Annotated in this window: 47 protein-coding genes and 2 pseudogenes (2 of these 49 cut by a window edge); 31 read left to right on the top strand and 18 right to left on the bottom strand. The window is 70.6% G+C overall.

The features are described from left to right. The 6 genes from Q7W82_RS19900 to glgA all read right to left on the bottom strand — a co-directional run. Positions 1-2, bottom strand: a 2-nt sliver of a protein-coding gene (locus tag Q7W82_RS19900) for a DUF2934 domain-containing protein (RefSeq protein WP_160945488.1). 211 nt of this gene lie to the left of the window's left edge; only 2 of the gene's 213 nt are visible here; only part of the start codon is in view: it crosses the left edge, with 2 bases visible at positions 1-2; its stop codon lies off the left edge, out of view. Positions 3-16: 14 nt separating this feature from the next. After that, the gene (gene treY, locus Q7W82_RS19895) at positions 17-2,632 is read right to left on the bottom strand and encodes a malto-oligosyltrehalose synthase (protein WP_242160121.1); all 2,616 of its coding nucleotides are present in this window, start codon (positions 2,630-2,632) and stop codon (positions 17-19) included. Then, on the bottom strand, positions 2,629-4,596 hold the full coding sequence (malQ, locus tag Q7W82_RS19890; RefSeq protein ID WP_242160086.1) for a 4-alpha-glucanotransferase: 1,968 nt from the start codon (positions 4,594-4,596) through the stop codon (positions 2,629-2,631). The genes treY and malQ overlap by 4 nt, the downstream gene beginning before the upstream one ends. Before the next feature lie 151 nt (positions 4,597-4,747). Then, complete coding sequence (gene treZ / locus Q7W82_RS19885; RefSeq protein WP_242160087.1) at positions 4,748-6,535, bottom strand: malto-oligosyltrehalose trehalohydrolase; 1,788 nt, start codon at positions 6,533-6,535, stop codon at positions 4,748-4,750. A 2-nt stretch (positions 6,536-6,537) separates the two neighbouring features. After that, complete coding sequence (locus Q7W82_RS19880) at positions 6,538-8,763, bottom strand: 1,4-alpha-glucan branching enzyme (RefSeq protein WP_311195504.1); 2,226 nt, start codon at positions 8,761-8,763, stop codon at positions 6,538-6,540. A gap of 17 nt (positions 8,764-8,780) precedes the next feature. Beyond that, a complete protein-coding gene (gene glgA / locus Q7W82_RS19875; RefSeq protein ID WP_242160089.1) occupies positions 8,781-10,412 on the bottom strand; it encodes a glycogen synthase GlgA in 1,632 nt (543 codons plus the stop codon). A gap of 175 nt (positions 10,413-10,587) precedes the next feature. Between glgA and Q7W82_RS19870 the strand changes: the two genes are divergently transcribed. After that, positions 10,588-11,037: a hypothetical protein gene (locus Q7W82_RS19870; RefSeq protein WP_242160090.1), complete on the top strand. Its 450-nt coding sequence runs from the start codon at positions 10,588-10,590 to the stop codon at positions 11,035-11,037. 61 nt (positions 11,038-11,098) lie between these two features. Here Q7W82_RS19870 and Q7W82_RS19865 read toward each other — a convergent pair whose 3' ends face one another. Beyond that, positions 11,099-11,473: a response regulator gene (locus Q7W82_RS19865; protein WP_242160091.1), complete on the bottom strand. Its 375-nt coding sequence runs from the start codon at positions 11,471-11,473 to the stop codon at positions 11,099-11,101. 114 nt (positions 11,474-11,587) lie between these two features. Here Q7W82_RS19865 and Q7W82_RS19860 point away from each other — a divergent pair, with 114 nt between their 5' ends. Then, on the top strand, positions 11,588-12,889 hold the full coding sequence (locus Q7W82_RS19860) for an ATP-binding protein (RefSeq protein WP_242160092.1): 1,302 nt from the start codon (positions 11,588-11,590) through the stop codon (positions 12,887-12,889). Between the two features lie 6 nt (positions 12,890-12,895). Here Q7W82_RS19860 and Q7W82_RS19855 read toward each other — a convergent pair whose 3' ends face one another. Further along, the gene (locus Q7W82_RS19855) at positions 12,896-13,414 is read right to left on the bottom strand and encodes an isochorismatase family cysteine hydrolase (RefSeq protein ID WP_242160093.1); all 519 of its coding nucleotides are present in this window, start codon (positions 13,412-13,414) and stop codon (positions 12,896-12,898) included. 417 nt (positions 13,415-13,831) lie between these two features. Here Q7W82_RS19855 and mdoH point away from each other — a divergent pair, with 417 nt between their 5' ends. The 4 genes from mdoH (at position 13,832) to hemC (ending at position 18,313) form a co-directional block, all read left to right on the top strand. Beyond that, positions 13,832-15,781, top strand: coding sequence for a glucans biosynthesis glucosyltransferase MdoH (mdoH, locus tag Q7W82_RS19850; RefSeq protein ID WP_242160094.1), 1,950 nt, complete (start codon positions 13,832-13,834; stop codon positions 15,779-15,781). Positions 15,782-15,820: 39 nt separating this feature from the next. Continuing rightward, positions 15,821-16,486, top strand: a complete 666-nt coding sequence (locus tag Q7W82_RS19845; protein ID WP_160945480.1) for an alpha/beta hydrolase — start codon at positions 15,821-15,823, stop codon at positions 16,484-16,486. Between the two features lie 103 nt (positions 16,487-16,589). Further along, positions 16,590-17,321, top strand: coding sequence for a LytTR family DNA-binding domain-containing protein (locus Q7W82_RS19840; RefSeq protein WP_242160095.1), 732 nt, complete (start codon positions 16,590-16,592; stop codon positions 17,319-17,321). 68 nt (positions 17,322-17,389) lie between these two features. Further along, a complete protein-coding gene (gene hemC / locus Q7W82_RS19835) occupies positions 17,390-18,313 on the top strand; it encodes a hydroxymethylbilane synthase (protein ID WP_242160096.1) in 924 nt (307 codons plus the stop codon). A 20-nt stretch (positions 18,314-18,333) separates the two neighbouring features. Here the strand turns inward: hemC and Q7W82_RS19830 are convergent, their stop codons facing one another. Together Q7W82_RS19830 and Q7W82_RS19825 are read right to left on the bottom strand one after the other, a co-directional pair. Beyond that, complete coding sequence (locus Q7W82_RS19830) at positions 18,334-18,747, bottom strand: ester cyclase (RefSeq protein ID WP_242160097.1); 414 nt, start codon at positions 18,745-18,747, stop codon at positions 18,334-18,336. A gap of 388 nt (positions 18,748-19,135) precedes the next feature. Then, on the bottom strand, positions 19,136-19,930 hold the full coding sequence (locus Q7W82_RS19825; RefSeq protein ID WP_242160098.1) for a DUF481 domain-containing protein: 795 nt from the start codon (positions 19,928-19,930) through the stop codon (positions 19,136-19,138). A gap of 182 nt (positions 19,931-20,112) precedes the next feature. Here Q7W82_RS19825 and Q7W82_RS19820 point away from each other — a divergent pair, with 182 nt between their 5' ends. Next, positions 20,113-21,084 carry a YafY family protein gene (locus Q7W82_RS19820; protein WP_010341069.1) on the top strand — a complete coding sequence of 324 codons (972 nt, stop codon included), beginning with the start codon at positions 20,113-20,115 and terminating at the stop codon, positions 21,082-21,084. Between the two features lie 92 nt (positions 21,085-21,176). Here the strand turns inward: Q7W82_RS19820 and Q7W82_RS19815 are convergent, their stop codons facing one another. Then, positions 21,177-21,593 (bottom strand): helix-turn-helix domain-containing protein, encoded by a 417-nt coding sequence (locus Q7W82_RS19815; protein ID WP_311195502.1) that lies wholly within the window; start codon positions 21,591-21,593, stop codon positions 21,177-21,179. Between the two features lie 238 nt (positions 21,594-21,831). Then, positions 21,832-22,419, bottom strand: coding sequence for a lipocalin family protein (locus Q7W82_RS19810; RefSeq protein WP_242160099.1), 588 nt, complete (start codon positions 22,417-22,419; stop codon positions 21,832-21,834). Between the two features lie 125 nt (positions 22,420-22,544). On the opposite strand from Q7W82_RS19810, the gene Q7W82_RS19805 reads away from it, so the two are divergent. Then, on the top strand, positions 22,545-22,844 hold the full coding sequence (locus tag Q7W82_RS19805; RefSeq protein WP_242160100.1) for a hypothetical protein: 300 nt from the start codon (positions 22,545-22,547) through the stop codon (positions 22,842-22,844). A 67-nt stretch (positions 22,845-22,911) separates the two neighbouring features. Further along, positions 22,912-25,017 carry a prolyl oligopeptidase family serine peptidase gene (locus Q7W82_RS19800; protein ID WP_242160101.1) on the top strand — a complete coding sequence of 702 codons (2,106 nt, stop codon included), beginning with the start codon at positions 22,912-22,914 and terminating at the stop codon, positions 25,015-25,017. Between the two features lie 158 nt (positions 25,018-25,175). On the opposite strand, the gene Q7W82_RS19795 is transcribed toward Q7W82_RS19800, so the two are convergent. Both Q7W82_RS19795 and Q7W82_RS19790 read right to left on the bottom strand, forming a co-directional pair. Beyond that, positions 25,176-25,658: a GNAT family N-acetyltransferase gene (locus Q7W82_RS19795; RefSeq protein ID WP_242160102.1), complete on the bottom strand. Its 483-nt coding sequence runs from the start codon at positions 25,656-25,658 to the stop codon at positions 25,176-25,178. 37 nt (positions 25,659-25,695) lie between these two features. Beyond that, positions 25,696-26,907 carry a pyridoxal phosphate-dependent aminotransferase gene (locus tag Q7W82_RS19790; protein WP_242160103.1) on the bottom strand — a complete coding sequence of 404 codons (1,212 nt, stop codon included), beginning with the start codon at positions 26,905-26,907 and terminating at the stop codon, positions 25,696-25,698. Positions 26,908-27,352: 445 nt separating this feature from the next. On the opposite strand from Q7W82_RS19790, the gene Q7W82_RS19785 reads away from it, so the two are divergent. From Q7W82_RS19785 to hslU, 9 genes are all read left to right on the top strand, one after another. Then, positions 27,353-29,443, top strand: a complete 2,091-nt coding sequence (locus Q7W82_RS19785) for a S9 family peptidase (RefSeq protein WP_242160104.1) — start codon at positions 27,353-27,355, stop codon at positions 29,441-29,443. 653 nt (positions 29,444-30,096) lie between these two features. Further along, the gene (locus Q7W82_RS19780) at positions 30,097-30,477 is read left to right on the top strand and encodes a YbaN family protein (protein ID WP_242160105.1); all 381 of its coding nucleotides are present in this window, start codon (positions 30,097-30,099) and stop codon (positions 30,475-30,477) included. Positions 30,478-30,538: 61 nt separating this feature from the next. Next, on the top strand, positions 30,539-30,790 hold the full coding sequence (locus Q7W82_RS19775) for a lipoprotein (RefSeq protein ID WP_242160106.1): 252 nt from the start codon (positions 30,539-30,541) through the stop codon (positions 30,788-30,790). After that, the gene (dapF, locus tag Q7W82_RS19770; protein ID WP_242160107.1) at positions 30,783-31,640 is read left to right on the top strand and encodes a diaminopimelate epimerase; all 858 of its coding nucleotides are present in this window, start codon (positions 30,783-30,785) and stop codon (positions 31,638-31,640) included. The genes Q7W82_RS19775 and dapF overlap by 8 nt, the downstream gene beginning before the upstream one ends. Further along, positions 31,637-32,302 (top strand): DUF484 family protein, encoded by a 666-nt coding sequence (locus Q7W82_RS19765; RefSeq protein WP_242160108.1) that lies wholly within the window; start codon positions 31,637-31,639, stop codon positions 32,300-32,302. The genes dapF and Q7W82_RS19765 overlap by 4 nt, the downstream gene beginning before the upstream one ends. Positions 32,303-32,469: 167 nt before the next feature. Further along, positions 32,470-33,300 (top strand): tyrosine recombinase XerC, encoded by an 831-nt coding sequence (gene xerC / locus Q7W82_RS19760; RefSeq protein WP_242160109.1) that lies wholly within the window; start codon positions 32,470-32,472, stop codon positions 33,298-33,300. A 109-nt stretch (positions 33,301-33,409) separates the two neighbouring features. After that, positions 33,410-33,640, top strand: a complete 231-nt coding sequence (locus tag Q7W82_RS19755; protein WP_242160110.1) for a DUF3079 domain-containing protein — start codon at positions 33,410-33,412, stop codon at positions 33,638-33,640. A gap of 48 nt (positions 33,641-33,688) precedes the next feature. After that, a complete protein-coding gene (hslV, locus tag Q7W82_RS19750) occupies positions 33,689-34,240 on the top strand; it encodes an ATP-dependent protease subunit HslV (protein WP_010341232.1) in 552 nt (183 codons plus the stop codon). Between the two features lie 113 nt (positions 34,241-34,353). Next, on the top strand, positions 34,354-35,718 hold the full coding sequence (gene hslU / locus Q7W82_RS19745; protein ID WP_242160111.1) for an ATP-dependent protease ATPase subunit HslU: 1,365 nt from the start codon (positions 34,354-34,356) through the stop codon (positions 35,716-35,718). Positions 35,719-35,938: 220 nt separating this feature from the next. Here hslU and Q7W82_RS19740 read toward each other — a convergent pair whose 3' ends face one another. The 3 genes from Q7W82_RS19740 to Q7W82_RS19730 all read right to left on the bottom strand — a co-directional run bounded on the left by Q7W82_RS19740 (position 35,939) and on the right by Q7W82_RS19730 (position 39,268). Further along, positions 35,939-37,303 carry a DUF2252 family protein gene (locus Q7W82_RS19740; RefSeq protein WP_242160112.1) on the bottom strand — a complete coding sequence of 455 codons (1,365 nt, stop codon included), beginning with the start codon at positions 37,301-37,303 and terminating at the stop codon, positions 35,939-35,941. Between the two features lie 81 nt (positions 37,304-37,384). Further along, positions 37,385-38,572 (bottom strand): heparan-alpha-glucosaminide N-acetyltransferase domain-containing protein, encoded by a 1,188-nt coding sequence (locus tag Q7W82_RS19735; RefSeq protein WP_242160113.1) that lies wholly within the window; start codon positions 38,570-38,572, stop codon positions 37,385-37,387. Between the two features lie 240 nt (positions 38,573-38,812). Beyond that, positions 38,813-39,268 (bottom strand): nucleoside deaminase, encoded by a 456-nt coding sequence (locus Q7W82_RS19730; RefSeq protein WP_010341927.1) that lies wholly within the window; start codon positions 39,266-39,268, stop codon positions 38,813-38,815. A gap of 114 nt (positions 39,269-39,382) precedes the next feature. Here Q7W82_RS19730 and ubiE point away from each other — a divergent pair, with 114 nt between their 5' ends. From ubiE to Q7W82_RS19665, 13 genes and pseudogenes are all read left to right on the top strand, one after another. Next, the gene (gene ubiE / locus Q7W82_RS19725) at positions 39,383-40,144 is read left to right on the top strand and encodes a bifunctional demethylmenaquinone methyltransferase/2-methoxy-6-polyprenyl-1,4-benzoquinol methylase UbiE (RefSeq protein ID WP_242160114.1); all 762 of its coding nucleotides are present in this window, start codon (positions 39,383-39,385) and stop codon (positions 40,142-40,144) included. A gap of 695 nt (positions 40,145-40,839) precedes the next feature. Next, positions 40,840-40,995 (top strand): annotated as a pseudogene (locus Q7W82_RS19720) (class I SAM-dependent methyltransferase); the annotation flags it as partial. A gap of 174 nt (positions 40,996-41,169) precedes the next feature. Beyond that, complete coding sequence (locus Q7W82_RS19715; protein ID WP_242160858.1) at positions 41,170-43,110, top strand: M1 family metallopeptidase; 1,941 nt, start codon at positions 41,170-41,172, stop codon at positions 43,108-43,110. 419 nt (positions 43,111-43,529) lie between these two features. Beyond that, the gene (locus tag Q7W82_RS19710) at positions 43,530-43,880 is read left to right on the top strand and encodes a cupin domain-containing protein (protein ID WP_242160859.1); all 351 of its coding nucleotides are present in this window, start codon (positions 43,530-43,532) and stop codon (positions 43,878-43,880) included. Positions 43,881-43,913: 33 nt separating this feature from the next. Continuing rightward, complete coding sequence (locus tag Q7W82_RS19705) at positions 43,914-44,867, top strand: alpha/beta fold hydrolase (RefSeq protein ID WP_242160860.1); 954 nt, start codon at positions 43,914-43,916, stop codon at positions 44,865-44,867. Further along, on the top strand, positions 44,864-45,583 hold the full coding sequence (locus Q7W82_RS19700; protein WP_242160861.1) for a hypothetical protein: 720 nt from the start codon (positions 44,864-44,866) through the stop codon (positions 45,581-45,583). The genes Q7W82_RS19705 and Q7W82_RS19700 overlap by 4 nt, the downstream gene beginning before the upstream one ends. 5 nt (positions 45,584-45,588) lie before the next feature. Next, entirely contained in the window at positions 45,589-46,227 is a 639-nt protein-coding gene (locus Q7W82_RS19695) for an HAD family hydrolase (protein WP_242160862.1), read from the top strand. Positions 46,228-46,641: 414 nt separating this feature from the next. Next, positions 46,642-48,654, top strand: a complete 2,013-nt coding sequence (locus Q7W82_RS19690) for a methanol/ethanol family PQQ-dependent dehydrogenase (RefSeq protein ID WP_242160863.1) — start codon at positions 46,642-46,644, stop codon at positions 48,652-48,654. Positions 48,655-48,734: 80 nt separating this feature from the next. Continuing rightward, a pseudogene (locus Q7W82_RS19685) lies at positions 48,735-50,399 on the top strand (quinoprotein dehydrogenase-associated putative ABC transporter substrate-binding protein); the annotation flags it as partial. A gap of 77 nt (positions 50,400-50,476) precedes the next feature. Further along, positions 50,477-51,061 (top strand): c-type cytochrome, encoded by a 585-nt coding sequence (locus tag Q7W82_RS19680; RefSeq protein WP_311195516.1) that lies wholly within the window; start codon positions 50,477-50,479, stop codon positions 51,059-51,061. Further along, the gene (locus Q7W82_RS19675) at positions 51,058-52,077 is read left to right on the top strand and encodes a beta-propeller fold lactonase family protein (RefSeq protein WP_242160865.1); all 1,020 of its coding nucleotides are present in this window, start codon (positions 51,058-51,060) and stop codon (positions 52,075-52,077) included. The genes Q7W82_RS19680 and Q7W82_RS19675 overlap by 4 nt, the downstream gene beginning before the upstream one ends. Positions 52,078-52,130: 53 nt before the next feature. Then, entirely contained in the window at positions 52,131-53,240 is a 1,110-nt protein-coding gene (locus Q7W82_RS19670) for an S-(hydroxymethyl)glutathione dehydrogenase/class III alcohol dehydrogenase (protein WP_242160866.1), read from the top strand. A 16-nt stretch (positions 53,241-53,256) separates the two neighbouring features. Further along, on the top strand, positions 53,257-55,653 hold the full coding sequence (locus Q7W82_RS19665; RefSeq protein WP_242160867.1) for a TonB-dependent receptor: 2,397 nt from the start codon (positions 53,257-53,259) through the stop codon (positions 55,651-55,653). A gap of 546 nt (positions 55,654-56,199) precedes the next feature. Here the strand turns inward: Q7W82_RS19665 and Q7W82_RS19660 are convergent. Beyond that, positions 56,200-56,922, bottom strand: the end of a protein-coding gene (locus tag Q7W82_RS19660; RefSeq protein ID WP_242160868.1) for a sigma-54-dependent Fis family transcriptional regulator. 1,260 nt of this gene lie beyond the right edge of the window; only the last 723 of its 1,983 coding nucleotides appear in the window; its start codon lies off the right edge, out of view; the stop codon is at positions 56,200-56,202.

Genomic DNA, 56,922 nt, shown 5'->3' with positions numbered 1-56,922 from the left:
ATGGCTTCTTGCGGGATCAGGGGGAGGCCACCAGCACGGCAACCGGGAATTCGGCGAACAGGGCCGACACCGGGACGGCCGACGTGGCGTCGACGGTAGCACCGGCCAGCACCGGACGATACTGTGCCTGCGGTAGTGTCAGAACCGTGTCACGCCAATCCAGCTGCGCCCGCAGCGGCGCGTCAGGCCGCAACGCCTGCGCGGCGGCGCTCAGCCGCGGCACCGCCACCACCAGCGAGGCGCCCTCGTGTTCGCGCACGAAGCCCAGCACGTGCCGCGCCTGTGCGCCCTGCGCCTGCAATGGCCGGTAGCTGCCGTGCGCGAATAGCGCCGGATGCGCGCGCCGCAACTGCAGCAACTGTGCGGTCAGCCAGGCCTTGACGTGCCCGCTGTGCCAATCCTGCAGCAGGGCGTCCGGCGCGGTGGCGTCGCGCAGCCAGGCCTGGCGCAGCGCGTAGTCCACCGGGCGGCGGTTGTCCGGATCCACCAGCGACAGGTCCCAGCCTTCGCTGCCCTGGTACAGGTCGGGCACGCCGGGCAGGGTCAGGCGCAGGGTGGTCTGGACCAGGCTGTTGAGCGCGCCGGCCGGGGCCAGCGCCGCGGCCGCCTGCGCCAGCGCCTCGCGCAGCGCGGCACCTGCCGGCTGCAGCAGCGCGGCGTCGAGCAGGGCGCGCGCATTGCGCTCGTAGTCCTCGTCCGGCCAGGTCCAGTGGGTGCGCAGCTTGGCTTCGCGCGCGGCCTTGAGCTGCCAGGCGCCGATGCGTTCGGCGTAGTCGTGCAGGCCGTCGGCGTCGTCCACCGCCAGTTCCAGTGGCCACGCCGCCACCAGCATCTGCCATAGCATCAGCAGGTCGCCGGGCAGCGGCGCGGCGCTGCCGGCCGGCAGCAGGTCGGCCGACAGCGCCTGGAAGCGCGCCACCTGCGCGTCCCACCACGGCGCCTGCGCGCTGAGTGCGGCCAGGCGCATGCGCACGTCTTCGCCGCGCTTGTGGTCGTGGGTGGCGGTGGCCAGCAGCGCGCGCGGATAGCGTTGCGCGCGCACCGCGTTGGCCGCGTGGAATTCCTCCGGCGTCAGCGCGAACACGTCCGGCTCGCTGCCCACCTCGTTGCGCGAGAGCAGCACGCCATGGCGGTAGAAGGAGGTGTCCTCCACCGACTTGGCGTTGAGCGGCGCCGACAGCTGCTCCAGGCGCCGGCGCACGATCCGCCGCAGCGCCACCTGCGCCTTGCCGGTACCGCGGCCGTCGCGGCTCCAGCGTTCGATCGCGTCGATCGCCGCGCACACCCGCGGTTCGGCGCCGGCGCGCGCGCGCTGCGCGGCCTGGGCCAGGCGCGCCGCGTCGTCGTCGTCCAGGCCGTCGGGTCCGGCGTAGGTGCGGTACACCTCGAACTGCCGCAGCAAGGCCATCAGCCCGCGCGCCAGCATCTGCGGGCTGAACTCGCGGGTCAGTGGATCCAGGTGCGCGGCGGCGCCCAGCGCCTGCACGGTGCGCACGAACTCGGCCTGCAGCGAGCCCTGCAGGATCTCGTCGCGCGCGGCGCGCTGTTCCTGGCCGAAGTCGCCGCTGCGGCCGCTCCAGCGCCGCCACAGGGCGGTCAGCGGCGCGGCGCCGGCCGGATCGTGCAGCACTGCGGCGACCTGGTCCATGAAGTCGTAGCCGGTGGTGCCGTCGCAGGGCCAGTCGCTGCGCAAGTGCTCGTGCGGGGCCAGGATCTTTTCCAGGTACAGCGCAATGCCGCCCGGGGCGATGCCGCGGCGGCGGCCGGCGCGGTCCAGTTGCGTGCGCAGCCGCTGCACGTAGCCGGTGGGATCGGCCAGGCCATCGACGTGGTCGACCCGCACGCCATCGAGATGGCCCTCGGCGACCAGCCGCAGCGGCAACTCGTGGACCGCGGCGAACACGTCGTTCTGCTCCACGCGCAGCGCCGCCAGCGAGGTGATGTCGAAGAAGCGGCGGTAGTTGAGCATGTCGTTGCCGACCCGCCACCAGGCCAGGCGATAGCACTGGCGTTCGATCAGCCGGTGCAGGGCGTCGTCGCCCAGCCGCGCGGCGTCGTTGAGCCGGGCCGCCCAGGCCGGGCGCGCGCTGGCCGGTTCCTGGGCGATGGCACCGTCCAGGCGGATCGGGAAGCGCTGGTCGTGGTGCAGCAGGACGACGCTGCCATCCTCGGCCACCTGCAACTGCAGCGCGCCTTCGCTCAGCGCCTGCGCATAGGGGCGGTCCAGCACCGGCAGCCACAGCTTGCCCTCGCGCCCGGGCGCACGCCAATCGATGTCGAACCAGCCGGCATGGCGGCTGCGCCGGCCATGGGTGAGTACGTCCCACCACCACGGATTGCTCGGGTGGGTGGCCATGTGGTTGGGCACGATGTCCAGGATCAGGCCCATGCCGTGGCTGCGCGCGCGCTCGGACAGATGCAGCAGCGCCGGCTCGCCGCCGAGCTCGGGATTGACCTGGCGCGGGTCGGTGACGTCGTAGCCGTGGGTGGAACCGGGCACCGCGGTACCGATCGGCGACAGGTACAGGTGGCTGATGCCCAGCCCGGCGTAGTACGGCACCTGCGCGGCGGCGTCGAGCAGGGTGAAACCGGCATGCAGTTGCAGGCGGGCGGTGGCCCGCAGGGGAATCATGCGCATGCGTCGGCTCCTTGCGCGGCGGTGGCGGTGGTCTGGCGGGTCTGGGCGAAGGCGTCCAGGCGCGTGGCGAGGGTGGCGGCGGATGCGGCCGCATCCGCCGCGGGCAGGCGCCGGCGCCAGTTCGGATGGCCGTCGACGGTGCCGGGCAGGTTGGGTTGCTGGTCCAGGCCTAGCGCGTCCTCGGCCGGCAGCAGCGCCAGCGGCGACGGCGTGGTGGCGACGAAGCGCAGCGCGCCCAGTTCCGGGTCGGCGGCCTCGGCGGGCGGCAGCGCCGCGGCCACCGCCTGGTCCATGCGCGCGACGTCGTCGGTGCGTGCCTGGTGATCGGCACGTTGCTGTGTGGCGTCGCTCAGCTGCAGGCGCCGCCGCCAGTCGATGTCCTCGCCGCGGCGCCAGCCGCGCAGGGTCGGCAGGTCGTGGGTGGTGGTGGTGGCGAGGGCGTCGGGGCGCCACTGCGCCGGCGGCAGGAACGCGCCATCGCGGTCGCGGGTGAACAGCAGCACGTCGATGCCCATCACCCCGCGGCGCGACAGCTCGGCACGGATGCCGTCCGGCACCACGCCCAGGTCTTCGCCGATCACGATCGCGCGGTGCCGCCAGGACTCCAGCGCCAGCAGGCGCAGCAGGTCGTGCAGCGGATAGCGCAGGTACACGCCGGTGGACGAGGACGCGCCGCGCGGGATCACCCACAGCCGCAGCAGGCCGAGGATGTGGTCGATGCGCACGCCGCCGCGATCGCGCATCACCGCGCGCAGCAGTTCGATGAACGGCGCAAAGCCGCTCGCGCGCAGCGCGGTCGGTGCGTAGCCGCAGATACCCCAGGCCTGGCCGTCGCCGTTGAACGCGTCCGGCGGCGCGCCCAGTTCCAGCCCCTGCAGCACCGCCTGCGGCCAGGCCGCGGCCTCGGCGCCGTGCGGGTCGAAGCCCACCGCCAAGTCGGCGATCAGGCCGATGCCCATGCCGTCGGCACGCGCCTGGCGTTGCACGTCGGCCCAACTGCGCGCGGCCAGCCATTGCGCGAACCGGTGCAGACCTGGATCGGCATCGCCGAAATCCTGCGCGGCGAACGCGGCATGCGCATGCAGGGCGCTGCCGCCGTCGCGTTCGAACGCGGCCAGGTCGGCGCGCAGCGCCGCGTCGGCCTGGCCGAAATCGGCGTGCAGCTGCCGCAGCCACTGCCACTTCAGGGCGGCCGAGGCCGGCCAGTCGATCAGCGGCCGCGCCTGCGCCTCGGCGAAGGCCTGCGCAAGCCCGGCCGCGTCCAGTGCGCGCTGCGCGGCGTCGGCGCCGAGCACGCGCGCCGGCGCCGCCTGCAGCGGATCGAGGAAGCGGCGGTCGCTGGGCGAGTAGGGGCTGTAGTGCGCGCCGATCGGCCGCGCCGCATGCACCGGGCTCAGCGCGATGGCGTCGCCGCCGGCCGCGGCGATGCGCGTGGCCCAGGCAGCGGTGCCCTCGGCGTCGCCGATGCCGGCATCGTAGGCGCCCGGCGCCGAATACACCTGCAGCGACAGGCCCCAGCGCCGCGGCCGCGCCGCGCCCACCGCGTCGGCGACGCCGTAGCAGCGCGGCGGTGCCACGGCCAGGGTGGTGCTGCGGTCGCCGTGCTGCAAGGTCCAGTAGCCGGCGGCCTCGGGCGCGACGAGGCGGCCCTGCGCGTCGCAGTGGCCGTGCAACGCCTGCCCGTCTTCGCTGTCGAGCCGATACGCCGCACCGGGTGCGGCGCCGATCTCGACCGGCGCGCCGGCGTCGGCGGTCAGCAGCGGCGGCAGCGCCGCGTCGGCCTGCAGCCGGCGCAGGCTGTCGCGGCAGGCGGCGGGGGCGCGCGCGTCCAGGCCCAGCGCGCCGAGCACGTGACGCAGGGTGTCGTCGCCGACGGTGCGCGGGGTGTCGCTGGCGTCGATCCAGTCGACCAGCAGGCCGGCGGCGTCGGCCAGGGTATGCAGGGAAGTGTCGGTCATGGGCAGGGCGAACCGGGCTGCAAAGCGGAGGAAGTGGCGTCCGCCGCGCTCCCGCTCGCGCGCGCCGTCGGCGCGTGCGCGGCGGTGGGCAGCGAACGAGGCGGCCAGCGTGCCGGGTGCGCTGTCGCGATGGCGTCGCGACAGCGGGTGCTCATGCGGCGGTGCCGGGCCGGTAGCGCGCGACGAAGGCGTTGGGCGGCAACTGCGCGGCATCGTCGCCGGCGTTCTCCGCGTGCACGGTGCTGCCGGGCAGGTCCAGCGTCACCGGTGCGTCGCCGAAGTTGGCGGCCACGTGCCATTCGCCATCGCCCAGGCGCCAGCCCGCGGCGACCGCACGCGGGCCGAGCACCCGCGCGCCCAGCGCACTGGCCTGGGTCAGCGCCGGCACCAGGTGCTGGCGGCGCAGCGCCAGCAGCGCCGCGAACCAGTCGCGCCAGCGCGCGCCCTCGCCGTGGGTGGCATCGCTGATGTCGGCGATCGAGGCCTGGAAGGTGCTGGGCGCGTTGGGATCGGGAATGGTGGCGCGCTGCTCCGGGTCGGCGAAGGCGGCGAAGTGCGCGAACTCGCGGCGCCGGCCCTCGCGTACCGCCTCGTCCAGCGGCGGCGCGAAATCGGTGAAGAACTGGAACGGGGCGCGGCTGCCCCACGGCTCGCCCATGAAGAACAGCGGGATCATCGGGGTCAGCGCGGTCAACGCCAGCGCCGCGCGCAGCGCCGGCTCGGTCACCTGGGTGATCAGCCGGTCGCCGCGGGCGCGGTTGCCGATCTGGTCGTGGTTCTGCGCGAAGATCACGAACTTGTGCGGCGGCAGGTGGCCGCTGGGCTCGCCGCGCGCGTGCCCGCGGTGGTCGGCCTGGCCCTGGAAGGCGAAGCCTTCGCCGAGCACCCGCGCCAGGTGCTGCGCCGGCGCATCGGCGAAGCCGGCGTAGTAGCCCTCGTGTTCGCCGGTCAGCAGCACGTGCAGGCTGTTGTGGAAGTCGTCGTCCCACTGCGCGCTGTAGCCGCGCTCCAGCACGCCGGCCTGGTTGGCCTCGTTCTCCAGCACCAGGTGCACGTGGCGCCCGTCGGCGACGCTGGCCATGATCGCCTCGCGCAAGGTGTCGAGGAAGGCGTTGGGCACGATCGCGTGCACCGCATCCAGGCGCAGGCCGTCGAAACGGTACTCGTGCAGCCACATCAGCGCGTTGTCGATGAAATAGCGCTGCACCGGCGGCAGGCGGAAATCGATCGCCGCGCCCCACGGCGTCGGCGCGTCCTCGCGGAAGAAGGTCGAGGCGTACTGGCCCAGGTAGTTGCCGTCCGGGCCGAAGTGGTTGTAGACCACGTCCAGGAACACGCTCAGGCCCAGGCCGTGGGCCTCGTCGATCAGCGCCTTGAGTTCGTCGGGATGGCCATAGGCCGAGGCCGGCGCGTACGGCAGCACGCCGTCGTAGCCCCAGTTGTGGCGGCCGGGGAATTCGGCCAGCGGCATCAGCTCGATCGCGGTGACGCCGAGCGCGGCCAGCGTCGGCAACTGCGCGCGCAGCCCGGCATAGCCGCCGCAGGTGCCCACGTGCAGTTCGTAGAACACGGTCTCGGCCCAGGGCCGACCACGCCAGTCGCCGTGGCGCCAGGCATGGCCGTCGGTGGCCAGCACCGCGCTGGGGCCATGGACGCCGTCGGGTTGCCAGCGCGAGGCCGGGTCCGGCACCGGGGTGCCGCCGTCGATGGCGTAGCGGTAGCGGGTGCCGGGCGCGCACGCCAGGGTGGCGGCGAAGTAGCCGTCGCCGATCGCCTCCAGCGGCTGCCGCCGATCGTCGCCGAACACCAGCTCCACGCGCTCGGCATCCGGCGCCCACAGCGCGAAGGCGACCTCGCCGTTGGCGCCGGGCCAGGCGCCGGGGCGCAGCGCCGCGCGCGGTGCGGCGGGGGAATCGGTCGATACAGCAGTCGTGGCCATGGTCAAGGGTCCGGTTGCAGCCAAAGGGTGGACAGCGGCGGCAGGGTCAGCGCCAGCGATTGCGCATGCCCGTGCATCGGTTGCGGCAGGGTCGACAGCACGCCGCCGTTGCCCTGGTTGGAACCGCCGTAATAGCCGCTGTCGCTGTTGAGAAGCTCGCGCCAGCGTCCGCCACGCGGCACCCCCACGCGGTAATCGTGGAGTACGTTCGGCGTGAAATTGCTCACCGCCAGCAGCGGCGGCGCGGCGCCGTCGCGGTCGTGGCGGACGAAGGCGAACACGCTGTTGCGGGAGTCGTCGGCGATGCTCCATTCGAAGCCGTCGCTGCTGCGGTCGCTGCGGTACAGCGCCGGCAACGCGCGCAACTGCCGGTTGAGATCGGCGACCAGCCGCGCCACGCCGCGGTGCTCGGGCTGTTGCGCCTGGGCCCAGTCCAGCGGCCGGTCGTGGTCCCAGTCCTGCCACTGCCCGAACTCGCAGCCCATGAACAGCAACTTGCGCCCGGGATGCGCCCACATGAAGGCCAGGTAGGCGCGCAGGTTGGCGAAGCGCTGCCAGGCGTCGCCGGGCATGCGCGCCAGCAGCGAGCCCTTGCCGCGCGCCACCTCGTCGTGCGACAGCGGCAGCACGAAGTGCTCGGAGAACGCGTACACCAGGCCGAAGGTCATCTCGCTGTGGTGATGCTGCCGGTAAAGCGGATCGCGCTGCAGGTAGCGCAGCGTGTCGTGCGCCCAGCCCATGTTCCACTTGTGGCTGAAGCCCAGCCCGCCCTGCTGCGTGGGCGCGGTGGCGCCCGGCCAGGCGGTGGATTCCTCGGCGATGGTGCGCACGCCGGGGAAGCGCTGCGCGATCTCGTCGTTGAGGCGGCGCAGGAAGGCGATCGCCTCCAGGTTCTCGCGGCCGCCCTGGGCGTTGGGGATCCACTCGCCGGCGTTGCGGCCGTAGTCGCGGTACAGCATCGCCGCCACCGCATCCACGCGCAGGCCGTCGACATGGAAGCGCTCGATCCACTCCAGCGCGCTGCCGATCAGGTAGGCCACCACTTCGGGACGACCGTAGTTGTAGACCAGCGTATTCCACTCGCGGTGCACGCCTTCGCGCGGGTCGGCGTGTTCGTACAGGGCGCTGCCGTCGAAGTGGTGCAGGCCATGCGGGTCGTCGGGGAAGTGCGCGCCGACCCAGTCCAGCAGCACGCCGATGCCGGCCTGGTGGCAGGCGTCGACGAAGCGTGCGAAGCCGTCGGCGTCGCCGTGGCGCGCGGTCGGCGCATACAGCCCCAGCGGCTGGTAGCCCCAGGAGCCGCCGAAGGGATACTCGGCGATCGGCAGCAATTCGATGTGGGTGAAGCCGAGCCCGCGCACGTAGGGGATCAGCTCGGCAGCCAGCGCATCCCAGTGCAGCGGCTGGCCATGGCGGTCGTGGCGCCAGGAGCCGGCGTGCAGTTCGTAGATGCTCAGCGGCTGCGCGCTGCCGGCCTGCGCCTCGCGCTGCGCCAGCCAGGCCGCATCGCCCCAGGTATGGCTATCTGCGTATGGCACCACCGAGGCGGTGGACGGCGCCAGGGCGCTGCAGCGCGCCACCGGATCGGCCTTGCGCGGCAGCACGCTGCCGTCGGCGGCCTGCAGTTCGTAGTGGTAGTGCTCGCCGCCGTGCAACCCGGGCACGAACAGTTCCCAGACCCCGGCCTCCGGATGCAGGCGCAGCGGATGCCGGCGCGCGTCCCAGCCGTTGAAGTCGCCGACCAGCGCCACCCGCCTGGCCTGCGGCGCCCACACGGCGAAGCGCACGCCCTCGACCTCGCCGACGCGGGCGTGGTGCGCGCCCAGCGCGGTGCGCAGCGCGGCGCCGTCGCCGGCGGCCAGATCCTGCAGCCAGGCCGGATCGAGCAGCGGCCCGAACGCATAGGGGTCGTCGCACTCCTGCACTGCGTCCGGCCACACGATGCGCAGCCGGTAGCGCATGGGCTGCTTCAGCTCGCCCTCGAACACACCCGCCGCCTGCGCGTGCGTGCGCATGCGTGCGACCAGCTTGCCCTGCGCATCGAGCAGGCCCAGCGCCTCGGCGCCCGGCGCCAGCACGCGGACCCGGACCGTGCCGTCGGCCCGTGGATGCGGGCCGAGCCAGGCGAACGCATCGACCGCCTCGCCGCGGGCCAGCGCCTGCAGCGCAAGGCCGTCGCCGTCGTCCTCCGTGTCCGCCGCCGAGTCCCGGCCGGCGGCCGGGTCCACGACGTGTTCCCGATCGCTCATGCGGCAGCCGTGGCGCCCGCCGCGGCCGGCAGCGTGGCGCCGGCCATCGCCGGCGCATGGCCGCTCGTCGCGAGCGGGCCGGCGGTGCGCTCGTACAGCGCCATGTACTTGCGTCCGGCCAGTTCCCAGCCGCTGGGCCGCAGCATCGCCGCGCGGCGCATCGCCTGCAGCAGGCCGGGCAGGCGGAAGGTGCGGAACACCCGCTGCAAACAGCGGCGCAGGCCGTCGGCCGAGGCTTCCTCAAACAGGAAGCCGGTGACGCCGTCGTCCACCGTGTCGATCAGGCCGCCGGTGGCGTGGGCGATCGGCAGGCTGCCGAAGCGCTGCGCGTACATCTGGCTCAGCCCGCAGGGCTCGAAGCGAGAAGGCATCAGCAGGAAGTCCGAGCCGGCGAACATGCGCCGCGCCAGCCGCTCCTCGAAGCCGATGTGCGCGCCGACATGGCCGGGGTAGCGCCGCGCCAGCGCCGCCACCGCCTGCTCGATCTGCGGCTCGCCGCCGCCGATGATCACGATCTGGCCGCCGGCCGCGACGATCTGCGGCGCCACCTCGCAGATCAGGTCCAGGCCCTTCTGGTGCACCAGCCGCGAGACCACCGCGAACAGCGGGCCGTCGCTGTCGAGCAGGCCGAACGCCTGGCGCACCTGCGCCGCGTTCTCGCGCTTGCCCTGGATCTGGCCGATCCCGAAGTGGGCCGGCAGGTGCGCGTCGGTGCGCGGGTCCCAGCTGGCGTCGATGCCGTTGACGATGCCGCTCAGGCGGCCGCTGGCGGCGCGCCGCGCCAGCAGCGCGTCCAGCCCGCAGCCCTGGGCCGGGCCGGTGATCTGCGCGGCGTAGCTGACGCTGACCGTATTGACGTGGTCGGCGTGGACGATGCCCGCGCGCAGGAACGACATCTGCCCGTAGAACTCCAGGTCCTGCAGGCCCTCGGCGGGGATGCCCAGGGCGCCGGCCATCGCGTACGGGAACAGGCCCTGGTAGGCCAGGTTGTGGATGGTCAGCAGGCACGGCGTGCGCCCGCCGGACCAGCGCACGTAGGCGGCGGCCAGCGCGCACGGCCAGTCGTTGAGGTGCAGCAGTTCCGGGGTCCAGTCCAGCCCGGCCTGGCCGCCGGCGATCTGCGCGGCGGCATGGGACAGGGTGGCGAAGCGCAGTGCGTTGTCTTCCCAGTCGCGGCCTTCGCTGCTCACGTAAGGCGAGCCCTGCCGCTCGAACAACTGCGGGCACAGCAGCACGTACACACACAGGCCGTCCGGGCGCTCGGCCCGGCCCAGCGCGCAATCCGGCAACCCGGCGTGCGCGGCGATGTGGCCGACGATCTCCAGCGGCCCGGTCTTGCGCAGCACCGCCGGGTAGCCCGGGATCAGCACGCGAATGTCGCAGCTGCCGCGCAGCGCGCGCGGCAAGGCCGCGGCCACGTCCCCCAGGCCGCCGGCCTTGATGAAGTCGGCCATTTCGGAGGTCACGAACAGGCTGGTCCGGCGCGGCGCCGGGTTCAGCTTGACGGTCACCTCGGCATTGCGGACGAAGCGGCCGCGCGCGTCGCGGTAGCGGCGGCGCGGCGCATGCAGCACCGGATGGGTATCGCGTTGTCTATCGGTCAGGTCGGCGGGAGTGGGGGGCGACATGGCGGTTCCGTCTGGGGAGGGGGAGGACGGGGCACACGGAAAGCGACTGCAGCCGCGCGTCCTGGCGGGCGCGCGACGTGAAGCAAGGAAAGAGGCACAGCGGCGTCGAAACGGGACAGCGATGTTGCAATGCGATAATGCAGGAGCAAAGTACGAATGGCGCGATAAAAGAGGCGTGAAGCGCGCGCTTGTCTACAGCGAAATTGCGAGAGCAGCGCATAGTGGATTCGCCGAACGCCAGGCGCCGCAGGCCTGCATCGCGGCCTGGGCGCCAATGAACCGTTTAGCTTTCATTGCCGCATGCGTGCCGCGCTTCGGTGCGGCCGCGGCGGACACCTCCGTTGTGCGAGCTTCATGCGGTCTATGGTGCAGTGTGCTCATGACAGTCCTGAAACCGCAGATGCGTCGCGAATTGGACGGCTTCGTCCTCGACGGGCTGCTGCGCGCGTGCCCGGATGGCGTGCTCGAGCCGCAGATCCGGATCACCGGCGACGATGGCGTAGTGCGCGGTCGGCACGCCTTCGACGGGGTGTACTTCCGTGATGCGCACGCCGGCGCCTACTTCGTCGCCGAGCGCCTGGCGGCGATCCGTTCGGCACGGTACGGAAAGCTGGTCTTCGCCTGACCCGCGCCTCGGGCAGGCCGCGTGCGAGCGCCGCGGCAACGCATCCCGGCGCGTGCGCCGCTCAGCGTCCGGTCTGCAGACGGTCCAACGCCGCCAACAGGTCGGTGCGGCGGTATGGCTTGGGCAGGAAACCGGTGTGTGCCGGCAGCATCCAGGGTTCCGGCGCATGCATGCCGGACGTGAGCAGGGCGGGGATGACGATGCCGCGGCGGCGCAGTTGACGCACCATGCTCAGGCCGTCGCAGCGGGGCATCTGCACGTCGCTGAAGATCAACTCCACGTCCGGGTGCCGCTCCAGCACCTCCAGCGCTTCCTGTGCGGTCGCCGCCGACAGCACCCGGTATCCGTCGGCGGCCAGCATGGCGGCGGCCAACTCCCGTATCGTCTGGTCGTCCTCCACCAAAAGAATGGCGGTGGAGACGGATGTCGCGCGCATAATGCCGTTATCGCCCCGTGAGTGATCGTTGCCAGATTCACGATTCGGCAGTGAAGCGCTGGTGACGTTGTGTGAATCCCGATATTCTCGACCTTACTTACTGCGAGATGCAGCTTGACCACGCACGCCCACTATCGGCAGATCGTCGAGCTCTCACACGACTGCATCAAGGAAGTCGGCCGCGACGGCATCGTGCGCTCGATCAATCCCCACGGCCTTGCCCTGCTTGGCGTCTCCGATCCTGCCGATGTGGTCGGCCACCCCTGGGCCGAGTTGTGGCCCGAGGACATGCGTTCGCTCACCCGCGATGCCTTCGCCGCGGCGCTGGACAATGAGCAACGCGAATTCTGGGCGCAGCGCCCGTCGCTGGACGGGCGGCAGCGCTGGTGGCACGTGATGGTCAGCCCGCTGGCCAATGCCGCGGCCCGGGTCGAAAGCGTGCTGGTGATCAGCCGCGACGTCACCCAGCAGCACCAGGTCGAACAGGCCCTGCGCGCGCTCGGCCATCTCTCCCCGGTCGAGGGCGAGGGAGAGGGCGACGCCATCGAGGATGCCGATGCCGTCGCGCTGGGGCGTCGCTGGCAGGCCGAGCATTCGCAACTGCGCGGGCAACTGGACATCGCCCTGGCCGCGCAGCGCGTGGCCGAGCGCGCGATGACCCAGGCGCAGAAGGGTGAGGCGATCGGGCAGATGCTCGCCGGCGTGGTCCATGACTTCAACAACATGCTGCATACCGCCATGACCTCGGTGAGCATGGTCGCCGACCATCCGCAGCGCCTGCAGCCGGACCAGCGGCGGCTGCTCGGCATCGCCAACGAGGCCCTGCAGCACGGCGCGGGGATGACCCGGCGCCTGCTCGGCTTCGCCCGCGCGCATCCGGTCAAGCCGGCCTGGCTGGACCTGAACGCGTTGGTGGCGCAGATGCAGCCGCTGCTGGCGCAGGCGCTGGGCGGCGAGATGCGCCTGCAGCTGCTGCCCTGCGCCGAGGTGGCGACGACCTATGCCGACCGCAGCGCGGTCGAGCAGGCGGTGATGAACCTGGCGTTGAATGCGCGCGACGCCAGCCGCCCTGGCGATGCGGTGACGATCCGCTGCAGTGCCCTGGAGGTGCCGCCCTCGCGCGCGGCGGCGATGCGCCAGCCCGGCCGCTACGTGACCCTGGCGGTCAGCGACCAGGGCGAGGGCATGTCCGACGAGGTGAAATCGCGCCTGTTCGAGGCGTACTTCACCACCAAGCCCGAGGGCAAGGGCACCGGGCTGGGCCTGGCCCAGGTCTATGGCCTGGTGCGCCAGGCGGGCGGCTTCGTCGACGTCGAATCGGAACTGGGGTGCGGCACCACCATCACCCTGGCGTTTCCGTTCGTGCCGCGGCCGCTCGGCGACGAGGGCGATGACCTGGTGCTGGCGGCGGAGTAGCCCCGCTCATCGGCCCGCGCGCGCCGGCAGCCGCTCGCTGATGTGCACCGCGAACGCCTCGCGCAGCAGCCGCAGCGCCCGTTGCTGGCGCCCGGCGTCCAGCGCCGCGCAGCACGACGGCGGCACCTGCACCTGGAAGTCGCGCATGCGCGCGTCGATCGCGGTGGCCAGCACGCAGGCGTCGGTGGCGATGCCGGTGACCAGCAGGTGGGTGGTCTGCAGCCGCGCCAGCAGCAGCGCCAGGGCCGAGCCGAGGAAGGCGGAGTGCTTGGGCTTGAGCACGTAGTAGTCCTGCGGGCGCGGCGCCAGGCAGGCGGCGATGCGCGCGCCGCGCTGTTTCGGGTCGGCGCACAGCGTCCACAGGCCTTCGAAATCGGTGCGCCAGTCGGCGAAGTTGTCGTTGGCGAACAGCACCGGCCAGCCACGGCGATGGAAGCGCGCACGCACCTGGGCGATGCGCTCGGCCACCGGCAGCGCGGCGGCCGCCAGGCGCGCGCCGCCGGGGAAATCGAAACGGCTGATCATGTCCACGATCAGCAACGCCGGTTGGCCGGGCTGCGTCGGTGCCGGCGCGGCCGTCGATGGCCGCTGCTGGTCGTCAGGGGTGTCAGTGCGTCGCCGGGCCGGGTGCCGCATGCGCCGATCCTCCATTGCCGGACAGGGCTTCATGGTCGGCGCGCGCGGTGAAACCAGGGTGAGCGCGAGTGAAGGCGTGGCTGAACGGACGGGCGCGCAGCGCCGCCACGGCGCCGATGGCCGCCTTCGCGAAAGCTTACTATTTAAGGTTTACATTGACGGGCGTCTTTGCCCGTCGACAGGAGAGCACGTGGTAGCAACTGGCGTACATGACAAGGCGCGCGTGACCGCAGCGGCATTCGCCGCGCCGGCCGCCCGCGGCACTTCCCGATGGCGCTGCGGCGCCGGATGCGATCGGCGGATCGCATGAGCGCGGTCGCCCCCACACCGGCCGTGCCCGTCGATCCGCCCTTGGATGCCGGCCAGGCGGTCCTGCCGCCCGAAGCGCCGCTGGCCATGCCGCTGCAGTCGCTGCAGGAAGGCAAGCTGCGCAACAAGCGCCTGCCCAGCACCCCGGTCGGGATCGGCTGGCGGCGCTTCTACGTGTTCGGCACCACCGCGGCGATGACCGCCTACGCCAGCTGGCTGATCTGCAAGGTGCTGCTGATCGGCGGCGTGAGCGTGCTCGAAGCCTGCCTGATGGTGCTGTTCATTCCGTTGTTCGCCTGGATCGCGCTGTCCTTCGTCAGCGCCCTGGCCGGCTTCTTCACCCTGGTGTTCGGCAAGGGCCGCAAGCTCGGCATCGACCCCGACGCGCCGCTGCCGGTCGTGCGCAACCGCACTGCGCTGCTGATGCCCACCTACAACGAGGATCCGCACCGGCTGATGGCCGGCCTGCAGGCGATCTACGAGTCGGTGGAGGCCACCGGCCAGATCGAGCGCTTCGATTTCTTCATCCTCAGCGACACCACGCGCCCGGCGGTCGGCGCGGAAGAAGAAAAGGTGTACGCCGAGTTGGTGGAGCGCGTCGGCGGCCACGGCCGGCTGTTCTACCGGCGCCGCGCCAGCAACGCCGGTCGCAAGGCCGGCAACATCGCCGACTGGGTGCGCCGCTTCGGTGGCGCCTACCCGCAGATGCTGATCCTGGACGCCGACAGCCTGATGACCGGCGACAGCATCGTGCGCCTGGCCGCCGGCATGGAGGCCAACCCCGACGTGGGCCTGATCCAGACCCTGCCGGAAGTGGTCAACGGCAACACCTTGTTCGCGCGCATGCAGCAGTTCGGCGGCCGCGTCTACGGCCCGGTGATCGCCTTCGGCGTGGCCTGGTGGCACGGTTCGGAAAGCAACTACTGGGGCCACAACGCGATGATCCGCACCGAGGCCTTCGCCGCGCAGGCCGGCCTGCCGTCGCTGCCCGGGCGCAAGCCGTTCTGCGGCCACGTGCTCAGCCACGACTTCGTCGAGGCGGCGCTGATGCGCCGCGGTGGCTGGGCCATGCACATGGTGCCGTACCTGCAGGGCAGCTACGAGGAAGGCCCGCCGACGCTGACCGACCTGCTGGTGCGCGACCGCCGCTGGTGCCAGGGCAACCTGCAGCACTCCAAGGTGGTGCGCGCACGCGGCCTGCACTGGGTCAGCCGCATGCACATGCTGATCGGCATCGGCCATTACTTCACCGCGCCGATGTGGGGCATGCTGATGCTGATCGGCATCGCCATTCCGCTGCAGAACGGCGGGTTCGACCTGGTCGCTTCGGTGATCTCGCCGTTCTCGCCGGCGCGCTACTGGCACCAGCAGGATTCCACGCGGGTGGCCTGGGTGTTCGCGGTGACCATGTTCGTGCTGCTGGCGCCCAAGGTGATGGGCTACTTCGCGATGCTGCTCAAGCCCGGCGAACGCCGCGGCTGCGGCGGCGGGGTGCGCGCCTTCGCGAGCATGCTGCTGGAAACGCTGCTGGCCGCGCTGATGGCGCCGGTGGTGATGTACGTGCAGTCGCGCGGCGTCGCCGAAGTGCTGGCCGGCAAGGACTCGGGCTGGGATGCGCAGCAGCGCGACGACGGCCGTATTTCGTGGTCGGCGCTGTTGCGCAGCTACGGCGGACTCAGCGCGTTCGGCCTGCTGATGGGCGGCATGGCCTATGCCGTGTCGCCGTCGCTGGCGGCGTGGATGGCGCCGGTGGTGATCGGCATGGCGCTGGCGGTGCCGGTGGTGGCGATCAGTTCCTCGCGGGCCGCCGGCCTGTGGCTGCGCAAGTTGCGCATCCTCGCCATTCCCGAGGAATCGCAGCCGCCGGCGGTGCTGCTGCGCGCCGCGGAACTGCGCCGCGAGGCCGCTGCGCGCCGTGCCGAGGCCGAGGCGCAGGCCCAGGGCTGACGCGGGCATACTAGCCGGCCTCCTCCATCGGGAACCGACATGCTGGAAACAGTGGAACACGAGACCGGCGCTGCGCCGGCCTGGACCGTCCTGTGGCTGCATGGCCTGGGCGCCGACGGCAACGATTTCGCGCCGCTGGTGCCGGAACTGCTGCGGCCGCACTGGCCCGCCATGCGTTTCGTGTTCCCGCACGCGCCGGTGCGGGCGGTGACGATCAACAACGGCGTGCGCATGCGCGCCTGGTACGACATCGTCAGCATGGATTTCTCCAATCGCGCCGACAGCGCCGGCGTCGCCGAATCGGTGGCCCAGGTCGAGGAACTGATCGCGCGCGAGGACGCGCGCGGCGTGCCGGCCGAGCGCCTGCTGCTGGCCGGCTTTTCCCAGGGCGGCGCGATCACCCTGGCCACCGGCCTGCGCCGCGAACGGCCGCTGGCCGGCCTGATCGGCCTGTCCACCTATCTGCCCGAACTGGAGAGCGTCGCCCGCTGGCACGCGCCGGCCGCCCTGCGGCAACCGCTGTTCATGGCCCATGGCCAGGGCGACCCGGTGATCCCGCAGACGTACGCCGAGCGCACCGCGCAGACCCTGCAGGCGCTGGGCATGCCGGTGCAGTGGCGGCGCTACCCGATGGCGCACCAGGTCTGCGCCGAGGAAATCGCCGACCTGGGCGACTGGATGGATGCCTGCCTCGCCGGCACCTGAGTCTGGTGGCCGCCCGGCGGCCTGGTGCGGTACCCGTGGCGGGCGCCCGGAACCGGGGCTAGTATCGGCCGCAGCGCACGCCAGCCGAGCGAGGGAGACCTGGGTGAAGGTGCTGATCGCCGACGACGAACCCCTGGCGCGCGAACGCCTGCGCACGCTGCTGGCCGCGCATGCCGGCGTGGAAGTGGTGGCCGAAGCCGACAACGGCATGGACGCGCTGCACGCCTGCGCCGCCGCGCAGCCGGACCTGGTGCTGCTGGACATCGCCATGCCCGGCCTCGACGGGCTGGAGGCCGCGCGCCACCTGGCCACGTTCGAGCCGCGCCCGGCGGTGGTGTTCTGCACCGCCTACGACGCGCACGCGCTGTCCGCCTTCGAGGCGGCGGCGATCGACTACCTGATGAAACCGGTGCGCGCCGAGCGCCTGGCCGCGGCCCTGCAGCGCGCCCGCACCTTCATGGCCGGCCGCGTCAACGGCGATGCCGCCGCGCCGGCGCCGCAGCGGCGCACCCACCTGTGCGCGCGCCTGCGCGGCAGCCTGCGGCTGATCCCGGTCGACGACATCCACTACCTGCAGGCCGAGGAAAAGTACGTGGTCGTGCACCACGCCCGCGGCGAGGACCTGATCGAGGAATCGCTGCGCGCGCTGGAGGAAGAGTTTGCCGAGCGCTTCGTGCGCATCCACCGCAACTGCCTGGTCGCGCGCCACGAACTGGTGGAGCTGCGCCGGCTCGGCGAGGGCCAGGTGCACGCGGTGCTGCGCCATGGCAAGCAGCCGCTGGAGGTCAGCCGGCGCTGCGTGGCGCAACTGCGCAAGGAGATCCACCAGCGCTGACGCCGGCCGGATCGCGCGGCGGCAGCGGCAGGCAGCGGCAGGCAGCGGCTTTCCGCGATAATGCGCGCATGAAGATCCTGCGCATCGCTACCCGCAAGAGTCCGCTCGCCCTGTGGCAGAGCGAGCATGTCGCCGCCTGCCTGCGCCGCGCGCACCCGCACCTGGACGTGGTGCTGGTGCCGATGAGCACCCGCGGCGACGAAGTCCTGGACCGCTCGCTGGCGGCGATCGGCGGCAAGGGCCTGTTCCTGAAGGAACTGGAGCTGGCGATGCTGCGCGGCGAGGCCGATTGCGCGGTGCATTCGCTCAAGGACGTGCCGATGGAGCTGGACCGGCCGTTCGTGCTGCCGGCGATCCTGCCGCGCGCCGATCCGGCCGATGCGCTGATCTCCAACCTCTACGCCTCGCTGGACGCGCTGCCGCTCGGCGCGCGCGTCGGCACCTCCTCGCTGCGGCGGCAGGCGCAACTGCGCGCGCGGCGCCCGGACCTGGAACTGCTGGACCTGCGCGGCAACGTCAACACGCGCCTGGCCAAGCTCGACAACGGCGGCTACGACGGCATCGTGCTGGCCTGCGCCGGCCTGCAGCGGCTGGGCCTGGAGGCGCGCATCACCCAGCGCCTGCAGGCGCCGGACTGGCTGCCGGCCCCGGCGCAGGGCGCGATCGCGGTGGAATGCCGCGAGGACGCCAGCGCGGCGCTGGCGCTGTTCGCCGCGCTCGACGACGCGCCGACCCGCCGCTGCGTGGAGGCGGAGCGGGCGATGAACCGCGCCCTGCACGGCAGCTGCCACGTGCCGGTGGCCGCCTTCGCGCAATGGCGCGGCGACGACCTGCTGCTGCAGGGCCTGGTCGGCGGCGTCGCCGACGGGCGCCTGGTGCGCGCGGAGCTGCAGCGCAGCGCCCAGGACCCGGACGCCCTGGGCCAGGCCGTGGCCGAGGCCCTGCTGGGCGCCGGCGCGCGCGAATTGCTGGATGTCGATCTGCCGGTCTGAGGGCGTCCGCCACCCCGCTCCTACGCGCGCTGCAAGCCAGCGAGCACGGTCTGCAGGGTGTTGATTCCCCAGTGCTCGACATAGCGGCCGTCCTCGACCCGCACGATGTCGATCACGTCGATGCTGACCATCTTCCCGGTCGGCTCCACCCCGAACAGCGTCCCTGTGTGCCTGCCTGACACGGTCTTGCGGGTGGTCACCTTGTCGCCCTCGGCGACCTGGTCGTGAATCGTCACCGTCAATCCGGCCAATGCGGGCCGGAGAATGTCATGGAAGGTGCTCCACATGCTCTCGCTTCCTGCAGGAGCGCCGGGCGGGGCGGATCGATTGACGAACCCCGGCGCCATCAGCGCCTCGAATGCGGCGCGATCACCGCCTTCGATCACATCCTTGTTGAAGCGGCGTACCACCGTCTTTGGATCGGATACGGTCATCACAGCCTCCGTTTCGGCCACAGCCATACAGCGCTACTGGGCATCTTAAAGGGCGCGGGGGCAGCGCTGCGTCCCGATTGGACATCCTGCAAAAGACACGGCCGGGGAACTCCACCCTTCGGCCAGGGGTGCTCACAGTGGGCCTTCCTGCAGGGGAGGGCTGGCAGATCGCACAACGGGACCGTCACGCCTTCGGCATGGAGCCGTGTCTTGGGGGGATTGGCACTCGACCGGCACCGATGATGCCGTGCCCGACGCAAAGCGTCAGTGCGCGAAGCGGTGTTGTGCGGTAACGGCGGCGAAACCGCGCGGCGACCGGCACCGCCATGTCGCCGAACCCGGAATCCCTGCCTCTACCAATCCCCACTCCCGACTCCCCAATCCCCGCTCACTTGAACTTGTAGACCAGGTTCATGGTGGTCAAGGTATCGGTCTTCTTCTTGTCGTCGCTGACGTCGCTGTTGTAGCGCGCCTGCCAGCCGGCCTTCAGCGCCAGCCGCTCGTTCATGCTCACCGAGATGCCCAGGTCGTTCTGCGCGAAGGTGTTGTACGCGCCGGATTCGACCAGCAGGGTGTTGCCCAGTTCGGTGTTGCTGGTCAGGCCGTACTTGAAGTCGACCAGGCCGCGGCCGATCAGGCCGGTCTCGGTGCGGTCCTCGACCACGTCGTGGGCGCGGCGCACGCCGGGACCGATCTGCACGTCGATGCTGCGGCGGTCGCCGTCCATGATCCGGGTGCCGTAGCCGATGCCGATCGTGGCCAGGCGGTCGTAGGTGGCGAAGTCGTCGCGCTCGTAGCGCAGCGAGGCGGTGAGCTGGCGGTGTTCGCCGAGCTGCAGCGCGCTGCCGGCGCTGCCGGTGTAGCGGTTGGAGGTGGTCTGGCGCTTGCGCGTGGTGGTGCCGTCCGGATTGGTGTCGGTGTACTCGGCGCTGGCGTGCAGGGCGAGCAGGTCCAGGCTGTGGATCCAGTCGCCGTCCACGTACTGGCCCTTGAGCCGGCCATTGAGGCTTTCGTTGGTGCTGTTGCCGTGCGAGGAGGCGAAGCCGAGTTCGCCCGATCCGCTCCACGGCGAACTGGCCGGGTCCGTGGCTGCCGACGAGGTGGCGACGTCGGCGGCCCAGGCCGGGGACGTGCTCAGCAGCAACGAGGCGATGGCGGATACGAGGGTGGCGCGGCGGGACATGGCTTCTCTCCGGGGGTGAGGACGCAGCCTTCGGCTAACGAAATGGAAACGATTTCATCATACCGGATCCACATGACACCCTGGCCGGCCCCGGGCGCCGGCTTCATCGACGGTTCGGGCGCGCTGCCGGCCGCCGCGCCGGGCAGGCGTTTTCCGCCCGCGACTCAGACATAATCGAGGCCATGGACCGCTACGAACGCATCAACGCACTGCACCGCCTGCTCAAGTCCGCGCGCTACCCGGTGACGGTGGCGCGGCTGCAGGACGAACTGGGCTGCTCCCGCGCCACCGTCTACCGCGATCTGGCCTTCCTGCGCGATGCGCTGATGGCGCCGGTGGAGGGCGACGGCGAGGCCGGCTTCCGCTACGAATCCGGCGAGAGCGACCGTTTCGAGCTGCCGGGGCTGTGGCTGAGTTCGGAGGAACTGCATGCGCTGCTGGCCTCGCAGCAGCTGCTGGCGCGTACCGGCGGCGGGGTGCTGTCCTCGGTGCTGGCGCCGCTGCAGCAGCGCATCGAGAGCCTGCTCGCGGCCCAGGCCGGGGCGACCCATTGGCCGGTGGAACGGGTGCGGGTGATTCCGCATCGCGGCCGCAAGCTCGACGAAGCCAGTTTCCGGACCGTCGCCTCGGCGGTGCTGGAGCGCAAGCGCCTGTCCTTCGACTACCGCGCCCGCTCCACCGACGAATCGACCAAGCGCACGGTGTCGCCGCAGCGCATCACCCACTACCGCGACAACTGGTACCTGGACGCCTGGGACCATGGCCGCGACGCGGTGCGCAGCTTCGCCGTGGACCGCATCAACCATGCGCGCCTGCTCGACCAGCCGGCGCAGGACGTGGCCGACGCCGAGCTGGATTCGCAGCTGGCGGCCAGCTACGGCATCTTCTCCGGTGCGCCCAAGGGCTGGGCCACCATCGTGTTCAGCCCCAAGGCGGCGCGCTGGGTCGCCGACGAGCACTGGCATTCCAAGCAGCAGGGCCGGTTCCTGGCCGACGGCCGCTACGAACTGAAGGTGCCCTACAGCGTCTCGCGCGAACTGCTGATGGACGTGCTGCACTACGGTTCGGATGCCGAGATCGTGGAGCCGCGTTCGCTGCGCGAACAGGCCAAGGCGCTGCTGTCGCTGGCGCTGAGCAACTACAGCGACGATTGAGACGCTGATGCGCGCGGCGCGATTTCGGTAGGAGCGGCTTCAGCCGCGACCGTAGCATTCAGACGCTGCCGCTGCACCCTGGAGGTGGACGCCTAGGCCGCGTCCAGCGGCGCGCCGCCACCCAGGATCACGCCGATGTTGCGTTCGATCCAGTCCACCAGCGCGTGCACGTGCGCCGCGGCTTCCTCGCCGAGCGGGGTCAGGTCGTATTCCACGTGCGGCGGCACCACCGGGTAGGCGGTGCGCTGCACCAGGCCGTCCGCCTCCAGCGCCTGCAGGGTCTGCGACAGCATCTTTTCGCTGACCCCTTCCAGGCTGCGGCGCAGGTCGCCGAAGCGGTGGGTGCCCTTGCGCAGGGCGACCAGCACGAGCACGCCCCAACGGCTGGTGACATGGCTGAGTACGGCGCGGGACGGGCAGTTCTGCGCGAATACCTGGCCGCGCAACGGGGCGGCGTCCGCACAGCCGCGCGGCGCTTCGTCGAGAGGTTCGGAAAGGACGCTGGACACGCGATGCACCTGTTGTGGAGGAGGGCGCCCCCGATCATACGGGCCGCGCTGGGCACTTCGCTGAGCGGCGGGTGATCGTGGCGTCGCTCCCAGCCACGCCGGCGCGCGATGGCGTGGCGGCGGCGAGCGTTGGCAGGCGCGCGGCGCTGTGGCCCGAACGGTGTATGGACGGCACCGGGTGCGCCTGCGCGGCGCGGGCCGGGTCGTTCGTCGCGACCGGCCTGGCCCAGGGCGCTGCCTAGGGCTTGTTCGGCACTTCGAAGCCGAGCTTGCCGACCTGGTCGCGGTGCTGCGCCACGCGCTTGAGCTTGTCGATGTTGACGCCGTACTGGTGGTCCAGCTTGTCGACCAGCTCGCGGTATTGCTTGTGGCTCATGTTCGGCGAGCGTGCGAATACCCAGGCCAGGTCGCGGCCGGGGTAGTCGATCAGCGCCCAGGAATAGTCCGGGGCCACTTCCAGGATGCGGTACTTGGTGGGCACCATCCTGAAGAACCAGGTGGTCCAGCGGCGGTTGCCGGTGCCTTCCTTGACCGTGGCGCGGGAGTTGAGCTCCTTGACCGGCTCGTCGAAGCCGTTGCGATACTCGTAGCGCACCGCGATCTTGCCGTCGTCCTTGAGGGTGTACTCGTCGCTGCTGGCGACGTGGCCGCGCTCGGCGAAATACGGGATGTGGGCGATCACGTACCAGCGGCCCATGAAGCGCTGCAGGTCGATCGGCGGCTGCGCCGGCTCCTGTTCCGGATCCGGCGCCTTGGCGCGGGCCGTCGGCAAGGGGACGGCCATGCCCAGCAGCAGCACGGAAGCGAACAGGGAAAGCAGGCGCATAGGAGGTTCCGGGGCGAAGGGCGAACGCCGGTGAAGTATGCGCGTGCGCCATGTCAATGATGCGTCGCAGCCCCTGAGATGTCGCGGCGGCACCCTGCGCGCCTCGACCTCCAGGAACTGCCGCCATGCCGATCGTCTCGTCGTCCCCGCGCTCCCACGTCCCGCACCCGGGCCTGCGTCGCCTGCTGCGCCAGGCGATCCTGGCCGGGCTGGCCCTGGTCCTGGTGTGGCCGGCCGCGCGCGGCCACAGCGAATGGCTGGGCTGGCGGCCGCTGTGGCTGCTGGGCATGCCGCTGAGCGCCTGGTGGGCCCTGCATCGCTTCCCGCTGCCGCCGCTGCGCCGGCTGTGGGGGCAGTGGCGGGCCCGGCCGCGGGCGCAGGCGCGGCGGCGCCGGCCGGCGCTGCGGACCGCGCGCCCAGCCTGACCTTCGGCAGGGGAGGGCGGCGAGGCCGCATGCTACGGTGCGGCGCTGTCCTTCCCGGATCCGAACCATGTCCTCACTCGCACACGCCTGCCTGATCGCCGGCCTGCTCGCCGCCGGCACCGCCGCGGCCAAGGAAACCGCGATGCCCCAAGACCCCTATGCCTGGCTCGAAGACGTCACCGGTGCCAAGGCGCTGGACTGGGTCAAGGCGCAGAACGCCAAGACCGAGGCGCGCCTGGCCGACACCCCCGCCTTCAAGGCCCGCGAGGCCGGCATCCGCGAGGTGCTGGATTCCGACGCCAAGATCCCGGCCGTGCAGAAGATCGGCCCGTACTACTACAACCTGTGGAAGGACCGCGCGCACGAGCGCGGCCTGTGGCGCCGCACCACCCTGGACGAGTACCGCAAGCCCGAGCCGAAGTGGGAGACGGTGCTGGACCTGGATGCGCTGAACAAGGCCGAGGGCGAGAACTGGGTGTGGCACGGCGCCAACTGCCTGCGCCCGGAGTACCGTCGCTGCCTGATCGCGCTGTCGCGCGGCGGCGCCGATGCCGACGTCACCCGCGAGTTCGACCTGAGCAGCAAGCAGTGGATCAAGGACGGCTTCTTCCGTCCCGAGGCCAAGGGCGGGCTGAGCTGGATCGATGCCGACACCGTCTACCTGTACACCGACTTCGGCCCCGGCTCGCTGACCAGCTCCGGCTACCCGCGCGTCGTCAAGCAGTGGAAGCGCGGCACCCCGATGAGCAGCGCCACGCTGGTCTACGAGGGCAAGCCGGACGACATGTACATCGCGGCGATGCACGACGACACGCCCGGCTACGAGCGCGATTTCGTCAGCCGCACGCTGGCCTTCTACAACGACGAGATGTACCTGCGCGGCGCCGACGGCCGGCTGACCAAGATCGACGTGCCCAACTCCGCCAACAAGGGCGTGCACCGCCAGTGGCTGACCCTGGAGCTGCGCGATCCGTGGACGGTGGGCGGCACGACCTACCCGGCCGGTGCGCTGCTGGTGACCAAGTTCGACGACTTCATGGCCGGCAAGCGCAACTTCCAGGTGCTGTTCACGCCGACCGAGACCGCGTCGCTGGCGTCCTTCGCCTGGACCAAGTCGCGGCTGGTGCTGAACGTGCTCGACGACGTCAAGAGCCGGTTGTGGGTGCTGACCCCGGGCGAGGGCGAGTGGGCGCGCACGGCGTTCCCGGTCGGCGACCTGGCCTTCGGTAGCACCAGCGTCGATGCGGTCGACGCCGATGAGAACGACCAGGTGTGGCTGACCTCCACCGACTTCCTGACCCCGACCACGCTGATGCTGGCCGACGTGCAGCGCGGGCCGCAGAGCATCGAGACGCTGAAGGCGATGCCGAGCTTCTTCGACGCGTCCAAGGACGAGATCGAGCAGCACTTCGCCGTGTCCAAGGACGGCACCAAGGTCCCGTACTTCCTGGTCCGGCCCAAGCAGCTCAAGGCCGACGGCAGCGCGCCGACCCTGCTGTACGCCTACGGCGGTTTCGAGATCTCGATGACCCCGTTCTACTCCGGCAGCCTGGGCCGCGCCTGGCTCGACCAGGGCGGCGTGTACGCGCTGGCGAACATCCGCGGCGGCGGCGAGTACGGCCCGCGCTGGCACCAGGCGGCGCTGAAGCAGAACCGGCACAAGGCCTACGAGGACATGGCGGCGGTGGCGCAGGATCTGGTCGCGCGCAAGATCACCTCGGCCAAGCACCTGGGCGTGCAGGGCGGCAGCAACGGCGGGCTGATGGCCGGCAACATGCTGATGCAGTACCCGCAGTTGTTCGGCGCGGTGGTGGTGCAGGTGCCGCTGCTGGACATGAAGCGCTATAGCCACCTGCTGGCCGGCGCCTCGTGGATGGCCGAGTACGGCAACCCGGACACCGACGACTGGAAGTTCATCCAGACCTTCTCGCCGTACCACCTGTTCGACCCGAAGAAGACCTATCCGCCGGTGATCTTCCTGACCTCCACGCGCGACGATCGCGTGCATCCGGGGCATGCGCGGAAGATGGCGGCGAAGATGATCGACGCCGGCAAGAACGTGACCTACTACGAGAACATCGAAGGCGGCCATGGCGGCGCGGCCAACAACGCGCAGGCGGCGCACATGCAGGCGCTGGCGTACAGCTTCCTGTGGGAGCAGCTGTCCAAGTGAGTGGTGCGGTCCGCGTTCCGGTCGGGGCGCGGACCATCTCCGGCCTGGCGCGTGCGGGCCAGTGAACGCGCGAGCCCGCGCGCACCGCGTCGCGTCACGATCGCGTCGATGCCGTGCCTGCTCTCTGCTCGATTTCAGGTCGCCGCCGCAGCGGGTGCTCAGGCGCCGCCGGCCAAAGGCTTGACCAAGGTCAGCGAACGCACCTCATAGCCCAGTTCTTCGTACACGTGCAGCGCGTGCGTGTTGAAGGCCCAGACGTTCAGGCGCATTTCGACACCGCCACGCAGTGCCACCCAGTCGTGCGCACGCTGCATCAGCGCCGGGCCGATGCCCTGGCCCCGATGGCGGCGGGTGATGCCGATGCTGCCCACCCGGCCGAAGCGCATCGGCTGCAGCAGCGAGTGCGATTCCGTCACCATGCCGACCGTGACGAAGCCGACGACAACGCCCTGTGTTTCGGCGACGAAGGTGGTGGCATCGTCCCGGCCAATGCTGCTATTCCAGTGCACCGCATCGCGGTCCGCATCGCCGGCGCCGGCGAAGATGTGGGGAAACGCCTCGTGGTGCAGCGCATTGACTTCTTCGCCGAGTGCGCAGATCGCACGCAGATCCGATTCCATGGCTTCGCGGTAGATGAGCATGCCAGGCTCCAGTCGCTGTCCCGTGCCGCTGGCCGCCTCAGCGCGCCCAGCGCGTCAGTCCACGCGCAATCCGCTCCACCGCCTGTTCCAGCCGCGGCAGGCTCTGGGTGTAGGCGATGCGCACGTGCTGGCGGGCGCGGTGACGACCGAAATCCACGCCCGGGGTGAACGCGACGTGCTCGGTTTCCAGGAAGTGCGCGCAGAACGCCTGCGCATCGTCGGTGAAATCGGAGACGTCGGCATACAGGTAGAACGCGCCCTCCGGTTCGACGTCGATGCGGAAGCCAAGCGCGCGCAGCGCCGGCAGCAGGTAGTCGCGGCGCTGCGCGAACTCGGCGCGGCGCGCTTCCAGGATCTGCAGCGTTTCCGGCAGGAAGCAGGCCAGCGCGGCGTGCTGGGCGATGCTGGGCGCGCTGATGTACAGGTTCTGCGCCAGCTTCTCCAGCGACGGCACCGCCGCGCGCGGCGCCACCAGCCAGCCCAGGCGCCAGCCGGTCATGCCGAAATACTTGGAGAAGCTGTTGAGCACATAGGCGTCGTCGTCGACCTCCAGCACGCTGGGCGCGTCGATGCCGTAGCTCAGGCCATGGTAGATCTCGTCCACCACCAGGTGCCCGCCGCGGGCGCGCAGCGTCTGCGACAGCGCGGCCAGTTCGGCGCGCGACAGCACGGTGCCGGTGGGATTGGCCGGCGAGGCCACCAGCGCGCCGACGCTGTCCGCGTTCCAGTGCCGCTGCAGCAGCTCCGGGGTCAGCTGGTAGCGGCTGTCCGGGCCGACCGGCACCAGTTGCGCGGCGCCTTCGACCAGGCGCAGGAAATGGCGGTTGCACGGGTAACCGGGGTCGGCCATCAGCCAGGTGCGGCCGGGATCGACCAGCAGCGCGCTGGCCAGCAGCAGCGCGCCGGAGCCGCCGGGCGTGATCAGGATGCGTGCCGGGTCCAGATCGACGTCGTGGCGCTGCCGGTAGAAGTCCGCCAGCGCCTGGCGCAGGGCCGGGAGGCCGCGCGCGGCGGTGTAGCGGGTATGGCCGGCGCCCAGCGCGGCCTGGCCGGCGGCGACGATCGGTGCGGCGGTGGTGAAGTCCGGTTCGCCGATCTCCAGGTGGATCACGTCGTGGCCGGCCTGCTCCAGTTCGTTGGCGCGGGCCAGCAGGGCCATCACGTGGAAGGGTTCGATCTCGCGGCTGCGCTGGCTGTAGCCGGGCGCGGCGGACGAGGCACTGAGGGTGTCGCCGGGAAGGGAAGCCATGTCGCCGATGATAGAGGAGGGTGCTGTCGCGCGTGTTAGCGGTGTCGAGAGGACTGCGAAGCGCGGTGCCGTGCCAGGCGCCGCGTGTGCTGCACCCAGGCGGAACACTCGTGCAGCGCGGTGCATGCGCCGGTCGGCGTGTCAGGCGTCGCGCTCCCCGCGAACAAGCGGTCGTGGCACGCCCCATGCGCCATGGCGCATGGGGCGGCATGCCGCAGCGCCATCGCGGCGCCGCGGGTCGCCGAGCCACGGAATTCCACGCCGTCCCGAACGCGCGGCCTCGATACGCTTGCCACGGCGCGGCGTTGCAGGGAGACTCGGCCGGCACTGCGCGGCGCCCGCCCGCTGCCGCCGCCCGGCCGGGGCGGCGCGTCCCGTTGCGTTACCGCCGCCGGAGCCCCATTAGATGCCTCACCGCCCCTTGCTAGCGAGCCTTGTCCTGCTCATGACCGCCTCCTTCGCTTCCTCCGCCTCCGCCGCCGCGGCCACTCCGCCGCATCCGGCCAAGCAGCCGCACGCGGTCAAGGCGCCGTTCGGTGCCGTTCGCCAGGACGCCTACTACTGGCTGCGCGACGACACGCGCAAGAACCCGCAGATGCTGGCCTATCTCAATGCCGAGAACGCCTACGCGGACCAGGTGCTGAAGCCGCTCAAGCCGCTGGAAGACCGGCTGTACGAAGAGATCGTCGGTCGCATCAAGCAGGACGACAGCAGCGTGCCGTATCGCGAGCGCGGCTACTGGTATTACACCCGCTACGAGAGCGGCAAGGACTACCCGATCCAGGCGCGCCGCAAGGGCAGCATGGAGGCGCCGGAAGAGATCCTGCTCGACGTCAACACCATGGCCGCCGGCAAGGGCTACTTCAGCGTCGGCGACGCGGCGGTCAGCCAGGACAACCGCATTCTGGCCTGGACCGAGGACGACGTCGGCCGCCGCCAGTACGTGGTGCGCTTCAAGAACCTGGACACCGGCGAGGTCTACGCCGATCGCATTCCCGGCGTGTCGCCGGACGTGGTCTGGGCCGACGACAACAAGACCCTGTTCTACGTCGAGAACGACCCGGAGACGCTGCTGACGGTGCGGGTCAAGAAGCACGTGCTGGGCACGCCGGCGGCGCAGGACGTGCTGGTGTACGAGGAAAAGGACGACAGCTTCTACATGGGCGTGGGCCGCACCCGCGACGACAAGTACATCGTCATCGGCGTGGAGAGCACCGTGTCCTCCGAGCAGCGCTACGCGCCGGCCGCCGATCCGCAGCGCTTCACCGTGCTGGCGCCGCGCGAGCGCGACGTCGAGTACCACGCCGACCACTTCGACGGCCGCTGGGTGATCCGCACCAACTGGAAGGCCAAGAACTACGCGCTGATGACCGCGCCCGACGGCGCCACGGCGCGCAGCCAGTGGCAGAGCTGGTTGCCCTACGACGAGAAGGTGTTCATCGACGGCTTCGAGCTGTTCGACGGCTTCACCGCCATCGCCGAGCGCTCCGACGGCCTGGAGCGGATCCGTCTGCACTTCGCCGACGGCAAGGAGGAGTACGTCAAGGCCGACGAGCCGGCGTATTCGATGGGCCTGTCGATCAACGCCGAGCCGGACACGCCGTGGCTGCGCTACAGCTACACCTCGCTGACCACCCCGGCCACCACCTACGAACTCAACACCCGCACCGGCGAGCGCAAGCTGCTCAAGCAGCAGCCGGTGATCGGCTACGACGCCAGCAAGTACCAGACCGAGCGGGTCTGGGTGACCGCGCGCGACGGGGTCAAGGTGCCGGTGTCGCTGGTCTACAAGAAGGGCTTCAAGAAGGACGGCAGCGCCGCGCTGTACCAGTACGCCTACGGTAGCTACGGCATGTCCACCGATCCGGCGTTCAACCTGCCGGTGGTGAGCCTGCTCGACCGCGGCGTGGTCTACGCCATCGCGCATATCCGCGGCGGCCAGGAGATGGGCCGCGACTGGTACGACCAGGGCAAGCTGCTGCACAAGAAGAACACCTTCACCGATTTCATCGACGTCACCCGTGGGCTGGTGCAGCAGGGCTACGCCGCCCCGGACCGCGTCGCTGCGGCCGGCGGCAGCGCCGGCGGCCTGTTGATGGGCGCGGTGGCCAACATGGCGCCCAAGGATTACCGCGTGCTGGTGGCGCAGGTACCGTTCGTGGACGTGGTCACCACCATGCTCGACCCGAGCATCCCGCTGACCACCAACGAGTACGACGAGTGGGGCAATCCCGAGCAGAAGGCGTACTACGACTACATGCTCAGCTATTCGCCCTACGACAACGTCACCCGCCAGGCCTATCCGGCGATGTACGTCGGCACCGGCCTGTGGGATTCGCAGGTGCAGTACTGGGAGCCGGCCAAGTGGGTGGCCAAGTTGCGCGAGAACGACACCGGCAGCCAGCCGATCGTGTTCCGCGTCAACATGGAAGCCGGCCACGGCGGCAAGTCCGGCCGCTTCCGTCGCTACCGCGAAATGGCCGAGTCCTATGCCTTCATGCTGGACCAGCTGGGCGTGGAGCAGCCGGCCAAGTGAGCGTGGCGCGCGTCGGCTGGCCTGCGGGGCAGCCGATGTGCCGATCCTTTGGGCGCGGTGCCGGGTCAGCCTGCGCTGAGGTCTGAAGGGGACGCTGGCGTCGTTCGTCGCCATGACGGAGCTCCAAGGAGCGGCCCGGCGCACTCGGAAGAGCGGTATCGGGTGCCCAATCGCCTTCCTCTTGTGCGGTCTGGCGAGAAGCGCCGTCGCCTCGTAGGAGCGGCTTCAGCCGCGACAGGCATTCCCGGTAACGCAGGTCGCGGCTGAAGCCGCTCCTACGAAGGGCGGATCGCTTGTGTCTCGCGCGAGGGCCGGCCGTGGTGCTGATGGTCTGGTCACTCCCTGTGGGAGGGACTTCAGTCCCGACTGCAGTGAGACCAGATGCACCAGTGGCTTCGTGTGTCGCGGCTGAAGCCGCTCCTACGGTGGACGGTGGGCGGAATGCTTGATCACCGCCAGAGCAGGCAGCAGCGCTGGTGGCTTGGTCACTCCCTGTGGGAGGGACTTCAGTCCCGACTGCAATGAGTCGGATACGCCAATGGCTGCGCTCGTTGCGGCTCAAGCGGCTCCCACGGCCGCTGCCGCACGGCACCGCGATCGCCTCGGCAGGCGGTCGACGCCTGCCCGCGCCGGCGCGGGCTTATCATGGCGCGATGCGCGCGCACTCCCGTTTCCGCTGGGCCTGGTGGCTGCTGGCCTATGCCAGCCTGGCGACCGGTATCGTCGGCATCTTCGTGCCGGGGCTGCCGACCACGGTGTTCGTGCTGATCGCCGCCTATGCCGCTGCGCGCGGTTCGCCGCGGCTGCGCCGGCGCCTGCTGCGCGATCCGCGCTTCGGCCGCAGCATCCGCGACTGGGAACGGCATGGCGCGGTCAGCCGCCGCGGCAAGTGGATGGCGACGCTGACCATGGCCGCGTGCGCGCTGGTGCTGCTGCTGTTCGTGCACCGGCTGTGGGTGCAGGCGCTGGCGATCGGCTGCATGAGCGTGGTGGCGCTGTGGCTCTGGTGGCGGCCGGAACCGCCGCGCGAATGAGCGCGGCGCGGCCTGCGACCGCGGCACGGCCGGTTCATGCCGGTGTGGCTATACTCGGCGCATGAGCACATCGTCCTTTTCTTCGATCCGTCTCGTCCTCCCCGCCGCTGCGCTGCTGGCCCTGGTCGGCTGCGGCAACAAGGGGCCGCTGGTGATGCCGCAGAAGCCGGTGCCGGTGGAAGCCGCGCCCGCCACGCCCGCGCCCGACGCGACGCCGCCGGCGACCACCGATCCCGCCGGGCAGGCGCAGCCGGTGGACGGCCAGCGCCCGCCGGCCAACGACACCACCATGCCCACCAATGGGAATGAGTGAGGCCCGCCGCGACGCGCGCGTGCGTTTCAGCAAGATGCAGGGCGCGGGCAACGATTTCGTGGTGCTCGACCTGCGCGACGGCACCCCGCCGCCGGACGCCGCACTGGCGATGCGTCTGGCCGACCGCCACTTCGGCGTCGGCTGCGACCAGATCCTGACCATCGAACCCCCGCACGCCGCCGACGCGGTGGCCAGCTACCGCATCTGGAACACCGACGGCAGTGCCGCCGGGCAGTGCGGCAACGGCGCGCGCTGTATCGCCGCCTGGCTGGTGCGCGACGGCAGCGCGCCGGCCGCGGACGATTTCGTCATCGAAAGCCCTGCCGGCAGCCACCACATCACCCGCGGCGCCGACGGCGCGTTCGCGGTGGCGATGGGCGTGCCGCGCTTCGTGCCGGAGGACGTGCCGCTGGTCGGCTTCCCGCGCGCGCGCGACGAGTACGTGTTGCCGCTGCAGGGCGGCAGCGTGCGCTTCGGCGCGGTGTCGATGGGCAACCCGCACGCGGTGCTGGAAGTGGGCCTGGTCGATGCGGCGCCGGTGGACCGCCTGGGCCCATTGCTGCAGCAGCACGCCTCGTTCCCGGATTCGGTGAACGTCGGCTTCGTGCAGGTGATCGACCGCGGCCACCTGCGCCTGCGCGTGTACGAGCGCGGCGTCGGCGAGACCCTGGCCTGCGGCAGCGGCGCCTGCGCGGCGGCCGCGGTGATGATGCAGCGCGGCCGGGTGGAGCGCGACGTGCGCGTCAGCCTGCCCGGCGGCGAGCTGCGCGTGCAGTGGCCGGACGACACCGCGCCGGTGGTGATGTCCGGGCCGGCGACGTTCGTCTTCGATGGAGAGTGGATCCGATGAGCGACAGCCAGGACAAGCTCGGTGCGCACGAGGTGGCCACGTGGCTGCGGCGCCATCCCGGCTTCCTCAAGCAGTTTCCCGATCTGGCGCTGACCCTGGTGGTGCCGCGCGACGACGGCCCCACCGCGTCGCTGGCCAGCTACCAGTTGGAAGTGCTGCGCGACAAGAACCGCGAACTGTCGCGGCGGCTGGCCGACCTGGCCGCCAACGCGCAGGTCAACGAACGGCTGGCGGTCCGTACCCACCAGTTGACCCTGGCGCTGATGCGCCAGCGCAGCGCCGCCGACAGCGTGCGCGCGATGGCGGCCTCGCTGCAGGAAGATTTCCAGGGCGACCTGGTCAGCATCGTGTTGCTGCAGCCCTTGCCGGGCCTGGAGCAGGCGCCGTGGCTGCAGGTGTTGGCGGCGGACGATTCACGGCTGGCGCCGTTCCGCGATTGCCTGAAGGACGGCGAGCCGATCTGTGGCCGCCTGCAACCGGAAAAGCAGGCCCTGCTGTACGGCGAGCGCGTGGACGAAGTGCAATCCACCGCGCTGCTGCCGCTGCCCGGCCTGGGCCTGATCGCGGTCGGCAGCCGCGACCCGAACCGGTTCTATCCCGGCATGGGCACCTTGTTCCTGCGCATGATGGGCGAGGCGCTGGCGGTGGCGTTGCAGCGATGAGCACGGCCGGGACTCGGGGCACGGGACCCGGGGCCCGGGACAGCGCCGCAACCGGCGCTGCCGCGCACGCGAGCGCGGCGTCGACGGCGGGCGCCGCGGCGTCTTCCGAATCCCCCGCGCCGACGCCCGAGTCCCGCTTCCTCGCCTATCTGCAGGTCGAGCGGCGCATGTCCGCGCATACCCTGGACGCATACCGGCGCGACCTGGCCGCGCTGTCGGCGTGGGCCGCGGACAACCTGCTTGGCGAGCCGGCCGCGCTCGACGCCGCGCAGTTGCGCCAGTTCATCGCCGCCGAGCACCGCCGCGGGTTGTCGCCCAAGAGCCTGCAACGGCGTCTGTCGGCGTGCCGCAGTTTCTACGCGTGGCTGCTCAAGCACGGCCACATCGCCAGCAGCCCGGCCGCGGCATTGCGCGCGCCGAAGGCGCCGCGCAAGCTGCCGCAGGTGCTCGACGCGGACGAGGCGGTGCGCCTGGTCGAAGTGCCGACCGATGCGCCGCTGGGCCTGCGCGACCGCGCGCTGCTGGAGCTGTTCTATTCCTCGGGCCTGCGCCTGAGCGAGCTGTGTGCGCTGCGCTGGCGCGATCTGGATTTCGTCGTCGGCATGGTCAGCGTGCTGGGCAAGGGCAACAAGCAGCGGCTGGTGCCGGTCGGTTCGCATGCGCGAAAAGCCTTGCTGGAATGGCGCGAGGAAAGCCGGGGCGAGGCCGCCGCGCCGGTGTTTCCGGGGCGCGGCGGAGCGCCGATCGGCGCACGCGCGGTGCAGATCCGGATCAAGCAACTGGCCGGGCGCCAGGGCCTGTTCAAGCACGTGCACCCGCACATGCTGCGGCACAGCTTCGCCAGCCACATCCTGGAATCCTCCGGCGACCTGCGCGGCGTGCAGGAACTGCTCGGCCATGCCGACATCGCCACCACGCAGATCTACACCCACCTGGATTTCCAGCACCTAGCCAAGGTCTACGACGCGGCGCACCCGCGGGCCAAGCGCAAGTCCTGAGCGTCGCATCCCGGACGCGCGGTTGCTAGCGCACCCGCGCTTGTTCTGGATCAAGGCGAGTCGGCAAAGGCAGGACGACACTGTCCTCCCACGTCGCGAGGGCTCACCGATGGCCACCCCCTTTCCGCTGGCGCCGCGCCACCCCGAACAGCTGTGCTGGGGTTGCGAGCGCGATTGCGCCGCGCACGATCCGGCCTGCGGCAACGGCGCCGGACGCGCCCTGCACCCGATCGAGACCGAGGGCTGGGATTGGCAGCTCGCTTGGGGCATCGGCGCCGATCCGGCGCGGCCGGCGCACGCCCGGCCCGGCGACGACCGGTCTGCGACCGACGACGCTTGAACCGCGCGTCGCCAGCCCCCACACCTGAGTCATCGCTCCGGAGGCCGCATGGATCCCAGTCAGAACCCCAATGTTTTCCACGCCACCACGATCCTGTCGGTGCGCCGCGATGGCCGCGTCGCCGTGGCCGGCGACGGCCAGGTGACCCTGGGCCACACCGTGATGAAGGGCAATGCGCGCAAGGTGCGCCGGCTCGGCCGCGAGGGCCAGGTGCTGGCCGGGTTCGCCGGCGCCGCCGCCGATGCGTTCACCCTGTTCGAACTGTTCGAGGCCAAGCTGGAGAAGCACGGCCAGCTGACTCGCGCCGCAGTGGAACTGGCCAAGGATTGGCGCACCGAACGCCGCCTCGGCAAGCTCGAGGCGCTGCTGGCGGTAGCCGACAAGGAGACCTCGCTGATCATCAGCGGCACCGGCGATGTGATCGAACCGGAGGACGGCATCATCGCCATCGGCTCCGGTGGCTCGTACGCCCTGTCGGCGGCGCGTGCGTTGCTCGGCCACACCACGCTGGACGCGCGCACCATCGCCGTCGAAGCGCTGAACATCGCCGGCGACATCTGCATCTATACCAATCGCAACGTGGTGGTCGAAGAGCTGTGATTCGGGATTGGGGATTGGGGAATCGCAACTGCGGTTCTCGTCTCCGTCACCGATGACGCCTGCTTTCCGATTCCCGATTCTCCATTCCCGATTCCCTCTTCGATTTCCCGACCATGACCGATACCCATAGCACCATGACCCCGCGCGAGATCGTGCAGGAGCTGGACCGCCACATCGTCGGCCAGCACGAGGCCAAGCGCGCGGTGGCGATCGCGCTGCGCAACCGCTGGCGGCGCATGCAGTTGCCCGACGCGCTGCGCAACGAAGTGATGCCGAAGAACATCCTGATGATCGGCCCCACCGGCGTCGGCAAGACCGAGATCGCGCGGCGCCTGGCGACGCTGGCCAATGCGCCCTTCGTCAAGGTCGAGGCGACCCGCTTCACCGAGGTCGGCTATGTCGGCAAGGACGTGGAGCAGATCGTGCGCGACCTGGCCGACACCGCGGTCAAGCTGTACCGCGAGCAGGCCAAGACCCGCGTGCGCACCCAGGCCGAGGAGCGTGCCGAGGACCGCATCCTCGATGCGCTGCTGCCGCGGCGCAGCGCCGGCATCGGCTTCGATCCGGAGGCCGCGCGCAACGAGCCGTCGGCGCAGGAAAGCGACACCCGCAGCAAGTTCCGGCGCATGCTGCGCGCCGGCGAGCTGGACGAGCGCGAGATCGAGCTGGACGTGGCGGTCAACGTCAGCATGGACATCATGACCCCGCCGGGCATGGAGGAAATGGGCCAGCAGCTGCGGCAGATGTTCTCCAACCTGGGCGGCGGCAAGTCGCAGTCGCGCAAGCTGACCATCAAGGCGGCGCGGCCGCTGCTGATCGAGGAAGAGGCTGGCAAGCTGGTCAACGAGGACGACGTGCGCGCCGCGGCGATCGAGGCCTGCGAGCAGCACGGCATCGTGTTCATCGACGAGATCGACAAGGTGGCCAAGCGCAGCGAGGCTGGCGCCACCGGCGGCGACGTCTCCCGCGAGGGCGTGCAGCGCGATCTGCTGCCGCTGGTGGAAGGCTCCAACGTCAGCACCAAGTACGGCACGGTCAAGACCGACCACATCCTGTTCATCGCCTCCGGCGCGTTCCACCTGGCCAAGCCCAGCGACCTGATCCCGGAACTGCAGGGCCGCTTCCCGATCCGGGTGGAACTGTCGGCGCTGTCGAAGGACGACTTCATCCGCATCCTCACCGAGCCGAAGGCGGCGCTGACCAAGCAGTACGAAGCACTGTTGCTGACCGAGGGCGTAAGCCTGCGCTTCACCGACGACGCCATCGCGCGCCTGGCGGAGATCGCGTTCCTGGTCAACGAGCGCCAGGAGAACATCGGTGCGCGGCGCCTGCACACCGTGCTCGAGCGCCTGCTCGACACGCTGAGCTACGAAGCCCCGGACCGCGACGGGCAGAGCGTGACCGTCGACGCGGCCTACGTCGATGCGCACCTGGGCGAACTGGTGCAGGATCCGGACCTGAGCCGGTACATCCTGTAAGGTCCGGCGCGATCCACAGCGGCAGGTGCGTTGCCCGCGCCTGCCGCTGTGCACCGATCCCGATAGCCATGCCGACGTCAAGCGCGTCGTAGGAGCGGCTTCAGCCGCGACTGGGCCTTCCCGGTAACGCCCCGTCGCGGCTGAAGCCGCTCCTACAACAGGCGGCTCCGCCGCAAAAACCGCACAGCGCGTGCGTCGCCCGCACGCACCCGGCGCGAACTCAATACAGCGGCGTACCCGCCTTGTACGCGGCCACGAACGACTGCCAGTCCAGTTGCACCTGCGCCGCGTAGTCGAACGCGAACTGGCGCAGTTCCGATGTCAGGCCGCTCTTGCTGGTGACCGCCTGATCGATCTGCTTGTCGATGCTGTAGGGCACCACGTTCGGGTCGTAGTCCTGGTCGGCCAGTGCGTGCGCCGAGGCCAGGGCCTGGCCCAGGTAGGTCGCGGCGGTGGCGAGCTTGCCGGCGCTGTCCAGCGCGGTCGGGTCCAGGTCCTGCTGGAACGGCGACTTCTCGTGCACGTAGAACGGGGTGCCGTTGACGCTGGCGTAGCCGACCAGCACGTCGGCGTCGATGGTCTGCGCCTTGGCGGTGCGCGCGACCCGCGCGCCCTCGTTGTTGTCGTAGCTGGAGGCCGGCATCTGCGACGGCGCCGCTACCGCCACCACGCTGGCCGCTTCCTGCTTCCATTCCAGGATCACGTCGTCGCTGGTCGATGCGCTCGGGCCTTCGATCAGCACATACAGGCGCAGGCGGCCGAGGCTGCCGGTGCCCGAGCCCAGCTTCTGGTGCACGTCCTTGATGGTGTAGTAGCTGGACGGATGGCGCTTGGACGCGGCGATCGAGCCGAGGTAGCCGTTCATCGCCGCGGCCACCGCCGAGGCGGTGTTGGCGTCCACCGCGACCAGGTTGTCCAGGTCCTGGAACTGACGCTTGCCGCTGTTGACCACGGTGTACTTGGACAGCAGGCTGCTGCGACTCTTGCCGTCGGCGCTGTCGATGATCTTGGCCACCGCACCGCTGGTGTTGCGCTTGCTCAGCTGGAAGCTCGCTTCGGCGTCGCTGCCGCGGAAATCGGCGATCTTGTCCAGGTAGGCGCCGACCATGGTGTCGATGGCGTCGCCGATGTCGCTGTCGGACAGACCGTTGTCGCGGCCGGCCAGGACCATGCTCGCGGCCAGCCGGCGCAGGTCCCACACGTACTGGCCGAGGTGACCCTCGTCGAAGTCGGCGACCTTGAACACCGCCTTGCCGCTGCTGTCGCGCGCCGCATCGAAGTTGCCGAGGTGGGTGTCGCCGCCGAGCCAGGTGTAGCCGGTCTGCGGCGAGGTCCACAGCGAGCCCGGCAGGGTCTTCATGTCCTGGTAGAAGATGTGGTCGGTGCCGCGGTAGAAGGCGTAGGCGCTGGTGGCCATGGTCGCCATCTTGGTGTCCAGCTCGGTCTGCTGTGCGGCGTAGGGATGGTTGTAGTCGTGGATCTGCTGCACCACCCAGGCGTCGCGCTTGCTCGCCGCCGTCGCGCATCCGGCGCATGCGGCAAGGGTCAGACCGATCAGCAGCAGCGGCGGCAGGCGGGTGGACATCGCAGGTCTCCAGGCGCGGACGAAGGAAGCCGCAGTCGAGCACGCCGGCATTGCACGCAGATGAACCATCCCGGCCCGTCGCTAGAAGTAGCGCAGCCAGGCCAGGTCGCGGCGGCGCGCCTTCAGCCGCGCGAACGCGGCGGTGGGCCAGTACAGGGCCAGGCCCAGCAAGGCGGCGATCGCCCACAGCGCGGCCACGCTGTCCACGCCGAACAGATCGCCCTGGTTGGTGCCCCACAGCGCCACCGCGGCCAGGTAGGCGAGCTTCAGCACGTACAGGTGCAGCAGGTAGAAGAACATCGGCGCTGCGCCGATCGCCGCCAGCGGCGCCAGGGCGCGGGCCACGGTGGGGTGTTCGTACAGGCGCAGCAACAGCAGGCCCACGCCCAGGGTCAGCAGCAGGAACTGCAGCGACGGGGGGTACTTGGTGACGTTGAAGAAGCTCATCGCGGTATGCGCGAGGTCGTCCTGCACCTGCCAGGGCGCATCGCCGTAGCCGTTGTGCCAGCGCAGCAGGTGGAACCCGGCCAGTGCGCCGAGTCCGCAGGCCAGCAGGCGCTGCTGGCGTTGCGCCGGGTCGGTGGCGGCGCCGTACCAGGGGCCGGCGGCGTAGCCGAGCGCGATCACCCCGATCCACGGCAGCACCGGATACGAGGTACGCAGGCGCAGGTCGCCCAGCTCCAGCCAGCGCCGGTCGTGCAGCACGGCCCAGACGGCGGCCAGCGGGCCGTCGCCCTGGATCTGCACCTCGTCCAGCAGGTGGTGACCGGCGACCAGCGCCGCGCCCAGCAGCGCCAGCGCCGGTCGCGGCAGCCACAGCAGCGCGGCCAGCGCGAGCATGCTCAGGCCGATCGCCCAGATCACCTGCAGGTACAGCGCCTGCGGCGGAAAGGCGCCGCTCCAGGCCAGGTTGACCAGGGTCAGCTCCAGCACGATCAGGAACAGGCCGCGCTTGAGCAGGAAGCTGGCGGCCGCCGCGCGGCCGTCGGCCTGCCGCGCCGCGTACAGCCAGGCCGACAGGCCGGTGAGGAACACGAAGACCGGCGCGCACAGGTGCGCCAGGGTGCGCGCGACGAACAGCGCCGGCGCCGTGCCCTCCACCTCCATCGGATCGCCGACCGGGTGATGCAGGTAGAAGGTCTCGCGCACGTGGTCCAGCAGCATCAGCAGCATCACCGTGCCGCGCAGCAGATCGATCGAGGCCAGCCGCGCGGCGGGCGTTGCGGGGACGGCGAGGGAGGCAGGCGAGGCGAGGGCGGCGGACGGCATGCAGTGCGATCGGTGTCGATATTGAAACAATATAACACTCGGTGCGCGCGCCCTCCCGGCGCCGCGGGTGGCAGGTGGGCGCTCAGGCCAGCGCCGTGCAGGCTTGCCGACGCGGTGCCGGCAAGTACGGGGCGGTGCGGGCCGCGCGCCCACCGGGCAACGTCGAAGCGCGGCCGCGGTTCGCCTGTGGGCGCGGCGGTGTGCCTGCTGCTCGCCGCGCCGACGCCCGCGGCACGCCGCTCAGTCCTCGCCGATATCCTCGTTCCACACGTCCGGGTGGGCGGCGATGAAGCCGCCGAGCAGGTCGATGCACTCCTGGCTGTGCAGGTCGATGACCTCCACGCCGCTCTCGCGCAGCCAGTCGATGCCGCCTTGGAAGGTCACCGATTCGCCGACCACCACCGTGCCGATGTTGAACTGCCGCACCAAGCCGCTGCAGTACCAGCACGGCGCCAGGGTGGTGACCATGATGGTGTCCTTGTAGCGGCGCTGGCGTCCGGCCTTGCGGAAGGCGTCGGTCTCGCCGTGTACGGACGGGTCGCCCTCCTGCACGCGGCGGTTGTGGCCGCAGCCGAGCAGGCGGCCGTCGCGGTGGTACAGGGCGGCGCCGATCGGGATGCCGCCCTCGGCCAGGCCCTGGCGGGCTTCGGCGATGGCGGTGTCGAGCAGGGCGCGGTAGTCGGGCGTGGTCAGCATGGAATGGCCTGGGGGAACGGGAGTCTGCCGGCAGTCTGGCCCAGGCGGCCGGCGGCTGTCATCCCGTGCGGCGCTTCACCGGCACGCAGCGGCCGGCAGTGCGATAATCCCGGCATGAGCGAATCTCCCTACAAGACCGGTACCACCCATTTCGGCTTCCGCGACGTCGCCGCCAAGGACAAGCAGAAGCTGGTCGGCGAGGTCTTCACCTCGGTCGCCGGCAACTACGACCTGATGAACGACCTGATGAGCATGGGCATCCATCGGGTCTGGAAGCGCTATTTCGTCGCCACCGCGCAGGTCAAGCCGGGCGACCGCGTGCTCGACCTGGCCGGCGGCACCGGCGACATCGCCGCGCTGCTGAAGGACCGGGTCGGCGCCGACGGCGAGATCGTGCTGGGCGACATCAACGCCGGCATGCTCTCGGTGGGCCGCGACCGCCTCACCAACCGCGGCCTGGTCGCGGGCCTGGACTACGTGCAGTGCAATGCCGAGGCGCTGCCGTTCCCGGACCAGAGCTTCGACCTGGTGACCATCGCCTTCGGCCTGCGCAACGTCACCGACAAGGACGCGGCGCTGCGCGAGATGTACCGCGTGCTCAAGGTCGGCGGCCAGGCGCGGGTGCTGGAGTTCTCCGAAGTCACCGCCGACTGGTTCAAGCCGCTGTACGACTTCCATTCGTTCAAGGTGCTGCCGCGCCTGGGCAAGCTGTTCGCCAAGGACGCCGACAGCTACCAGTACCTGGCCGAGAGCATCCGCAAGCATCCGCCGCAGGACGCGCTGAAGGGCATGATGGAAGAGGCCGGCTTCGCCCGCAGCCACTACAAGAACCTCACCGGCGGCATCGTGGCGATCCACTCGGGCTATAAGGTCTAAAAGCCGGGATTGGGGAATCGGGATTCGAGAATCGCAAGAGCGGGCGATCGGTTGCTGACCGATCGCGGGGCCTATGCCGTCCTTGTGGGAGGGACTTCAGTCCCGGCGCGCGGTCCGGCGGCGCCGGCGCAAGTCTCCGCCACAGAAAGCCGGGATTGGGGATTCGGGAATCGCAAGAGCGGGCGATCGGTTGCTGACCGATCGCGGTGCTGTGCCGTCCTTGTGGGAGGGACTTCAGTCCCGACGCGCGGTCCGGCGGCGCTGGCGCAAGCCTCCGCCACAGAAAGCCGGGATTGGGGAATCGGGATTCGGGAATCGCAAGAGCGGGCGATCGGTTGCTGACCGATCGCGGGGCCTATGCCGTCCTTGTGGGAGGGACTTCAGTCCCGACGCGCGGTCCGGTGGTGCCGGCGCAAGCCTCCGCCACAGAAAGCCGGGATTGGGGAATCGGGATTCGGGAATCGCAAGAGCGGGCGATCGGTTGCTGACCGATCGCGGGGCATGTGCCGTCCTTGTGGGAGGGACTTCAGTCCCGGCGCGCGGTCCGGCGGCGCCGGCGCAAGTCTCCGCCACAGAAAGCCGGGATTGGGGATTCGGGAATCGCAAGAGCGGGCGATCGGTTGCTGACCGATCGCGGTGCTGTGCCGTCCTTGTGGGAGGGACTTCAGTCCCGACGCGCGGTCCGGCGGCGCCGGCGCAAGCATCCGCCGCAGGGCGCGAAGGCAAGGATGGAAGCAGCCGGCTTCGCCCGCAGCCACTACAAGAACCTTGCCGGCGGCATCGTGGCGATCCACTCGGCGACAAGATCTGAGTGGAGGCGGGATTGGGGACTGAAGATTCGGGATGCGTAAGCGCGCCGGCTGTTCGCTGCTGCCAATCCCCAATCTCCCATTCCCAATCCCCGCTTGGATCGGAGATTCGGGATTCGTCGGCACGCGCCGTACTGCCGTTGCGAATCCCCACTCCCGAATCCCCACTCCCGGCCTTCCGGTAAACTGCGGGTTTTCCTCGAACCGGTTACTGCCATGCGTTCCCCGTTCCTGTTGTTGTCCCTGGCCGCGATGGTCGCGTCCGGGTGTTCCCGTGAAGCGCCTGCGCCCGATGCAGCCGCATCTGCCGCCAAGCCGGCGCCCGCCGCGGCCAAGCCGGCCGACCGCAGCCACGACGAGACGTCCTACGCCGAGCCGTCCAAGGTCGTGATCAAGGACCTGGCGCTGGATCTGAAGCTGGATTTCGACAGCAAGCAGATCGGCGGCACCGCCACCTACACGCTGGACTGGAAGGACAAGAGCGCCAAGCAACTGGTGCTGGACACCCGCGACCTGACCATCGAGAAGGTGCAGGCCGACGACGGCAAGGGCCAGATGACGCCGCTGCAGTACGCGCTCGCGCCGGCCGACAAGATCTACGGCAGCAAGCTGACCATCGAGGCGCCGACCCAGCCGCAGAAGATCAGCATCGCCTACCACACCGCGCCGACCGCCTCGGGCCTGCAGTGGCTGGAGCCGTCGATGACCGAGGGCAAGCAGCTGCCCTTCATGTTCAGCCAGTCGCAGGCCATCCACGCGCGTTCGTGGGTGCCGCTGCAGGACACGCCGAGCGTGCGTTTCACCTACAGCGCGCACGTGGTCTCGCGTCCGGACGTGATGGTGCTGATGAGCGCCGACAACGATCCCAAGGCGGTGCGCAACGGCGACTACCGCTTCAAGATGCCGCAGCCGATCCCGTCCTACCTATTGGCGATCGCCGCCGGCGACCTGGTGTTCAAGCCGATCTCGGCGCGCTCGGGCGTGTGGGCCGAGCCGGCGATGGTCGACAAGGCGGCCAAGGAGTTCGAGGACACCGAGAAGATGATCGTGGCCGCCGAGACGCTGTACGGTCCGTACCGTTGGGGCCGCTACGACATGCTGGTGCTGCCGCCGTCGTTCCCGTTCGGCGGCATGGAGAATCCGCGCCTGACCTTCGCCACGCCGACGGTGATCGTCGGCGACAAGTCGCTGGTGTCGCTGATCGCGCACGAGCTGGCGCATAGCTGGTCCGGCAACCTGGTGACCAACGCCAGTTGGAAGGACATCTGGCTCAACGAAGGCTTCACCACCTACGTGCAGGCGCGCATCACCGAGGCGCTGTATGGCCCGGAAGCGGCGGAGATGGAGCGCGAGATCGACCAGACCGACCTGCTGGCCGAGCTGAAGGGCATGAGCCCGGCCGACCAGGCGCTGGCGCTGCCGGCGCTGACCGAGCGCGATCCGGACGAGGCCTTGAGCCAGGTCGCCTACGTCAAGGGCGCGTGGTTCCTGCAGTTCCTGGAGCAGCGCTTCGGCCGCGACACCTTCGATCCGTTCCTGCGCGGCTGGTTCGACGACCACGCCTTCCAGAGCGCCAACACCGACCAGTTCGTCGCGTACCTGAAGACCCACCTGCTGGCCAAGAAGCCGAATGCGGTGACCGCGCAGGAACTGCATGCGTGGCTGGACGAACCGGGCATCCCGGCGTTCGCGCAGAAGGCGCGCTCGCGCAACTTCGCCATGGTCGACACCGCGCGCATCGCCTGGACCGGCAGCGGCACGCTGCCCGGCAAGCAGGTGACCGATGCGTGGAGCACCCAGGAGTGGACGCGCTTCCTCAGCGGCCTGGGCGAGAAGCTGACCCCGGCGCAGCTCAAGCAGCTCGACGACGCCTATCACTTCACCGGCACCGCCAACGGCGAGATCGCCATGCGCTGGTATCCGCTGGCGATCCGCAGCGGCTATGTGGACGCGCGCCCGGCCGCCGGCGAGTTCATCGCCCGCGTCGGCCGCCGCAAGCTGATCCTGCCGATCTACGCCGAACTGGTGAAGACCCCGGACGGGCTGGCCTTCGCCGAGGACGTGTTCGCCAAGGCCAAGCCCGGCTACCACCCGATCACCACGGTGTCGGTGCAGGAGATGCTGGACAAGGCCAAGGCGGGCAACGCCGCGCACTGACGCGCGGCGCCCGCGGCAGACCGCGCACACGGCGCCGGGAGCGATCCCGGCGCCGTGTGCGTTTGTGCGGCTGGCAGGTTGCGATGATCGCGCCGTGCTGGGGCCGAGGCGATCGTGGCGACGGATTGGGCGCGCGTGCTGCGCCATGTCACCGTGCGCCGCGTCGCATGCGCTTCCTTCGGGAGGCGCGCGCATGTCCACCACGACGTTAACGAATTCCACACGCGCCGCCGCTGCTGAGCAGTGACCCGCTGCCACGCATTCGCGATATCCTCGGCAGTCCCGATGGTTCCCGGTCCATGCGTGCATGACATCGTCCGCCACCGCCGCCCCGGTCTCCGCTGCAAGCGCCATCGCCCCGGCAGGCGACGGCCGGCGCCGATGCAAGCGGACCCACCTGCGTTCGTCGAGGCGGTGAGATGAGCGACGCCCGCGTCCTGTCCGGTTCCCTGCTGGCCGCGTTGCCCGATGCGCGTGGCGGCGAAGTCTTCACCGAGTTGCTCCGGCGCTCCGGTTGCCGTGTGGAGCGCATCGTCTCGCACGGGCAGACCACGCCGCCGGACGCGCCCTACCAGCAGGCACACGACGAATGGGTAGTGCTGCTGCGCGGTAGCGCGCGGGTGGCGCTATGCGAGCGCGAGGTGACGCTGGCGCCGGGCGACCATCTGTTCATCCCGGCCGACACGCCGCATTGGGTTACCTTCACCGATCCCGAGCAGCCGACCGTGTGGCTGGCCCTCCATCTCGGCGAAGCCGACGTGGTGGTGTGAGCGCATGACCTGGATCCGCCTCCCGGTGTCGCCGTGCTGGTGCTGACCATGGCCTGGCTGCTGCTGGCCGGGGTGCTGCTGGTGCTGCGCGATCCGTTCCTGCTGGTGCGTTTGGAGTGCCTGCGCCAGCGGCGCGGCAGCGGACTGCAGCGCCGCCAGGCGCAGGTCGCCGGGCATACCTGGACCTATCTGGTGCGCGCCGCGGCCGATCCCGCCGCGCCGACCCTGCTGCTGGTGCACGGCTTCACCGGCAGCAAGGAGAACTGGCTGCCGCTGGCGCGCGCGCTGGGCACGCGCTATCACCTGGTGATCCCGGACCTGCCTGGCTGGGCCGAGAGTCAGCGCATCGCCGGGCAGGACTACGGCTTCGTCGCGCAGGCCGAGCGCGTGGCCGCCTTCGCCGCACAATGCGCGCGCCGTGCGGGCAGCGACTGCGTGCTGCTCGGGCATTCGATGGGCGGCGGCATCGCCGCGCTGGCCGCGGCGCGCCATCCGGCGGTATTCGACCGGGTCGGCCTGTTCAACGCCGCCGGCGTACGCTTCGCCGACAACGCCTTCGGCCAGGCGGTGCTGGATGGGCACAATCCGTTCGCGGTGCACGATGCCGCATCGTTGCAGCGCTACATCGACACCGTGTTCCTGCTCGACCGCGCCAAGCCGCGCATCCCGCGCTGGGCGGTGCCGGCGGTGGTGGCCTGGCGCCGCCGCGAGGCCGCGTTCGAACAGCAGGTGCTGGCGCGCATCGGCCGCGGCGAGGAGGCGTTCCTGCCGTTCGAGGAGGCTGCGCACATCCGCCAGCCGGCGCTGCTGCTCAATTGCGTGCAGGACGCGGTGATCGACGCCAGCGCGCTGGCGCTGTACGCGCAACGCCTGCCGCAGGCGATCCAGGTGCTGCTGGACGGCAGCGGCCACATGTCCATCGTCGAGAAGCCCGCCGAGGTCGCGCAGGCCATCGACACCCTGATCCAACGAGGAACCCCACGATGAAACGCATCCTGCTTGGCGCGCTGTGCGCCGTCGCCCTGGCCGCTTGCGGCGATCACGAGGCCGAGCGCAAGGCGCAGGCCGCCGCCGAAGCGCAGGCCAAGGCGCAGGCCGCCGACGACCTGGCCAAGCAGTACGACGCCGCGGTGAAGTCGGGCAACTGGGATTTGGCGCGGATCCACGGCGCGGCGCTGCTGCAGCAGTATCCCGGGTCGGACGCGGCCGAACGCATCCAGCCCGGTTACGCCGAGGTCAAGGCCAAGGGCGAGGCGGCGCGCGAACTGCGGCGCATGCAGGCGGCCTGGCAGTACTCGCAGGTGCCGGCGGGCAAGGGCCTGCAGCGTTCGGCGATGCTGTACAGCCGCGACAAGGTCGACGTGGACGGCAGCGGCCCGAAGCCGGTGCAACTGGTGTTCCGCGACCATCCGGAATGGAAGCGCAGCGCCTACCTGGTGCTGCAGTCCGGCGATTTCCGCTGCGCCGGCGGCTGCAAGGTGGAACTGAAGGCCGACGACGCGCCGCCACGCGCGGCCGCGGCCTGGCGGCCCAAGACCGACGAGGCCATCGCCATGTTCATCAGCGACGACAAGGCGCTGTGGAAGCTGGCGCGCAAGACCACGGTGCTGCAGATCACCTTCCCGGTGAAGGCCGGCGGCACCCGCACCGCGGTGTTCGAGACCGGCGGCCTGGACGGCGCGCAGATGCCGGGTTGGGATTGAGCGCGATGCACGCTGCGATACCGCCATCGGCCGAGGCCCTGCGCCAGGTGCGCCACTGGGTGTTCGACATGGACGGCACCCTGACCCGCGCCGTGCACGATTTCGCGCTGATCCGCCGCGAACTGCAGATCCCGCCGCAGGCCGACATCCTGCAGCACCTGGCGGCGCTGCCGGAGGCGCAGCGCGCCAGCAAGCACGCCTGGCTGCTGGAGCACGAACGCGTGCTGGCCCAGGAGGCCACCGCGGCCAACGGCGCGCCGGCGCTGCTGCGCACCCTGCACGCCGCCGATTGCCGGCTGGCGGTGCTCACCCGCAATGCGCGCGAGCTGGCGCAGTTGACCCTGGAAGAGATCGAGGTCGACGACCTGTTCGAGGAGGTGACCATCCTCGGCCGCGACGAAGCCCCGCCCAAGCCGCATCCCGGCGGCCTGCTGCAGCTGGCCGAACACTGGGGCGTGCCGCCGCAGGCGCTGGCGATGGTCGGCGACCACGCCTACGACTTGCAGTGCGGGCGCCATGCCGGCGCCACCACCGTGCTGCTGCATCCGGACAATCCCTGGCCGGCGCTGGCCGACCTGCACTTCGCCGATTGCGCCGCGCTGCTGGCGTGGTGGCAGGACCACGCCGGGCCGCAGCCGCACTGACCGTTGCTCCGCGGCGGCTGCGCGCCGCCGCGCATCCACCCGATTCTCCCGTCCCACGCAGCGACGGCGGGCGTGCCGCGTGCGCGCTCCCGCCGCGCGTTGCGCCGTGCGCATCCGCGTGGGCCGGCGCCGCGTGCGCGCCGATGGCATAGGCGATGCCCCGCGCGCATGCCGGCACTGCGCCAATCGCGATGCAACGGCATGGCACAAAGTGTCACGTTCTCGAGACGTCTTCGATCGCGATGCGTGCAGTGCTGGGACGACCACCGATGGTGTGATCCGCCCGTCAAGGGATGTTGCATCGCAGCGGCGCGATGGCATGGACGTTGCTCGTAGACACCCACGCTTCAGGTTCCGTGGCACACGCACCACCAGGTGCAGCTGTCGCGGCTCTTCAACGAGGGGAGTAGAACGATGCACAGTCATTCACGTCGTACCCGGGCTTGTACATTGCTCGCACTGGCCACTGCGTTGGCGCTGGCGGGTTGCAAGAAGCAGGAAGAGGCCGCGGCGCCGGCCGCGCCGGCCGCCGCGCAGCAACCGCCGGCCGCCGCGCCGGCCGCGGTCGCCGATACCGACAGCGAGTTCGCCAGCAATGCCGCCAACCCCGACAACTGGGGCGGCGTCGGCCGCGATTTCGGCCTGACCCGGCACAGCCCGCTGGCCGAGATCAACCGCGACAACGTCAAGAACCTGAAGATGTCGTGGGAGATGAAGACCGACGCCACCCGCGGCCACGAAGGCCAGCCGCTGGTGGTGGGCAGCACCATGTACATGGTCAGCGCCTACCCGAACAACGTGTTCGCGATCGACCTGTCGCAGGAAGACAACGGCAAGGTGCTGTGGAAGTACACCCCGCAGCAGGACGAGCGCGCGGTGGCGGTGGCCTGCTGCGACACAGTCAACCGCGGCGCCTCCTACGCCGACGGCAAGGTGGTGTTCGGCAGCCTCAGCGGCGACGTGATCGCGCTCGATGCCAAGACCGGCAAGGAAGTGTGGAAGCAGAAGCTCGCCTATCCGGAGAAGGGCGAGACCATCACCATGGCCCCGATCATCGCCGACGGCAAGGTCGTGGCCGGCATCAGCGGCAACGAGTTCGGCGTGCGCGGCCGCGTCGCCGCGTATGCGCTGGCCGACGGCAAGCAGGCCTGGTCCTGCGAAGCCACCGGCACCGACAAGGACATCTGCCTGGGCCCGGACTTCAACAAGGCCAATCCGCAGCACGGCCAGCTCGGCGACCTTGGCCAGAAGACCTATCCCGACGAAGGCTGGAAGCGCGGCGGCGGCGCGGCGTGGGGCTGGTACAGCTACGACCCGAAACTCAAGCTGGTCTATTACGGCACCGGCAATCCCGGCCTGTGGAGCCCGTCGTACCGCTGCGGCAAGACCACGCAGAAGGAGTGCGACACCGGCGAGTACGACAACAAGTGGTCGATGACCCTGTTCGCGCGCAAGATCGACACCGGCGAAGCGGTGTGGGGCTACCAGAAGACGCCGTTCGACCAGTGGGACTACGACGGCATCAACGAGCCGATCCTGGTCGACCTGACCATCGACGGCAAGCAGGTGCCCTCGGTGGTGCAGTTCGATCGCAACGGCTTCGCCTATGTGCTCGACCGCCGCGATGGCACGCTGCTGCGCGCCAACAAGTTCGTGCCGGCCAACTGGGCCGAGCGCATCGACATGAAGACCGGGCGCCCGGTCAAGGTCGCGGCGCATTCGCCGCTGGAGCGCGGCCGCAAGGTCGAGGCGTTCCCCTCGGCGATGGGCGGCAAGGACCAGCAGCCGTGCTCGGTGGATCCGGCCAACGCGGCGGTGTTCTTCTGCGGCACCAACAACTGGCACATGGAGCTGGACCCGCAGGAGCGCGGCAACACCATGATGGGCCTGCCGTACGTGTTCGCCAACGTGCTGATGAAGCCGAACGAGCCCGGCGCGCTGGGCATCGTCAAGGCATTCGACGTGGTCGAGGGCAAGTCCAAGTGGGAGATCAAGGAGAAGTTCCCGGTGTGGAGCGGCACCCTGGTCACCGATGGCGGGCTGGTGTTCTACGGCACGCTGGACGGCTGGTTCCGCGCCGTGGACAAGGACACCGGCAAGAAGCTCTGGGAGACCAAGTTGCCCTCGGGCATCATCGGCAACCCGATCGCCTACAAGGCCAACGGCCACCAGTACGTGGCGGTGTTCTCGGGCATCGGCGGCTGGATCGGCCTGCCGGTCGCCGCCGGCCTGGATCCGGGCGATCCGTACGGCGCGCTGGGGGCCGCCGGCCTGGCCTTCAGCAACGGCTTCGACAAGATCCCATTGGGCGGCATGGTGCACACCTTCCGCATCGACGGCGCCGGCAAGACCGTTACCCCCACCACGACCGCCACCGCGGCCGCTGGCGGCGGCAGCGCGGCGGTCGCCGCCAAGACGGTGCGATGAGCCGGCGGCGCCGCGTCCAGGAGGCGAGCGGGGGCCGCATGGCGCCCGCTGCGTGGCGCCTGCCTGCGGGCGCGCGCGCCGTGTTGCTGTGGTGCAGCCTCGGACTCGTCGCCGCAGGCTGCACGCGCGAGCCGTCGTCCGCGACGGCTCGCGCTCCTGCGGCCCCGCCCGCTGCCGCGGCGCCGGCTTCCGCCGCGCCCGCCGCCACGCTGCCGGCCGATGCGCCGGTACTGCGGGTCTGCGCCGATCCCGGCAACATGCCGTTGTCCGATCGCGCAGGCGAGGGCTTCCAGAACAAGATCGCCCAGGTGGTGGCCGCGGAGATGGGCCGGCGCCTGGAGTACGAGTGGCGCAGCTATTACCAGCGCGGCCTGGCGCGCAGCACGATCAACGCCGGGCGTTGCGACGTGCTGATGGACATGAACAGCGATTTCGAGATGGGCCTGCCCACGCGCCCGCTGTATCGCTCCACCTATGTGCTGGTCACCCGCAAGGGCCTGGAGCTGCGGCCGGCTTCGCTCGACGATCCGGCGTTGAAAAAACTCAAGGTCGGCGTGTTCCAGAGTTCGCCGGCGCGGCAGGCGCTGTTCGACCATGGCGTGCAGGGCGAGGTGCAGTACCTGTTCTACGACTCGGCCAGCGCGCCGCAGGAGCATCCCGGCAAGCTCGCCGAGCAGGTCGCCGCCGGCAAGCTCGATGCCGCCGAGTCCTGGGGGCCGGTGGCCGGCTACTACGCCGCGCGCGGCGGCCTCGGCGTGGTGCCGTTGAACGTCATCGACAACGAGGTGCTGGAGTACTCGATGGCATGGGCGGTGTCGCGCAAGAACGCCGCACTGCGCGATGCGCTGAACGCGGCGATGCAGCGCAGCGCCGGCAAGATCGGCGCGATCCTGCGCGACTACCACGTGCCGCTGGTGGCCTGCGCCGATTGCATCGTCGCCGGCGACCTGCGCTCGCACGGCCCCTATCCGGCGCCCGCCGATCAGGACGACACGCCGAGCGCGCAGGCCTCCTCGGACATGCTGGCGCAATTGCAGCTGCGCATCGCCGGTGGCGCCGATCCCAACGAGGAACTGGCGCATGCACTCGACGCCGGCGATGGCGTGCGCGTGGCCTGGCTGCTGCGTCACGGCGCCAGCGCCGACCAGCCCAACCGGCTCGGCGAGCCGCCGCTGCAGCAGGCGATCCGCAACCAGGCGCCGCTGCTGGTCGGCGAACTGCTGGCCGCCGGTGCCCAGGTCGAACGCCGCGACAGCAATGGCTGGACGCCGCTGATGAAGGCGGCATGGTCCAACGACGGCAGGAGCGTCGCGCAGTTGCTGGCGCATCGCGCCAAGGTCGAGGCCGTGTCCACCGACGGCTGGACGCCGCTGGACCTGGCGATCTCCTACGCCGATGCCGACGTGGTGCAGGCGTTGCTCGACGCCGGCGCCAGCGTGCGCCGCGCCAATCCGGCCGGCTTTACGCCGGTGATGTTCGCGGTGGCGCGCAACGATCCGACGATCCTCGACCTGCTGCTCGAGCGCGGCGCCGAGGCCGACCGTGCGAACCGCGCCGGCGTCACCCCGTTGATGCTCGCCGCCGCGGCCGGGCGCGAGGACAGCGCCCGGCGCCTGCTCGCCGCCGGTGCCAGCGCCGATGCGCGCGACGCCGACGGCAAGACCCCGGCAGCGCTGGCCCAGCAACGCGGCAATGCCGAACTCGCCCACTTGCTGACGGAGGCTCAGCACCGCCGCACGCAATGACCGCTTCCTGTCGTCCCGCACACGCCGCTCGCGCGGCCTGTTCTTCCCATCGAGTACTCCGCAAAGGTGTTGTCCCCATGCGTCCTGCCTCCATCCGTCGTCGCACCACCTCCCTGCTGTTCCCCGTGTTCCTGTTCGCTTCGCTCCTGTTGTTGGCCGCCTGCGGCAAGCAGGAGGCGCCACCAGCCCCGGCGGCCACCCCCGCACCGGCCGCCCCTGCCGCGGCGCCCGCGTCTGCACCTGCCTCCGCCCCGACGGCGGCCGCGCCCGCCGCACCCGCTGCCGCCGCACCGGCACCGGCTGCGGCGGTGACGCCGATTCCGAAGGGACCGCCGGTCAAGGTCACTCCGGAACTGGTCGCCGAGGGCAAGGCGATCTTCAACTCCGCCGGCTGCACCGCCTGCCACGGCGGCACCGGTGGCGGCGGCATGTGCCCGCCGCTGACCAACGACATCTGGGTGTACGGCAACGACGACGACACCTTGCGCGCGCTGATCACCGAAGGCACCGCCGGGATGGCCGCGCACGGCAAGACCCGGATCGGCCACGAGAAGGTGGTGGGGCAGATGCCGCCGTTCGGGCCGGTGCTCAAGCCGGGCGATACCGAGAAGCTGCTGGCCTTCATCCACTCCATCAACAAGACCGCGGGCGCCACGCAATGAGGAACGGGTTGCGCTTGTCCGCCGTCGTCGCGCTGTCGCTGTTCGCCGCGGCCTGCCAGCGCACGCCTGCGCCGGCGGCCGGCACCGATGCCGCGGCGGCCGCACCGGCGCCTGCGGCCAGCCCGGCGGCGCTGGCCTACGTCCCGAACCAGCGCAGCGGCACCATTTCGGTGATCGACACCGGCAGCGCCCGCGTGGTGCGCACGCTGTCGGCGCAGGGCCAGCTCGGCAAGCGCCTGCAGCAGGTGGTGCCGGGGCCGGCAGGGCATCTGTACGTCATCGACGCGCAGGGCCACCGCCTGCTGGAGCTGGATACCGTGCAGGACCGCGTGCTGCGCAGCGTCGACATCGGCGAGAACGCCGAAGGCGTCGCGGTGGCGCCGGATGGTCACCAGCTCGCGGTGTGCGTGGAAGGGCAGAACCAGGTGATGCTGATCGACCCGGCCAGCTTCGCGATCGGCGCGCACATCGCCACCCGCGGGCAGGCGCCGGAACACTGCGTCTACACCCCGGACGGTGCGTTGTTGCTGACCAGCAACGAAGGCTCCAACGACCTGGACGTGATCGACGTGCAGGCCGGTACGTCCACCGGCGTCATCGCCACCAGCGGGCATCCACGCGGCATGGCGTTCGCGCCCGACGGCAAGACGGTCTACGTGGCGCAGGAGTCGGCCAACGTGGTCGACGTGATCGATCTGGCGGCGCGCAAGCGCGTGGCCAGCATTCCGGCCGGGCAGCGCACCGCCGGCATCGCCATCGCCCGCGACGGCAGCCGCGTGTACGCGTCCAACGGCGCCGGCACGGTCAGCGTGATCGATCCGGCCGCGCGCCGCACCTTGGCCGAGATTCCGGTCGGGCAGCGGCCGTGGAACCCGGCGCTGAGCACGGACGGCAAGACGCTGTACGTGGCCAACGGCCGGTCCAACAGTGTCAGCGTCATCGACACGGCAGCGATGAAGGAGATCAAGCAGATCGCGGTGGGCGAGATGCCATGGGGTGTGGTCGTGGCGCAATGACGTGAGGCCAGCGGCGCCGGTGGGTGCCGCGACGGGAGGCGGGGAGAGCCGGAATGAAGACGCGAGCCGCGGTCGCCTGGGCGGCGAACCAGCCGCTGGCCATCGAGGAGGTGGATCTGCAGCCGCCCAAGGCCGGCGAGGTGCTGGTGCGGATGGTCGCCAGCGGCATCTGCCACAGCGACGAGATCGCCTTGTCCGGCGCCGATGCCGAGGCGGCATTCCCGGTGATCCTGGGCCAGGAAGGCGCCGGCGTGGTCGAAGAGGTCGGCATCGGCGTGACCAGCGTGCGCCCCGGCGATCACGTGATCCCGCTTTACATGCCCGAGTGCGGCGTGTGCAAGTACTGCCGTTCCAACCGCACCAACCTGTGCCAGGCGATCCGCAGCAGCCAGGACCGTGGGCTGATGCCCGACGGCAGCAGCCGCTTCTCGCTGCACGGGCGCCCGCTGCTGCACTACATGGGCACCAGCACCTTCGCCGAATACACGGTGCTGCCGGAGATCGCGGTGGCCAGGATCCATCCGTCCGCGCCGCTGGACAAGGCCTGCCTGCTCGGCTGCACGGTCACCACCGGCATCGGCGCGGTGCTCAACACCGCGCGGGTGCGGCCGGGCGAGAATGTGGCGGTGTTCGGGCTGGGCGGGATCGGCCTGTCGGTGGTGCAGGGCGCGGTGATGGCGCGCGCCGAACGCATCATCGTGGTCGACATCAACCGCGACAAGTTCCCGCTGGCGCGCGCGCTGGGCGCCACCGACTGCCTGGACCCGAAGGATTTCGGCGCGCCGGTGCAGCAGGTCATCGTCGATCTCACCGATGGCGGTGCCGACCACAGCTTCGCCTGCGTCGGCGACGTGCGTGCGATGCGCGCGGCGTTGGAGTGCTGCCACAAGGGCTGGGGCGAAAGCATCATCCTCGGCGTGGCGCCGAGCGCGCAGGAGATCAGCACGCGGCCGCTGCAACTGGTCACCGGGCGCGCCTGGCGCGGCAGCGCGTTCGGCGGGGTCAAGGGGCGCAGCGAATTGCCGGCCTATGCCGAGCGCTACCTGGCCGGCGAGATCCGCATCGACGAACTCATCAGCGAAACCCTGCCGCTGGACCACATCAATCGCGGCTTCGAGACGCTGCGCGCGGGTCGTGGCATCAAATCGATCGTTCTCTACTGAGCCTCAAGGAACCGGCATGACTCTGACTCCAGGATGCAGCACCCCGCCGGCGAGCCTGCTTGCGCTGGCCGTCGCCACCGCCATCGGCCTGCTCGCCGTACCGGCGCGCGCGCAGACCACGGTCAACGCCGACGATGCGCAGATCACCGCGCTGGACCGGGTCGAGGTCACCGCCACGCCGATTCCCGGCACACTGATCGATGCCGACCTGCTGCCGTACACCGTGCAGACCGCCAATGCCGACGACATCGCGCGCAGCCAGGCCGGCAACCTCACCGACTTCCTGCTGCGCGAGATGAACGGCGTGGACACCAACGAGGTGCAGGGCAGTCCGTTCCAGACCGATCTGACCTTCCGCGGCTTCCGCGCCTCGGCGCTGCCCGGCGCCTCGCAGGGCGTGTCGGTGTACCTGGACGGCGTGCGCATGAACGAGCCGTTCGCCGACATCGTCAGCTGGGACATGATGCCGGAGGCGGCGATCCGCAGCGTCGCGCTGATGCCGGGCTCCAACCCGTTGTTCGGTCCCAACACATTGGGCGGCGCGCTGGCCTTCACCACCCAGTCCGGCCTGACCGCGCCGGGCCTGCGCGCCGACCTGTCGGTGGGCAGCGGCGCGCGCAAGCGCCTGGATGCGTCCTACGGTTACGCCGGCCCTGACGGCCTGCATGCCTTCGTCGCGGCCACCGGCTTCGACGAGAACGGCTGGCGCGACGCCTCCGCCGGCCGTCTGGGCACCGTGTTTGGCAAGTTCGGGCGGCAGGGCGAGCGCACCGATTGGGACGTGTCGCTGCTGCACGGGCGCAGCCGCCTGGTCGGCAACGGCCTGCTGCCGAGCTTTCGCTATACCGACGCGGGTACCGAGCCCGGTCTGTACGAGGCCGACCGTGCCGCGGTCTACACCTCGCCGGACCTGACCCGCAACCGCAACACCTTGCTGACCGGTCAGTTCGACCACCGCTTCGACGAACGCACCGCGCTCCATGTGCTGGCGTACTACCGGCAGGGGCGCCGCGACACCGTCAATGGCGACATCAACGACGACTACGAGGACTTCGTCGACGACTGCGCCGACGGCTACGCTGCCGATGGCACGCCGCTGGAGGCGGGTTGCACGGTCGCGCGCGCCGATGCCGACGCGCTGCACAGCGGCGTGCTCAACACCACGCAGATGCGCCAGCATGCCGAGGGCGTGGCGCTGAATCTCAGCCGCCAGGCCGGCGCGCATGCGCTGAGCATCGGCGCCACCTACGACCGCAACCGCGTGCGCTACCGGCAGTACGCGCAGGACGCGTTCGTGCAGGATGACCGCTCGGTGGTCGCCGATCCGGACGAGGGCCGGGCGTTCTTCTCCGGGGTCGACGGCCACAGCAGCACCCTGGGCCTGTTCGCCGCCGATAACTGGGAGTTGAGCGAGGCCACCCATGTCAGCGGCGCGCTGCGCTGGAACCGCGTCGCCGTCGCCAACACCCTGTCCACCGGCGACGACGGCGTGTTGCCGCGCGAGCGCTTCGTGTTCGCCAAGGCCAATCCGTCGCTGGGCATCACCCAGCGCCTGGGCGGCGGCGTCACCGCGTTCGCCTCGGCCTCGCAGAACAGCCGCGCGCCGACCGCGATCGAACTCGGCTGCGCCGACCCGGAGCAGCCGTGCCGGTTGCCGACCGGGCTGCAGGCCGATCCGCGGCTGGAGCAGATCGTCTCGCGCACCTACGAACTCGGCCTGCGCTGGAACCCGTCGCCGGCGCAGGCGCTGAACGCCTCGTTGTACCGCGCCGACAACCGCGACGACATCCTGTTCCTGCGCGCGCCCAATACCCAGCAAGGCTATTTCGACAACGTCGGCCGCACCCGCTACCAGGGCGCCGACCTCAGCTACCGCGGCAGCCACGGCGCGCTGCGCTGGTTCGCCGGCTACAGCTACCTGGATGCCACCTACCGCAGCGTCGGCGAACTGCTCTCGGGCGAACGCAGCGTGGCGCTGCGCCCGGGCACGCGCATCGCCGGGCTGCCGCGCAACACGCTGAAGCTGGGCGTGGAATGGCAGGCGCTGGCGCAGCTGGTGCTGGGCGCGGACCTGCGCGCGGTGTCGCGGCGCGTGGCCAGCGGCAACGAGGACGGCCTGGTGGAGGATCCGGAGGACGGCGAGGCGCCCGCGCGCCACGACCTGTCCACCGGCGGCTACGCCTTGCTCGACCTGCACGGCACCTGGGAACTTGCCGACGGGCTGTCGCTGTACCTGCGGATCAACAACGTGTTCGACCGCCGCTACGAGACCTATGCGGCGATCGCCGAGGACCTGTTCCCGGGCGGTGCCCTGGCGCGTCCGCAGGACGCTGCGGTGGAGGACGGCCCCTCGCGTTTCGTCGCGCCTGGCGCGCCGCGGCAGTACCAGGTCGGCCTGCGCTGGCGTTTCTAGCGGGCGCGGTGTGTGGCGGGGCGCTGCGTGGTGCTCATCGGCTTCCCACCATCCGCCGTGTCCACCGGCCGGGAGCTGGTCGGCTCCGGCGGCGGTCGCGGCTGAAGCCGCTCCTATCGGGTCGCGCTTCGTCTCCGGCGCAGCGCTTCTGTAGGAGCGGCTTCAGCCGCGACCTAGCAGCCGTGGAACATTCGGCTTCGGCAGCAGTCGGGACTGGCGTCCCTCCCACAGGGTGTGACGCCCAATCGGCTTGCCTGCCGTTGTCGTAGGAGCGGCTTCAGCCGCGACCGCGAGGCCGAAAAGCTTCTGGCTTCGACACAGCCGGGACTCAAGCTTCCGCCGCAGGTTGTGCGGTCTCACCGACGCGCCGGCTGTTGTGGGAGCGACTTCCGTCGCGACATCGAACTCAGGCATCTTCCAGCCGCCTCAGCGGTCGGGATGCGAATACCGGCGGCACTCACGCCGCTACCGAATGGCAAGTCGCGACAGGCGAGCCTGCATTCGCGACGAGCAGCAAGACCCGCAAGGGCGCGACACCGCCGCGGCTCACACCGTCGCCAACCCATGCTTGCGCAGCTTGCGATACAGGGTATTGCGGCTGATGCCCAGCGCATCGGCGGTGCGGCTGACGTTCCAGCGGTGGCGCTCGAGTTGCTGTTGCAGCACGCTGCGCTCGGCGCTGTCCAGGGCGACGCGGCCGGGTACGCCGTCGGCGGCGTGCGCATCGTCGCCGAGCAGGCACGGCCCGCTGTCGGCGTCGACGATCTCCTGCGGCAGGTTGGGGATGCGGATGACACCGTCGGCGCACAGCACGGCGGCGGTGCGCAGCACGTTGCGCAGCTGCCGCAGGTTGCCGGGCCAGGCATAGCTGAGCAGCTTGTGCAGGGCGTCCTCGCTGATGCGCACCGGTTGCTCGCCGCTCTCCTCGCGCAACAGGGTGCGGATCAGTTCGGCCTTGTCGCTACGCTCGCGCAGCGGCGGCAGGTGTAGCACCACGCCGTTGAGCCGGTAGTACAAATCCTCGCGGAAGCCGCCGGTGCCGACCATCTGCGCCAGGTCGCGGTGGCTGGCGCTGATCACGTGCAATTCCAGCGGCATCGCGCGGTCGCTGCCCAGCGGCGTCACGCTCTGTTCCTCCAGCACGCGCAGCAGGCGCGTCTGCAAGGGCAGTGGCATGTCGCCGATCTCGTCCAGGAACAAGGTGCCACCGCTGGCCTGCAGCAGCTTGCCGTGGCGTCCTTCGCGCGCGGCATCGGTGAAGGCGCCGCG

It is taken from the genome of Xanthomonas indica (assembly GCF_040529045.1).
GTDB classification, from domain to species: domain Bacteria; phylum Pseudomonadota; class Gammaproteobacteria; order Xanthomonadales; family Xanthomonadaceae; genus Xanthomonas_A; species Xanthomonas_A indica.
The sequence above is the reverse complement of the archived record's forward strand: the minus strand, read 5'-3'. Positions and strand labels throughout refer to the sequence as shown.

Excerpts from the sequence above, each read along its gene's own strand:
- treY (WP_242160121.1), bottom strand. The coding sequence starts at position 2,632 with ATGATTCCCCTGCGGGCCACCGCCCGCCTGCAACTGCATGCCGGTTTC.
- malQ (WP_242160086.1), bottom strand. The coding sequence starts at position 4,596 with ATGACCGACACTTCCCTGCATACCCTGGCCGACGCCGCCGGCCTGCTG.
- treZ (WP_242160087.1), bottom strand. The coding sequence starts at position 6,535 with ATGGCCACGACTGCTGTATCGACCGATTCCCCCGCCGCACCGCGCGCG.
- glgA (WP_242160089.1), bottom strand. The coding sequence starts at position 10,412 with ATGTCGCCCCCCACTCCCGCCGACCTGACCGATAGACAACGCGATACC.
- Q7W82_RS19865 (WP_242160091.1), bottom strand. The coding sequence starts at position 11,473 with ATGCGCGCGACATCCGTCTCCACCGCCATTCTTTTGGTGGAGGACGAC.
- Q7W82_RS19855 (WP_242160093.1), bottom strand. The coding sequence starts at position 13,414 with ATGATCAGCCGTTTCGATTTCCCCGGCGGCGCGCGCCTGGCGGCCGCC.
- mdoH (WP_242160094.1), top strand. The coding sequence starts at position 13,832 with ATGAGCGCGGTCGCCCCCACACCGGCCGTGCCCGTCGATCCGCCCTTG.
- Q7W82_RS19845 (WP_160945480.1), top strand. The coding sequence starts at position 15,821 with ATGCTGGAAACAGTGGAACACGAGACCGGCGCTGCGCCGGCCTGGACC.
- hemC (WP_242160096.1), top strand. The coding sequence starts at position 17,390 with ATGAAGATCCTGCGCATCGCTACCCGCAAGAGTCCGCTCGCCCTGTGG.
- Q7W82_RS19830 (WP_242160097.1), bottom strand. The coding sequence starts at position 18,747 with ATGACCGTATCCGATCCAAAGACGGTGGTACGCCGCTTCAACAAGGAT.
- Q7W82_RS19825 (WP_242160098.1), bottom strand. The coding sequence starts at position 19,930 with ATGTCCCGCCGCGCCACCCTCGTATCCGCCATCGCCTCGTTGCTGCTG.
- Q7W82_RS19820 (WP_010341069.1), top strand. The coding sequence starts at position 20,113 with ATGGACCGCTACGAACGCATCAACGCACTGCACCGCCTGCTCAAGTCC.
- Q7W82_RS19810 (WP_242160099.1), bottom strand. The coding sequence starts at position 22,419 with ATGCGCCTGCTTTCCCTGTTCGCTTCCGTGCTGCTGCTGGGCATGGCC.
- Q7W82_RS19805 (WP_242160100.1), top strand. The coding sequence starts at position 22,545 with ATGCCGATCGTCTCGTCGTCCCCGCGCTCCCACGTCCCGCACCCGGGC.
- Q7W82_RS19800 (WP_242160101.1), top strand. The coding sequence starts at position 22,912 with ATGTCCTCACTCGCACACGCCTGCCTGATCGCCGGCCTGCTCGCCGCC.
- Q7W82_RS19795 (WP_242160102.1), bottom strand. The coding sequence starts at position 25,658 with ATGCTCATCTACCGCGAAGCCATGGAATCGGATCTGCGTGCGATCTGC.
- Q7W82_RS19790 (WP_242160103.1), bottom strand. The coding sequence starts at position 26,907 with ATGGCTTCCCTTCCCGGCGACACCCTCAGTGCCTCGTCCGCCGCGCCC.
- Q7W82_RS19785 (WP_242160104.1), top strand. The coding sequence starts at position 27,353 with ATGACCGCCTCCTTCGCTTCCTCCGCCTCCGCCGCCGCGGCCACTCCG.
- Q7W82_RS19780 (WP_242160105.1), top strand. The coding sequence starts at position 30,097 with ATGCGCGCGCACTCCCGTTTCCGCTGGGCCTGGTGGCTGCTGGCCTAT.
- Q7W82_RS19775 (WP_242160106.1), top strand. The coding sequence starts at position 30,539 with ATGAGCACATCGTCCTTTTCTTCGATCCGTCTCGTCCTCCCCGCCGCT.
- dapF (WP_242160107.1), top strand. The coding sequence starts at position 30,783 with ATGAGTGAGGCCCGCCGCGACGCGCGCGTGCGTTTCAGCAAGATGCAG.
- Q7W82_RS19765 (WP_242160108.1), top strand. The coding sequence starts at position 31,637 with ATGAGCGACAGCCAGGACAAGCTCGGTGCGCACGAGGTGGCCACGTGG.
- xerC (WP_242160109.1), top strand. The coding sequence starts at position 32,470 with ATGTCCGCGCATACCCTGGACGCATACCGGCGCGACCTGGCCGCGCTG.
- Q7W82_RS19755 (WP_242160110.1), top strand. The coding sequence starts at position 33,410 with ATGGCCACCCCCTTTCCGCTGGCGCCGCGCCACCCCGAACAGCTGTGC.
- hslV (WP_010341232.1), top strand. The coding sequence starts at position 33,689 with ATGGATCCCAGTCAGAACCCCAATGTTTTCCACGCCACCACGATCCTG.
- hslU (WP_242160111.1), top strand. The coding sequence starts at position 34,354 with ATGACCGATACCCATAGCACCATGACCCCGCGCGAGATCGTGCAGGAG.
- Q7W82_RS19740 (WP_242160112.1), bottom strand. The coding sequence starts at position 37,303 with ATGTCCACCCGCCTGCCGCCGCTGCTGCTGATCGGTCTGACCCTTGCC.
- Q7W82_RS19735 (WP_242160113.1), bottom strand. The coding sequence starts at position 38,572 with ATGCCGTCCGCCGCCCTCGCCTCGCCTGCCTCCCTCGCCGTCCCCGCA.
- Q7W82_RS19730 (WP_010341927.1), bottom strand. The coding sequence starts at position 39,268 with ATGCTGACCACGCCCGACTACCGCGCCCTGCTCGACACCGCCATCGCC.
- ubiE (WP_242160114.1), top strand. The coding sequence starts at position 39,383 with ATGAGCGAATCTCCCTACAAGACCGGTACCACCCATTTCGGCTTCCGC.
- Q7W82_RS19715 (WP_242160858.1), top strand. The coding sequence starts at position 41,170 with ATGCGTTCCCCGTTCCTGTTGTTGTCCCTGGCCGCGATGGTCGCGTCC.
- Q7W82_RS19710 (WP_242160859.1), top strand. The coding sequence starts at position 43,530 with ATGAGCGACGCCCGCGTCCTGTCCGGTTCCCTGCTGGCCGCGTTGCCC.
- Q7W82_RS19700 (WP_242160861.1), top strand. The coding sequence starts at position 44,864 with ATGAAACGCATCCTGCTTGGCGCGCTGTGCGCCGTCGCCCTGGCCGCT.
- Q7W82_RS19695 (WP_242160862.1), top strand. The coding sequence starts at position 45,589 with ATGCACGCTGCGATACCGCCATCGGCCGAGGCCCTGCGCCAGGTGCGC.
- Q7W82_RS19690 (WP_242160863.1), top strand. The coding sequence starts at position 46,642 with ATGCACAGTCATTCACGTCGTACCCGGGCTTGTACATTGCTCGCACTG.
- Q7W82_RS19680 (WP_311195516.1), top strand. The coding sequence starts at position 50,477 with ATGCGTCCTGCCTCCATCCGTCGTCGCACCACCTCCCTGCTGTTCCCC.
- Q7W82_RS19675 (WP_242160865.1), top strand. The coding sequence starts at position 51,058 with ATGAGGAACGGGTTGCGCTTGTCCGCCGTCGTCGCGCTGTCGCTGTTC.
- Q7W82_RS19670 (WP_242160866.1), top strand. The coding sequence starts at position 52,131 with ATGAAGACGCGAGCCGCGGTCGCCTGGGCGGCGAACCAGCCGCTGGCC.
- Q7W82_RS19665 (WP_242160867.1), top strand. The coding sequence starts at position 53,257 with ATGACTCTGACTCCAGGATGCAGCACCCCGCCGGCGAGCCTGCTTGCG.